General features: G+C 71.3%; 63 protein-coding genes and 2 tRNA genes (2 of these 65 running past the window's edge). 48 read left to right on the forward strand and 17 right to left on the reverse strand.

Annotation, left to right across the window (positions count from 1 at the left end; all coding sequences use genetic code 11):
• Window positions 1–163, reverse strand: partial view of a homoserine dehydrogenase gene (locus DEU31_RS14790; RefSeq protein WP_010549610.1) — the beginning only. 1,193 nt of this gene lie to the left of the window's left edge; the window shows 163 of its 1,356 coding nt (coding positions 1–163); the start codon lies at window positions 161–163; the stop codon falls past the left edge of the window.
• A 152-nt stretch (window positions 164–315) separates the two neighbouring features.
• On the reverse strand, window positions 316–1,728 hold the full coding sequence (gene lysA, locus DEU31_RS14795) for a diaminopimelate decarboxylase (RefSeq protein ID WP_010549611.1): 1,413 nt from the start codon (window positions 1,726–1,728) through the stop codon (window positions 316–318).
• Window positions 1,729–2,060: 332 nt separating this feature from the next.
• On the opposite strand from lysA, the gene DEU31_RS14800 reads away from it, so the two are divergent.
• Window positions 2,061–4,337, forward strand: coding sequence for a bifunctional alpha,alpha-trehalose-phosphate synthase (UDP-forming)/trehalose-phosphatase (locus DEU31_RS14800; RefSeq protein ID WP_133677682.1), 2,277 nt, complete (start codon window positions 2,061–2,063; stop codon window positions 4,335–4,337).
• A 55-nt stretch (window positions 4,338–4,392) separates the two neighbouring features.
• Here the strand turns inward: DEU31_RS14800 and DEU31_RS14805 are convergent.
• From DEU31_RS14805 to DEU31_RS14815, 3 genes are all read right to left on the reverse strand, one after another.
• Window positions 4,393–4,465, reverse strand: a tRNA-Arg gene (locus DEU31_RS14805).
• 78 nt (window positions 4,466–4,543) lie between these two features.
• A complete protein-coding gene (gene tsaD / locus DEU31_RS14810) occupies window positions 4,544–5,602 on the reverse strand; it encodes a tRNA (adenosine(37)-N6)-threonylcarbamoyltransferase complex transferase subunit TsaD (RefSeq protein ID WP_010549613.1) in 1,059 nt (352 codons plus the stop codon).
• Entirely contained in the window at window positions 5,599–6,531 is a 933-nt protein-coding gene (locus DEU31_RS14815) for a M23 family metallopeptidase (RefSeq protein ID WP_243733854.1), read from the reverse strand. Before DEU31_RS14815 ends, tsaD begins: the two co-directional genes overlap by 4 nt.
• Before the next feature lie 398 nt (window positions 6,532–6,929).
• Here DEU31_RS14815 and DEU31_RS14820 point away from each other — a divergent pair, with 398 nt between their 5' ends.
• From DEU31_RS14820 to DEU31_RS14835, 4 genes are all read left to right on the forward strand, one after another.
• The gene (locus DEU31_RS14820; RefSeq protein WP_133677683.1) at window positions 6,930–7,751 is read left to right on the forward strand and encodes a response regulator transcription factor; all 822 of its coding nucleotides are present in this window, start codon (window positions 6,930–6,932) and stop codon (window positions 7,749–7,751) included.
• Between the two features lie 20 nt (window positions 7,752–7,771).
• Window positions 7,772–8,857: a HAMP domain-containing sensor histidine kinase gene (locus DEU31_RS14825; RefSeq protein ID WP_133677684.1), complete on the forward strand. Its 1,086-nt coding sequence runs from the start codon at window positions 7,772–7,774 to the stop codon at window positions 8,855–8,857.
• 123 nt (window positions 8,858–8,980) lie between these two features.
• A complete protein-coding gene (locus tag DEU31_RS14830; protein WP_029360196.1) occupies window positions 8,981–12,838 on the forward strand; it encodes a multifunctional oxoglutarate decarboxylase/oxoglutarate dehydrogenase thiamine pyrophosphate-binding subunit/dihydrolipoyllysine-residue succinyltransferase subunit in 3,858 nt (1,285 codons plus the stop codon).
• A gap of 86 nt (window positions 12,839–12,924) precedes the next feature.
• Window positions 12,925–13,569 (forward strand): GDSL-type esterase/lipase family protein, encoded by a 645-nt coding sequence (locus DEU31_RS14835; RefSeq protein WP_010549618.1) that lies wholly within the window; start codon window positions 12,925–12,927, stop codon window positions 13,567–13,569.
• A 510-nt stretch (window positions 13,570–14,079) separates the two neighbouring features.
• Here DEU31_RS14835 and rsrA read toward each other — a convergent pair.
• Entirely contained in the window at window positions 14,080–14,454 is a 375-nt protein-coding gene (rsrA, locus tag DEU31_RS14840; protein ID WP_010549619.1) for a mycothiol system anti-sigma-R factor, read from the reverse strand.
• Window positions 14,451–15,098: a sigma-70 family RNA polymerase sigma factor gene (locus tag DEU31_RS14845; RefSeq protein WP_050815718.1), complete on the reverse strand. Its 648-nt coding sequence runs from the start codon at window positions 15,096–15,098 to the stop codon at window positions 14,451–14,453. The genes rsrA and DEU31_RS14845 overlap by 4 nt, the downstream gene beginning before the upstream one ends.
• A 304-nt stretch (window positions 15,099–15,402) precedes the next feature.
• Here DEU31_RS14845 and DEU31_RS14850 point away from each other — a divergent pair, with 304 nt between their 5' ends.
• From DEU31_RS14850 to DEU31_RS14880, 7 genes are all read left to right on the forward strand, one after another.
• On the forward strand, window positions 15,403–15,969 hold the full coding sequence (locus DEU31_RS14850; protein WP_010549621.1) for a DoxX family membrane protein: 567 nt from the start codon (window positions 15,403–15,405) through the stop codon (window positions 15,967–15,969).
• A 5-nt stretch (window positions 15,970–15,974) separates the two neighbouring features.
• The gene (gene aroA / locus DEU31_RS14855) at window positions 15,975–17,300 is read left to right on the forward strand and encodes a 3-phosphoshikimate 1-carboxyvinyltransferase (RefSeq protein ID WP_010549622.1); all 1,326 of its coding nucleotides are present in this window, start codon (window positions 15,975–15,977) and stop codon (window positions 17,298–17,300) included.
• Window positions 17,301–17,376: 76 nt separating this feature from the next.
• Window positions 17,377–18,444 carry a ribosome small subunit-dependent GTPase A gene (rsgA, locus tag DEU31_RS14860; RefSeq protein WP_100199637.1) on the forward strand — a complete coding sequence of 356 codons (1,068 nt, stop codon included), beginning with the start codon at window positions 17,377–17,379 and terminating at the stop codon, window positions 18,442–18,444.
• Window positions 18,445–18,495: 51 nt separating this feature from the next.
• Window positions 18,496–19,290: a histidinol-phosphatase gene (hisN, locus tag DEU31_RS14865; RefSeq protein ID WP_010549624.1), complete on the forward strand. Its 795-nt coding sequence runs from the start codon at window positions 18,496–18,498 to the stop codon at window positions 19,288–19,290.
• Window positions 19,291–19,429: 139 nt separating this feature from the next.
• On the forward strand, window positions 19,430–20,650 hold the full coding sequence (locus DEU31_RS14870; protein WP_010549625.1) for a pyrophosphate--fructose-6-phosphate 1-phosphotransferase: 1,221 nt from the start codon (window positions 19,430–19,432) through the stop codon (window positions 20,648–20,650).
• 32 nt (window positions 20,651–20,682) lie between these two features.
• The gene (locus tag DEU31_RS14875; RefSeq protein ID WP_029360199.1) at window positions 20,683–21,552 is read left to right on the forward strand and encodes a C2 family cysteine protease; all 870 of its coding nucleotides are present in this window, start codon (window positions 20,683–20,685) and stop codon (window positions 21,550–21,552) included.
• Window positions 21,553–21,969: 417 nt separating this feature from the next.
• Window positions 21,970–23,034, forward strand: coding sequence for a hypothetical protein (locus DEU31_RS14880; RefSeq protein WP_133677685.1), 1,065 nt, complete (start codon window positions 21,970–21,972; stop codon window positions 23,032–23,034).
• Window positions 23,035–23,288: 254 nt separating this feature from the next.
• Here DEU31_RS14880 and DEU31_RS14885 read toward each other — a convergent pair.
• Window positions 23,289–23,362 (reverse strand) — tRNA-Met (locus tag DEU31_RS14885).
• Window positions 23,363–23,641: 279 nt separating this feature from the next.
• Window positions 23,642–26,644, reverse strand: a complete 3,003-nt coding sequence (locus DEU31_RS14890) for a UPF0182 family protein (RefSeq protein WP_243733855.1) — start codon at window positions 26,642–26,644, stop codon at window positions 23,642–23,644.
• Window positions 26,645–26,893: 249 nt separating this feature from the next.
• Here DEU31_RS14890 and DEU31_RS14895 point away from each other — a divergent pair, with 249 nt between their 5' ends.
• On the forward strand, window positions 26,894–27,454 hold the full coding sequence (locus tag DEU31_RS14895; protein WP_133677686.1) for a PPA1309 family protein: 561 nt from the start codon (window positions 26,894–26,896) through the stop codon (window positions 27,452–27,454).
• Window positions 27,455–27,548: 94 nt separating this feature from the next.
• Here the strand turns inward: DEU31_RS14895 and DEU31_RS14900 are convergent, their stop codons facing one another.
• The 8 genes from DEU31_RS14900 to DEU31_RS14930 all read right to left on the reverse strand — a co-directional run bounded on the left by DEU31_RS14900 (window position 27,549) and on the right by DEU31_RS14930 (window position 33,087).
• Window positions 27,549–28,007, reverse strand: coding sequence for a single-stranded DNA-binding protein (locus DEU31_RS14900; RefSeq protein ID WP_126988551.1), 459 nt, complete (start codon window positions 28,005–28,007; stop codon window positions 27,549–27,551).
• 29 nt (window positions 28,008–28,036) lie between these two features.
• The gene (locus DEU31_RS14905; RefSeq protein WP_133677687.1) at window positions 28,037–29,437 is read right to left on the reverse strand and encodes a recombinase family protein; all 1,401 of its coding nucleotides are present in this window, start codon (window positions 29,435–29,437) and stop codon (window positions 28,037–28,039) included.
• Between the two features lie 124 nt (window positions 29,438–29,561).
• Window positions 29,562–30,326: a hypothetical protein gene (locus DEU31_RS14910; RefSeq protein WP_166649530.1), complete on the reverse strand. Its 765-nt coding sequence runs from the start codon at window positions 30,324–30,326 to the stop codon at window positions 29,562–29,564.
• Window positions 30,327–30,435: 109 nt separating this feature from the next.
• A complete protein-coding gene (locus DEU31_RS17335) occupies window positions 30,436–30,570 on the reverse strand; it encodes a hypothetical protein (RefSeq protein ID WP_279535634.1) in 135 nt (44 codons plus the stop codon).
• On the reverse strand, window positions 30,570–30,953 hold the full coding sequence (locus DEU31_RS14915; protein WP_133677689.1) for an ImmA/IrrE family metallo-endopeptidase: 384 nt from the start codon (window positions 30,951–30,953) through the stop codon (window positions 30,570–30,572). Before DEU31_RS14915 ends, DEU31_RS17335 begins: the two co-directional genes overlap by 1 nt.
• Window positions 30,954–30,990: 37 nt before the next feature.
• Entirely contained in the window at window positions 30,991–31,500 is a 510-nt protein-coding gene (locus DEU31_RS14920) for a hypothetical protein (protein ID WP_133677690.1), read from the reverse strand.
• Entirely contained in the window at window positions 31,469–32,455 is a 987-nt protein-coding gene (locus tag DEU31_RS14925) for a hypothetical protein (protein ID WP_133677691.1), read from the reverse strand. The genes DEU31_RS14920 and DEU31_RS14925 overlap by 32 nt, the downstream gene beginning before the upstream one ends.
• Window positions 32,452–33,087 (reverse strand): helix-turn-helix transcriptional regulator, encoded by a 636-nt coding sequence (locus tag DEU31_RS14930; RefSeq protein ID WP_133677692.1) that lies wholly within the window; start codon window positions 33,085–33,087, stop codon window positions 32,452–32,454. The genes DEU31_RS14925 and DEU31_RS14930 overlap by 4 nt, the downstream gene beginning before the upstream one ends.
• A gap of 192 nt (window positions 33,088–33,279) precedes the next feature.
• Here DEU31_RS14930 and DEU31_RS14935 point away from each other — a divergent pair, with 192 nt between their 5' ends.
• From DEU31_RS14935 to DEU31_RS15100, 35 genes are all read left to right on the forward strand, one after another.
• On the forward strand, window positions 33,280–33,603 hold the full coding sequence (locus tag DEU31_RS14935) for a helix-turn-helix transcriptional regulator (protein WP_133677693.1): 324 nt from the start codon (window positions 33,280–33,282) through the stop codon (window positions 33,601–33,603).
• A 30-nt stretch (window positions 33,604–33,633) separates the two neighbouring features.
• Window positions 33,634–33,978, forward strand: coding sequence for a hypothetical protein (locus tag DEU31_RS14940; RefSeq protein ID WP_133677694.1), 345 nt, complete (start codon window positions 33,634–33,636; stop codon window positions 33,976–33,978).
• Window positions 33,975–34,211, forward strand: coding sequence for a hypothetical protein (locus DEU31_RS14945; protein ID WP_133677695.1), 237 nt, complete (start codon window positions 33,975–33,977; stop codon window positions 34,209–34,211). Before DEU31_RS14940 ends, DEU31_RS14945 begins: the two co-directional genes overlap by 4 nt.
• A gap of 70 nt (window positions 34,212–34,281) precedes the next feature.
• Complete coding sequence (locus DEU31_RS14950) at window positions 34,282–35,085, forward strand: phage antirepressor N-terminal domain-containing protein (RefSeq protein WP_133677696.1); 804 nt, start codon at window positions 34,282–34,284, stop codon at window positions 35,083–35,085.
• Window positions 35,082–35,384, forward strand: a complete 303-nt coding sequence (locus DEU31_RS14955; protein ID WP_133677697.1) for a hypothetical protein — start codon at window positions 35,082–35,084, stop codon at window positions 35,382–35,384. The genes DEU31_RS14950 and DEU31_RS14955 overlap by 4 nt, the downstream gene beginning before the upstream one ends.
• 127 nt (window positions 35,385–35,511) lie before the next feature.
• On the forward strand, window positions 35,512–35,772 hold the full coding sequence (locus DEU31_RS14960; RefSeq protein WP_133677698.1) for a hypothetical protein: 261 nt from the start codon (window positions 35,512–35,514) through the stop codon (window positions 35,770–35,772).
• Window positions 35,769–36,011 carry a hypothetical protein gene (locus DEU31_RS14965; protein WP_010549643.1) on the forward strand — a complete coding sequence of 81 codons (243 nt, stop codon included), beginning with the start codon at window positions 35,769–35,771 and terminating at the stop codon, window positions 36,009–36,011. Before DEU31_RS14960 ends, DEU31_RS14965 begins: the two co-directional genes overlap by 4 nt.
• On the forward strand, window positions 36,008–36,184 hold the full coding sequence (locus DEU31_RS16880) for a hypothetical protein (RefSeq protein WP_166649531.1): 177 nt from the start codon (window positions 36,008–36,010) through the stop codon (window positions 36,182–36,184). Before DEU31_RS14965 ends, DEU31_RS16880 begins: the two co-directional genes overlap by 4 nt.
• 68 nt (window positions 36,185–36,252) lie before the next feature.
• Window positions 36,253–36,630 carry a hypothetical protein gene (locus DEU31_RS14970; protein WP_133677699.1) on the forward strand — a complete coding sequence of 126 codons (378 nt, stop codon included), beginning with the start codon at window positions 36,253–36,255 and terminating at the stop codon, window positions 36,628–36,630.
• Entirely contained in the window at window positions 36,630–38,090 is a 1,461-nt protein-coding gene (locus DEU31_RS14975) for a ParB/RepB/Spo0J family partition protein (protein WP_133677700.1), read from the forward strand. Before DEU31_RS14970 ends, DEU31_RS14975 begins: the two co-directional genes overlap by 1 nt.
• On the forward strand, window positions 38,087–38,932 hold the full coding sequence (locus tag DEU31_RS14980; protein WP_133677701.1) for a hypothetical protein: 846 nt from the start codon (window positions 38,087–38,089) through the stop codon (window positions 38,930–38,932). Before DEU31_RS14975 ends, DEU31_RS14980 begins: the two co-directional genes overlap by 4 nt.
• Window positions 38,929–39,675, forward strand: a complete 747-nt coding sequence (locus DEU31_RS14985; RefSeq protein WP_133677702.1) for a hypothetical protein — start codon at window positions 38,929–38,931, stop codon at window positions 39,673–39,675. The genes DEU31_RS14980 and DEU31_RS14985 overlap by 4 nt, the downstream gene beginning before the upstream one ends.
• The gene (locus tag DEU31_RS14990) at window positions 39,675–40,253 is read left to right on the forward strand and encodes a hypothetical protein (protein ID WP_133677703.1); all 579 of its coding nucleotides are present in this window, start codon (window positions 39,675–39,677) and stop codon (window positions 40,251–40,253) included. Before DEU31_RS14985 ends, DEU31_RS14990 begins: the two co-directional genes overlap by 1 nt.
• On the forward strand, window positions 40,250–41,161 hold the full coding sequence (locus DEU31_RS14995; protein ID WP_133677704.1) for a helix-turn-helix transcriptional regulator: 912 nt from the start codon (window positions 40,250–40,252) through the stop codon (window positions 41,159–41,161). The genes DEU31_RS14990 and DEU31_RS14995 overlap by 4 nt, the downstream gene beginning before the upstream one ends.
• Window positions 41,158–41,508 (forward strand): hypothetical protein, encoded by a 351-nt coding sequence (locus DEU31_RS15000; protein WP_133677705.1) that lies wholly within the window; start codon window positions 41,158–41,160, stop codon window positions 41,506–41,508. The genes DEU31_RS14995 and DEU31_RS15000 overlap by 4 nt, the downstream gene beginning before the upstream one ends.
• Window positions 41,508–41,750 carry a WhiB family transcriptional regulator gene (locus DEU31_RS15005; protein ID WP_133677706.1) on the forward strand — a complete coding sequence of 81 codons (243 nt, stop codon included), beginning with the start codon at window positions 41,508–41,510 and terminating at the stop codon, window positions 41,748–41,750. The genes DEU31_RS15000 and DEU31_RS15005 overlap by 1 nt, the downstream gene beginning before the upstream one ends.
• The gene (locus tag DEU31_RS16885) at window positions 41,750–41,905 is read left to right on the forward strand and encodes a hypothetical protein (protein WP_166649532.1); all 156 of its coding nucleotides are present in this window, start codon (window positions 41,750–41,752) and stop codon (window positions 41,903–41,905) included. The genes DEU31_RS15005 and DEU31_RS16885 overlap by 1 nt, the downstream gene beginning before the upstream one ends.
• Window positions 41,902–42,789 carry a hypothetical protein gene (locus DEU31_RS15010; RefSeq protein WP_133677707.1) on the forward strand — a complete coding sequence of 296 codons (888 nt, stop codon included), beginning with the start codon at window positions 41,902–41,904 and terminating at the stop codon, window positions 42,787–42,789. Before DEU31_RS16885 ends, DEU31_RS15010 begins: the two co-directional genes overlap by 4 nt.
• Window positions 42,786–42,968 (forward strand): hypothetical protein, encoded by a 183-nt coding sequence (locus DEU31_RS15015; protein ID WP_133677708.1) that lies wholly within the window; start codon window positions 42,786–42,788, stop codon window positions 42,966–42,968. The genes DEU31_RS15010 and DEU31_RS15015 overlap by 4 nt, the downstream gene beginning before the upstream one ends.
• Entirely contained in the window at window positions 42,965–43,165 is a 201-nt protein-coding gene (locus tag DEU31_RS15020; RefSeq protein ID WP_133677709.1) for a hypothetical protein, read from the forward strand. Before DEU31_RS15015 ends, DEU31_RS15020 begins: the two co-directional genes overlap by 4 nt.
• Window positions 43,162–43,527, forward strand: coding sequence for a hypothetical protein (locus DEU31_RS15025; protein WP_133677710.1), 366 nt, complete (start codon window positions 43,162–43,164; stop codon window positions 43,525–43,527). The genes DEU31_RS15020 and DEU31_RS15025 overlap by 4 nt, the downstream gene beginning before the upstream one ends.
• Complete coding sequence (locus DEU31_RS15030) at window positions 43,524–43,889, forward strand: hypothetical protein (RefSeq protein WP_133677711.1); 366 nt, start codon at window positions 43,524–43,526, stop codon at window positions 43,887–43,889. The genes DEU31_RS15025 and DEU31_RS15030 overlap by 4 nt, the downstream gene beginning before the upstream one ends.
• Window positions 43,886–44,173 (forward strand): hypothetical protein, encoded by a 288-nt coding sequence (locus tag DEU31_RS15035; protein ID WP_133677712.1) that lies wholly within the window; start codon window positions 43,886–43,888, stop codon window positions 44,171–44,173. Before DEU31_RS15030 ends, DEU31_RS15035 begins: the two co-directional genes overlap by 4 nt.
• Complete coding sequence (locus tag DEU31_RS15040; RefSeq protein WP_133677713.1) at window positions 44,170–44,388, forward strand: hypothetical protein; 219 nt, start codon at window positions 44,170–44,172, stop codon at window positions 44,386–44,388. The genes DEU31_RS15035 and DEU31_RS15040 overlap by 4 nt, the downstream gene beginning before the upstream one ends.
• Complete coding sequence (locus tag DEU31_RS15045; protein ID WP_133677714.1) at window positions 44,369–44,665, forward strand: hypothetical protein; 297 nt, start codon at window positions 44,369–44,371, stop codon at window positions 44,663–44,665. The genes DEU31_RS15040 and DEU31_RS15045 overlap by 20 nt, the downstream gene beginning before the upstream one ends.
• On the forward strand, window positions 44,665–44,871 hold the full coding sequence (locus tag DEU31_RS15050; RefSeq protein ID WP_133677715.1) for a hypothetical protein: 207 nt from the start codon (window positions 44,665–44,667) through the stop codon (window positions 44,869–44,871). Before DEU31_RS15045 ends, DEU31_RS15050 begins: the two co-directional genes overlap by 1 nt.
• Window positions 44,868–45,191 carry a hypothetical protein gene (locus DEU31_RS15055; RefSeq protein ID WP_133677716.1) on the forward strand — a complete coding sequence of 108 codons (324 nt, stop codon included), beginning with the start codon at window positions 44,868–44,870 and terminating at the stop codon, window positions 45,189–45,191. The genes DEU31_RS15050 and DEU31_RS15055 overlap by 4 nt, the downstream gene beginning before the upstream one ends.
• Window positions 45,188–45,463 (forward strand): hypothetical protein, encoded by a 276-nt coding sequence (locus DEU31_RS15060; protein ID WP_133677717.1) that lies wholly within the window; start codon window positions 45,188–45,190, stop codon window positions 45,461–45,463. Before DEU31_RS15055 ends, DEU31_RS15060 begins: the two co-directional genes overlap by 4 nt.
• A gap of 124 nt (window positions 45,464–45,587) precedes the next feature.
• On the forward strand, window positions 45,588–46,802 hold the full coding sequence (locus DEU31_RS15065; RefSeq protein ID WP_133677718.1) for a hypothetical protein: 1,215 nt from the start codon (window positions 45,588–45,590) through the stop codon (window positions 46,800–46,802).
• Window positions 46,799–47,332 carry a hypothetical protein gene (locus tag DEU31_RS15070; protein WP_133677719.1) on the forward strand — a complete coding sequence of 178 codons (534 nt, stop codon included), beginning with the start codon at window positions 46,799–46,801 and terminating at the stop codon, window positions 47,330–47,332. Before DEU31_RS15065 ends, DEU31_RS15070 begins: the two co-directional genes overlap by 4 nt.
• 853 nt (window positions 47,333–48,185) lie before the next feature.
• Window positions 48,186–48,608, forward strand: coding sequence for a hypothetical protein (locus tag DEU31_RS15075; protein WP_133677720.1), 423 nt, complete (start codon window positions 48,186–48,188; stop codon window positions 48,606–48,608).
• 479 nt (window positions 48,609–49,087) lie between these two features.
• Window positions 49,088–49,678, forward strand: a complete 591-nt coding sequence (locus DEU31_RS15085) for a P27 family phage terminase small subunit (RefSeq protein ID WP_010549666.1) — start codon at window positions 49,088–49,090, stop codon at window positions 49,676–49,678.
• Window positions 49,675–51,447, forward strand: a complete 1,773-nt coding sequence (locus tag DEU31_RS15090) for a hypothetical protein (protein ID WP_133677722.1) — start codon at window positions 49,675–49,677, stop codon at window positions 51,445–51,447. The genes DEU31_RS15085 and DEU31_RS15090 overlap by 4 nt, the downstream gene beginning before the upstream one ends.
• Window positions 51,448–51,460: 13 nt before the next feature.
• Entirely contained in the window at window positions 51,461–52,753 is a 1,293-nt protein-coding gene (locus DEU31_RS15095) for a DUF935 family protein (RefSeq protein ID WP_133677723.1), read from the forward strand.
• A protein-coding gene (locus tag DEU31_RS15100; RefSeq protein ID WP_133677724.1) for a head maturation protease, ClpP-related crosses the window boundary here: on the forward strand, window positions 52,750–53,912 show its 5' portion. It continues 112 nt past the right edge of the window; only the first 1,163 of its 1,275 coding nucleotides appear in the window; the start codon lies at window positions 52,750–52,752; the stop codon falls past the right edge of the window. Before DEU31_RS15095 ends, DEU31_RS15100 begins: the two co-directional genes overlap by 4 nt.

Here is a 53,912-nt window from a genome sequence, read left to right on the forward strand (position 1 = left end):
CCTCGAGGCGGGCGCCGATGCGGTGGGCGAGCTCGTCCCCCTGCTGCGCGATCAGGCGCAGCACCTCGGTGCCGACCGTGCCCGCGCCGAGCACGGCCACGCGCAGGGCGGGGAGGGAGGAGGTGTCCGGGCTCGCCGGAGGCTGCGGGACGGTCTGTGACATCTGCGAAGGGTCCTTCCACAGGGGCCGACGGGCGGGAGGGGCGGGCGTGTGCACTGTAGCCGAGGTGGCCGCGCCCGCGTGACCGCGTATGAACGCGGGCGTCCTGGTCGGGGCGGGACGGCCGGGCCGTGCGGTTCGCGGGAGGGGCGGGCTCAGCCGACGTCGAGGCCGAGCAGGTCCTCCTCCGTCTCGCGACGGATCAGGGTGCGGATCTCCCCGTCCTTCACCGCGATCACGGGCGGGCGCGGGACGTGGTTGTAGTTCGAGGCGAGCGAGTAGCAGTACGCGCCGGTGACCGGGACGGAGACCAGGTCGCCGCGGCGCACGTCGGCGGGGAGGTACTCGTCCTTGACCACGATGTCGCCGCTCTCGCAGTGCTTTCCGACCACGCGCACCACCTCGGGCTGCTCCTCGGAGACGCGGCCCGAGAGCAGGCAGGAGTAGTCCGCGTCGTACAGGGCGGTGCGGACGTTGTCGCTCATGCCGCCGTCGACGGAGACGTAGACGCGGTGGTGCGGGCCGCCCAGCCGCACGTCCTTGACGGTGCCGACGGTGTAGAGCGTCTGGGTGGAGGGGCCCGCGATCGCGCGGCCGGGCTCGAAGGAGACGTGAGGGACCTCGAGCTCGAGCTCGTGGCACTGCTTCTCCACGATCCCCGCGATCCCGCTGGCGAGGGCCTCCGGGGTCGAGGGCGTGTGCTGGGTGTTGTACATGACGCCGAAGCCGCCGCCCAGGTCGAGCTGGGTGATCGTGTGGTCGAGCTCGTCGCGCACCTGCGCGACCAGGTCCAGCACGCGCCGGGCCGCGACCTCGAAGCCGCCCGTGTCGAAGATCTGGGAGCCGATGTGGGAGTGCAGGCCGACGAGGTCGAGGTGCTCGGCGGCCAGGACCCGGCGCACGGCCTCGAAGGCCGTGCCGCCGGTGAGGGAGAGCCCGAACTTCTGGTCCTCGTGGGCGGTGGCGATGAACTCGTGGGTGTGCGCCTCCACGCCCGTGGTCACCCGCAGCATCACGGCGGCGCGCAGGCCGAGCTCGGCGGCGACCCCGTCGACCAGGTCGATCTCGTCCAGGGAGTCCACGACGATCCGGCCCACGCCCGCCTCGAGGGCGCGGCGGATCTCGGCGAGGGACTTGTTGTTGCCGTGCAGGGCGATCCGCTCGCCGGGGAAGCCGGCGCGCAGGGCGACGGCGAGCTCGCCGCCGGTGCACACGTCCAGGCCCAGGCCGTCCTCCTCGACCCAGCGGGCGACGGCGCCGCACAGGAAGGCCTTGCCCGCGTAGTACACATCGGCCCCGGCGAGGGGGCGGAAGGCCTCGGCGAATGCGTCGCGGAAGGCGCGGGCGCGGTGGCGGAAGTCGTCCTCGTCGAGCACGAAGGCGGGGGTGCCGACCTCCTCGGCGATCCGGGCGACGCTCACCCCGCCCACCTCGACCGCGCCGTCCTCGGTGCGGCGGGTGGTGCGGGACCACAGGCCGTCGATCAGGGTGTTGACGTCGCTGGGGTAGGGCAGCCACGTGGGGGCCGCGTCGTTGCCGTGGAGGGCACCGGCTTCGTGGGCGCGCATGGGGGCTCCTGGTCTCGCTCGAGCCCGCCGCACGGGCGGGCCGCGCCGTCGGCGCCCCGGAATCGTACGAGCCCGGCCCGCCCGAGCGGGCGCGGGTCCGCACCGCGAACAGCTCGCGCCGGCCCGCCCACCGTTCGGTCGGATATCGTCCGCACTGGTCGCGGGCGCATGAAGGGCCTGGTGAGGACCCAGTGCACAGTCCGGGGCGGACGGCGCGTGAGCGATCGCACTTGATAGGCTCGCAGCATCGGCGCGGGTGCCGCGGGGGCCCGTTCATGAGAGCCCGACGCGACGCTCCGCCGCCTCAGTGCTCGACCCGTGAAGGAGTACCGGTGCCCACCACCCCCACCCCCCAGGACCGCTCGCACGAGCTGGTCGTCGTCGCCAATCGCCTGCCCGTCGACTCCCGCACCCTCCCCGACGGGGCCACCGAATGGGTCACCAGCCCCGGCGGCCTGGTCACCGCGATGGAGTCGGTGATGCGCACGGTGGACTCCGGCGCCTGGGTGGGCTGGGCCGGATCACCGGGCGAGCCGCCCGCCCCCTTCGAGGCCGACGGGATGAGCCTGTACCCGGTGCGGCTCGAGCAGGAGGACGTGGAGCGCTACTACGAGGGCTACTCCAACGCGACCCTGTGGCCGCTCTACCACGACGTGATCGTCGATCCCGAGTTCCACCGCGGCTGGTGGGACTCCTATCTCGCGACGAACCGCCGCTTCGCCGACTCCGCCGCACCCGTCGCCGCCCCCGGCGGCACGATCTGGGTGCACGACTACCAGCTGCAGCTCGTGCCCCGGATGATCCGGGAGAAGCGCTCCGACGCGCGGATCGGCTTCTTCAACCACATCCCCTTCCCCTCCGTCGAGCTGTTCTCCCAGCTGCCCAAGCGCAACTCGATCCTGCGCGGGCTGCTCGGCGCGGACCTGATCGGCTTCCAGCGCGAGAGCGACTCGCTGAACTTCGTCGCCGCGGTGCGGAAGCTGCTGGGCTACCACGTGGACGGGTTGACGATCTCGGTGCCGGGCGTCGGCGCCGCCCCGATGCGGGAGGTCGAGGTGCGCACCTTCCCGATCTCGATCGACTCCTCCGCCGTCTCCGCGCTCACCGAGGACGAGGAGATCCGCGAGCGTGCGCGGGCCCTGCGCCACGACCTGGGCGACCCGGCGAAGGTGGTGCTCGGGGTGGACCGGCTCGACTACACCAAGGGCATCCGCCACCGGCTCAAGGCCTGGGGGGAGCTGCTGGACGACGGTCTGATCGATCCCCACGACACGGTGATGATCCAGGTCGCGACGCCGTCGCGGGAGCGGGTGGAGGCCTACCGGCAGCTGCGGGACGAGGTCGAGCTGACCGTCGGCCGCATCAACGGCGAGCACGCACCGCTGGGCCGACCGGCCGTGTCCTACCAGCACCACTCCTTCGATCGCCGCGAGATGACCGCGCTGTTCATGGCCGCCGACGTGGTGCTCGTCACCGCTCTGCGGGACGGCATGAACCTCGTCGCCAAGGAGTACGTCGCCTCCCGTCCGGACCTGCAGGGCGTGCTGGTGCTGAGCGAGTTCGCCGGCGCCGCGGACGAGCTGCGCGCGGCGGTCCTGGTGAACCCCCACGACATCGACGAGCTGAAGTCCGCGATCCTGCGCGCCCTGGCGATGCCCGAGGAGGAGCAGGAGGAGGCGATGCGCTCCCTGCGCCATCAGGTGATGGAGAACGACGTGCAGTCCTGGGCGCACGACTTCCTCGAGCACCTCGAGCACGCCGGGCGCGAAGCGCAGGCCGCGGTGCCCGTGGTGAGGCTGCGCGGCGACGAGCCCAGCGCACCCGAGGAGATCGACGAGGCGCTGCGCGCCTTCGCCGACGTTCCGCGCCTGCTGATCGCCTCGGACTTCGACGGTGTGCTCGCCCCGATCGTCGAGGACCGCGATGCGGTCCAGCCCGATGCCGAGGCGCTCGGCGCGCTGCGGGACCTGGCCGAGATGCCCGGCGTCGCGGTGGCGCTCGTCTCCGGCCGCGCCCTCGAGGATCTGGACCGGCACACGCAGATGCCGAGCTCCGTGGTGCTCGTCGGCTCGCACGGCGCGGAGGTCGGTGCGCTGCCGCCGTGGATGCAGGCCGAGGTGCTGGACCGCTCCGCGCTGTCGATGACACCGGAGAAGGAGGAGCTGCTCGCGACGATCACGGCGACTCTGCGCCGGATCGCACGAGCGCATCCGGGCACCGAGGTGGAGACCAAGCCCACCGCCGCGGTGCTGCACACCCGCAGCGCCCGGGGCCGAGGCGGCATCAACGCCACCGAGTCCGCGCTCGAGTACGCCACCACCCTGCCGGACGTGACCGTCACCCCCGGCAAGGAGGTCGTCGAGTTCTCGGTGGTGCACACGTCCAAGGGCGTCGCCGTCGACGCGCTCGCCCGGGCCAGCGCCTCCGACGCCTGGCTCTACCTCGGCGACGACGTGACCGACGAGTCCGTCTTCGCCGCGGCCGAGGAGCAGGACGTCACGCTGAAGGTGGGCGGCGGCGACACCGCAGCGGCCCTGCGCATCGCGGACACCGTCGCGGCGCGCGAGGTGCTGCAGCGCCTGCGGAAGCTGCGCGGCGAGCAGGGCTGAGCCCCCGGGACGACTCGAGCCGCGTCCCCGATCGGGGACGCGGCTCGGAACTCGGTGCCCGCGACAGGATTCGAACCTACGACCTTCTGCTCCGGAGGCAGACGCTCTATCCACTGAGCTACGCGGGCGGACTCCAGGAGTCTAGCAACACCTGGGGGTGCGGCAGGCCGGGCGCGGGGCCCGGAGCGCCGGGTGTGAGAGGGACCTCACCGCAGCAGCGGGAGCTGGGCCCCGTGGAGCACGGCGGAGGGGTCCGCGGCGATGGAGAGGCCGCTGGGCTCGGCGCCGGAGCGCACCAGCAGGTCGCCGACCGCGGCGATCATCGCGCCGTTGTCGGTGCACAGCCGCGGCGGCGGGATCCGCAGCTCGACCCCGACGGCGTCGCAGCGCTCCTGGGCGACGGCCCGCAGGCGGGCGTTCGCGGCGACCCCTCCGACGATGACGAGGGTGTCCAGCCCGCGCTCCTGCACGGCGCGCAGCGCCTTGGTGACCAGCACGTCGACGACGGCCTGCTCGAAGGAGGCGGCGATATCCGCGACGGGCACGGGCTCGCCGGCGCGCTCGAGGGTCTCCACGGTGCGGGCCACGGAGGTCTTGAGCCCCGAGAAGGAGAAGGTGAAGGGCGCGTCCCGGGGCCGCAGCATGGCGCGAGGGAAGGCGAAGGCGGCGGGGTCGCCGCCGATCGCGGCGCGGGAGATCGCGGGACCGCCCGGGTAGCCGAGGCCCAGCAGGCGGGAGACCTTGTCGAAGGCCTCCCCCGCGGCGTCGTCGAGGGTGTCGCCGAGGTGCTCTATCGGGTCGCGCACGAGGTCGCCGACAGCGAGGATCGAGGTGTGCCCGCCGGAGACGATCAGGACGATGGACTGCTCGGGCAGGGGGCCGTGCTCGAGGGTGTCGGCGGCGGCATGGCCGGCGAGGTGGTGCACCCCGTACAGAGGCTTGTCCAGCGCCCAGGCGATGGACTTCGCGGCGGCGAGCCCCACGTGGACGGCGGTGGCGAGGCCGGGACCGGAGGTCACGGCGACATGGGTGATGTCCCGCGCCTGCACGCCCGCGTCGTCGAGGGCGATCTGCAGCGTCGGGACGACCGCGTCGAGGTGCGCGCGGGCCGCGATCTCGGGGACGACGCCGCCGAACATCGCGTGCTGGGAGGCGCTCGAGGCGAGGCCCTGGCCCAGCAGGACCCCGTCCGAGACGATCCCGAAGCCGGTCTCGTCGCAGGAGGACTCGACCCCGAGGACGACGGGCGCGCCGGAGGAGGTCACCGCAGCAGCGACATCGGGTCGGAGTAGTTGCCCGCCTCGTCCATCTTCGCGAAGTGGAGGTGGCAGCCGGTGGAGCGGCCGGTCGAGCCGACGTAGCCGATGGTGTCGCCCTGGGCGACGGTCGCACCCACCGAGGTGTTGAAGCCCTGGAGGTGGTAGTAGCCGGTGACGACCCCGTTGCCGTGGTCGATCTTCACGCGGTTGCCGGAGGCGTGGTGGTACTCCACGGCGACCACGGTGCCGGACTTGGCGGCCTTGACCGGGGCGCCGCAGGCGGCGCCGAAGTCGACGCCGTCATGGCCCTTGTAGTAGCCGAGCACGGGGTGGATGCGGCCCCCGTAGCCGGAGGTGATGGGGCCGGAGGAGGGGCGGATGTAGCCGGAGTCGCTGCCGACGACGGCCTCGCCCTCAGCGGAGTCGGAGCCCTCGACGGAGTCGGTCCCCTCGGAGGAGGCGGTGCCGGCGGCGCCCTCCGCGCCTGCGGCGGCCTCGGTGACGACGGGCTCGGGCTCGGGCACGGAGACCTCGATGCCGGTGCTCTCGACCTCGTCCTCGGCGGCGTCCTCCGCGGCGGCGGGGGCGGTGCGCTCCTCGGAGCGGCTCGCGGCGTCGCCCTCGGCGGCGCGCTCCTCGACGGCGGCCTCGGTGGTCGCGGCCGCGGCGTCGGTCGCGCCGGGCAGGGCCACGGGGGCGATCGCGGCGGCGGCCTGCGGTGCGGCGGCGGGGGCCTGGGCGATCGGCTCGGCCGGGGCGGCCTCGTCGACGCCCGCGGCGGCGGCGGCGAGAGGAGCAGCGATGGTGGCGGTGGCGAGGACGCCGAGGACGCCTGCCTTCACGGCGCCCGCGGGCAGGGCGTGGTCGCGGTGCGTTCCTCCGACCGTACGGTGCTTGCGCACCGCGGCGCGTCCATCAGCGCGATGATTCGCCACCTGAGATCCTCTTCCGTTTCGACTGCGAGTCTCGTCCGTGTATCCGTTCGGGCACGGCAGCTGTCCCGTGCGCGACGCCGGACGGGGAAGTACGCGTCGCTGAACAACGTCGACCAACCTATGTGCAGGTCAGCGCGTTGAGCGAGCGAGGCGACCGGGTCATTGCCAAGTTTTTGCCATGTCGGCTGAAAGGTGGGGAGATCTTGACGGGAGCGCCACCCGGGAGGGGTGCGCGTCACTGCTGCGGGCTGTTCCAGGCCCGCGATGCGGACTCCGCGGAGTCCCGCGCACCCCTGCTGGGGAGCGCTCCGGCAGGCGCCGTGGGAGTTCTGTGCAGGAGTCGTGGGGCACCCTCCGCCTCCGCGATCGTCCGAGGCACGCCGTCTAGAGTGACCCCCATGTCGACCCCGGACCGCAGCTCAGCCGCCGACTCCTCACCCGTGCGTGTGGTGGTGATCGAGGACGAGCCCACGATCACCCGCGCGATCGCCGACCGGCTCACCGCCGAGGGCTGGGAGGTCTCCACCGCCCTCGACGGCCCCTCCGGCGTGCGCACCGTCGCCGAGGTGCGCCCGGACCTCGTCGTGCTCGACGTGATGCTCCCCGGCTTCGACGGGCTCGAGGTGTGCCGACGCATCCAGGCCGACGAGCCGGTCCCGGTGCTCATGCTCACCGCGCGCGACGACGAGACCGACATGCTCGTCGGCCTCGGCGTCGGCGCCGACGACTACATGACCAAGCCGTTCTCCATCCGCGAGCTCGTCGCGCGACTGAAGGCGCTGCTGCGCCGGGTGCGCCGGGCGGGCCCGCCCGCGCCGGGAGAGACGGAGAAGCAGGAGGCGCTGCAGTTCGGCGACCTCGTGATCGACCGCGCCGGCCGACGGGTGATGCGCGCCGGGGTGCCCGCCCATCTCACGCCCACCGAGTTCGACCTGCTGCTGTGCCTGGCCAACGCCCCCGGCACCGTGCTCACTCGCGAGCAGCTGCTCGCCGACGTGTGGGACTGGGTCGACGCGACCGGCACCCGCACGGTCGACTCCCATGTCAAGGCGCTGCGCCGCAAGCTCGGCGCGGATCTCGTGCGCACCGTGCACGGCGTCGGCTACGCGCTGGAGATCCCGGAGGATCCCGAGGAGGACGCCCCGGCCGCCGACCCCGAGGGCGCCGTGACGGATCTGCACTCGATGCCCACCCCGCACGCGCCGACCTCGGACTCGTGAGCAGGCCCCGCCCCGGAGGCGTGGAGGCCCCCGCCGCGCACGCCCGCCGCCGGGTCCCCGAGCGGCTCGACGTGCGCCCGCTGGACCGATTCCGCTCCTTCAAGGTCAAGCTCGGGATCCTGGTGGGCGTGAGCGTGACCGTCGCGGCGCTGCTGACGCAGGTGAGCATCCGCGCCGGGATCGAGCCGCTGCTGTCCCTGCCGCTGGTCGTGATCGCCGCACTGGTCTCCACCCAGCTGCTCGCCCGAGGCATGACCTCCCCGCTGCGGCAGATGACCGCAGCCGCCCAGGCGATGGCGCGCGGGGACTACAGCGGTCCGGTGCGCGCCACGAGCCGCGACGAGGTGGGGCAGCTGGCCGAGGCCTTCTCCGTCATGGCCGCCGAGCTCGAGCAGACCGACCGCACGCGCCGGGACCTCGTCGCGAACGTCTCCCACGAGCTGCGCACGCCCGTCGCGGGACTGCGCGCCCAGCTGGAGAACCTCGTCGACGGCGTCACCGAGCCCGATCCCGCCGCGCTCGAGGTGGCCCTGACCGAGACCGAGCGGCTCTCCCAGCTCGTCAACCACCTCCTGGACCTCTCCCGGCTGGACGCCGGGGTGATCCACCTCGACCTCGAGGAGGTCGAGCTGACCCCCTTCCTCCACGAGGTCGTCGACGCCGCCGCCCTCGCCGCCGGCGGGCGGGAGGTGCGCTGGATCGTCGAGGTCGACCCGCCCGACCTCTCCGTCACGGCCGACGCCGCCCGGCTCCACCAGGTGATCCACAACCTGCTGGAGAACGCCGCCCGCCACTCCCCTGCCGGCGGCCGCATCCACATCCGCGCCTCCCGCACCCGGGAGGACGACGGGGTGCGGATCGACGTCGACGACGAGGGGCCCGGCATCGCGCGCGAGGACCGCGACCGCGTCTTCGAGCGCTTCCAGCGCGGCGGGGCCGCGGACTCCTCCGGCGGGACGGGACTGGGCCTGGCGATCGCGCGCTGGGCGGTGGGCCTGCACGGCGGGACGATCGAGGTGCTCGACGATCCCCGCAGCGCCGGTGCGCAGGAGGGGCGCTCCTCCCTGATCCGGGTCGTGATCCCCGACCCCGGCCCGGAGGCGTGATGTCCCCCACCACCGGCGTCCCGTGCCGCGCGCGACCTGCGCCGCGGCGCGCACCGGGACCCGCGGGCCGTTACGCTGGAGCCATCCGTATCTCTCGATTGTGAGAAGGCTGGCGATCTCAGAGTGTCACAGCAGACACAGGACTCCGATTCCACGGAGTTCGGCCCCAATCAGTGGCTCGTGGACGCGCTCCGCGAGCAGTGGCGGGAGGACCCCTCGAGCGTCGACCCCAGCTGGGCGGAGCACTTCGCCTCCACCAGCTCGGCACGCGCCGAGGCTCCCGACGCTCCCGGGCAGGGCCCGGAGACCTCCGAGGCGGCGACGGCGCCGCCCGTGACGGCTCCTCCCTCGTCCCCCGATGCGGCGCCCGCCGCCGCGACCGCGCCCGACGACGCCGCTGACGAGGCGCCCGCGCCGGCCACCTCCACCCCCGCTCCGGCCCCGTCGCCGACGCCCGCCCCCTCCTCCCCGGCCGCCCCGTCGGCCGCCTCGACGCCCGCGAAGGAATCCCCTGCCGTGAACGAACCCACCTCGACGCCCGCCCCGAGGACTCCCGCGGTCTCCACGACCTCCGACCGTCCGGCCAAGGTCCCCACGACCACCGCGCAGATCCCCGCGGTCGAGCTGCACGAGCCGGAGCCCACGAAGCTGCGCGGCCCGGCCGCCGCCGTCGTGAGGAACATGGACGAGTCCCTCACCGTCCCGACCGCGACCTCGGTGCGCGACGTGCCGGTCAAGCTCCTGTTCGACAACCGCATCGTGATCAACAACCACCTCAAGCGCCACCGCGCCGGCAAGGTCTCCTTCACCCACCTGATCGGCTGGGCGATGGTCGAGGCGGTCACCGAGATCAACGACATGAACAACGGCTTCGACGTCGACGAGAAGGGCAAGCCGCTCCTGCTCAAGCGCGAGGACGTCAACTTCGGCCTCGCCATCGACATGCCCCGCCCCGACGGCTCCCGCGGCCTCGTGGTGCCGAACATCAAGGCGGCGCAGCGCTTCGACTTCCGCGGCTTCTGGAGGGCCTACGAGGAGGTCGTCAAGAAGGCCCGCGCCGGCAAGCTGACGATGGACGACTTCACCGGCACCACGGTCTCGCTGACCAACCCCGGCGGCATCGGCACCGTCCACTCGATCCCGCGCCTGATGAAGGGCCAGGGCGTGATCGTGGGCGTCGGCGCGATGGACTACCCCGCCCAGTTCCAGGGCGCGAGCCCGGCGACCCTCGCCGAGCTCGCCGTCTCGAAGGTCATGACGATGACCTCGACCTACGACCACCGCATCATCCAGGGCGCCGCCTCGGGCGAGTTCCTCAAGCGGATGGCGGACAAGCTGCTGGGCAGGGACGGCTTCTACGACCGCGTCTTCGCCTCGCTGCGCCTGCCCTACCAGCCCGTGCGCTGGGTGCCGGACAACCCCTTCCGCCACACCACCTCGGAGCGCCTCGCCCGGGTGATGGACCTGATCCACTCCTTCCGCGTGCGCGGCCACCTCATGGCGGACACCGATCCGCTGCAGTACAAGGTCCGCAACCATCCGGACCTCGACGTGGAGACCTACGGCCTGACGCTGTGGGACCTCGACCGCACCTTCCCGACCCGCGGCGTGGGCGGCAAGGACCAGATGACGCTGCGGGACATCCTCGGCGTGCTGCGCGACGCGTACTGCCGCACCATCGGCGTGGAGTACATGCACATCTCCGATCCGGAGGAGCGCCAGTGGATCCAGCAGAAGATGGAGACCCCGCGCGAGCCCTTCGACAAGGCAGAGCTGACCCACATCATGGACCGCCTCAACGCCGCCGAGGCGTTCGAGACCTTCCTGCAGACGAAGTTCGTCGGCCAGAAGCGGTTCTCCCTCGAAGGCGGCGAGGCCGTCATCCCGATGCTCGACACGGTGCTGCACGGCGCCGCCCACGAGGGTCTGGACGAAGTGGCCATCGGCATGTCGCACCGCGGGCGCCTGAACGTGCTCTCCAACCTCGCCGGCAAGAGCTACGGCCAGATCTTCCAGGAGTTCGAGGGCAACTACGGCGAGAAGCTCGGCTCGGGCGATGTGAAGTACCACCTGGGCACCGAGGGCACCTACACCTCCCATGACGGGAAGTCCACGAAGGTGTACCTCGCGGCCAACCCCTCGCACCTCGAGGCCGTCAACCCCGTCCTCGAGGGCATCGTCCGCGCCAAGCAGGACCGCCTCGAGCGCCCCGAGGAGTTCCCGGTGCTGCCGGTGCTCGTCCACGGCGACGCGGCCTTCGCCGGCCAGGGCGTGGTCACGGAGACGCTGAACCTCTCCGAGCTGCGCGGCTACCGCACCGGCGGCACGATCCACGTGATCATCAACAACCAGATCGGCTTCACCACGCTGCCGGACTCCTCGCGCTCGTCCTTCTACTCCACGGACGTCGCGAAGTCGACCCAGCTGCCGATCTTCCACGTCAACGGCGACGATCCCGAGGCCTGCGTGCGGGTCGCCGAGATCGCCTTCGAGTACCGCCAGAAGTTCCACCGCGACGTGGTCATCGACATGGTCTGCTACCGCCGCCGCGGCCACAACGAGGGGGACGACCCCTCGATGACGCAGCCGGAGATGTACAAGCTCATCAACGAGAAGGCCTCCACCCGCAAGCAGTACATGGAGACCCTCGTCGAGCGCGGCGACCTCACCGAGGAGGAGACCGAGGGCCTGGTGCGCAACTTCCAGGAGCACCTCGACGAGGCCTTCGCCTCGACCCGCTCCGACGCCGGCTCCGCGAAGCCCGCGGAGGCCAACGTGCAGGGCCTGGACCTGCCGGAGGCGCAGCAGGGCAGCGACGCGCCCGAGCAGGCCGCCACCGCGGTCGACGCGTCGGTCGTGACGCGTATCGGGCAGGCGCACGCGGAGGTCCCCGAGTCCTTCACCGTCCACCCCAAGCTGCGCCAGGTGCTCGAGCGCCGCACGCAGATGTCCTCGCAGGGCGGGGTCGACTGGGCCTACGGCGAGCTGCTCGCCTTCGGCTCCCTGCTGATGCAGGGCCACCGGGTGCGCCTGGCCGGCCAGGACTCGCGCCGCGGCACCTTCGTGCAGCGCCACAGCGTGCTGATCGACCACGAGAGCGGCGACACCTGGACCCCGCTGTCCTATCTCAGCGACGACCAGGCACGCTTCAACGTCTACGACTCCTCGCTCTCGGAGTTCGCGGCGCTGGGCTTCGAGTACGGCTACTCCGTGGAGAGCCCGAACTCGCTGGTGCTGTGGGAGGCGCAGTTCGGCGACTTCGTCAACGGCGCCCAGACGATCATCGACGAGTTCATCTCCGCCTCCGAGCAGAAGTGGGGCCAGAACTCGAGCGTGGTCATGCTGCTGCCGCACGGCTACGAGGGCCAGGGGCCCGACCACTCCTCCGCCCGCATCGAGCGCTTCCTGCAGCTGTGCGCGGAGGAGAACATGCGGGTCGCGGCGCCGTCCACCCCGGCGAGCTACTTCCACCTGCTGCGCAAGCAGGCGCTCACCGAGCCGCGCAAGCCGCTGATCGTCTTCACCCCGAAGTCGATGCTGCGCAACAAGGCGGCCGTCAGCGCGGTCGAGGACTTCACCTCCGGCACCTTCGAGCCGGTCCTGCCGGACACGACCGTGGACCCGGCCGGCGTGCGCCGCGTGCTGCTCGCCTCGGGCAAGGTGTACTGGGACCTCGTGGCGCGCCGCGAGAAGCTCGGCGCGACCGACACCGCGATCGTCCGCGTCGAGCAGCTCTACCCGCTGCCCGAGGCGCAGCTGCGCACCGCCCTGGACGCCTACCCCGATGCGCCGCTGGTGTGGGTCCAGGAGGAGCCGCAGAACCAGGGCGCCTGGAGCTTCATGGCGATGAACTTCGCCGTCGAGGTGGGGCGCACCCTGCGGGTCGTGGCCCGTCCGGCCTCGGCCTCCCCGGCCACCGGCTCGACCTCCGCGCACAAGGCCGAGCAGGAGGATCTGCTCACCCGCGCGTTCGAGGCCTGAGCGACCCGCGGCGCGGGCCACGGGTTCGCCCGTGGCCCGCGCCGCCGTTAGAGTGAACCGACCCCGTCCCCTTCCAGGAGGTCCCGGTGCAGACCGTGCCCACTTCGCCCGTCCCGGATCCGGGCTCCCGGATCCGGATCATCGCGCTCGGCGACGAGCTCCTCGCCGGGATCGGCGACGCCCGAGCGCTGGGCTGGCTAGGCCGGGCCGTGGCCAGCGAGCAGGGTGCCGACTGCCGCATCGACGTGTTCTCCGCGGCGCTGCCGGGCGAGACCTCCGCGGAGCTGGCCGAGCGCTGGGACGCCGACGTCAAGCGTCGCTTCTCCGAGCAGGGCCGCGCCGACGGCTCCGTCGACCACCGGGTGGTGCTCGCGATGGGCCGCGCCGACGTCGAGGCCGGGATCTCCCTGGCCCGTTCGCGCCTGAACCTCGCCAAGATCCTCGACGGCCTCGAGCGTCTGCGGATCCCCGCCTTCGTGGTGGGCCCCGCCCCGAGCCGGGACCCGGCCACCACCGCGGGCGTGCGCGAGCTCTCCGGTGCCTTCGAGGACGTCTGCGCGCGGCGCCGCATCCCCTACGTCGACACCGTCGGCGGGCTGGTGGGCCACGACCAGTGGGAGAGCGACCTCGCCCGCTCCGCCGGCGACCACCCCGGGCAGACCGGCTACGGCCTCATCGCCTGGCTGGTGCTGCACAGTGGCTTCGGCTCCTGGCTCGGCACCTCCCGCTGACCCCATCGGCGCCTGCCCGCGCCAGCCCGGCGTGGCGCCCCGGCCCGCACCGTCTCCCCGGGACGTCCCGCCCTCCCCGGAACGCATTGCTCCCGAGAGCATCGAGTGGCGCATCTGGACCGGAATGACACAGGAATACCGGTCCAGATGCGCCACTCGATCCCCCTGTGCCGCGAAGCGGGCCGGGCAGCGGGCGATCGGCCCGGGGCGCGGGCGGGTGAGGTCCGACTCAGGTGCTGCGAGGGGGTTGGACGAGGCTCCGCGCGGAGCCTCCGATATGGCATGATCGACGGGTTCATTCCGGGTGAAGGAAGGAGAGCGTGATGAGCAAGCGAGGACGCAAGCGCAAGGCTCGCCGCAAGAACAGCGCGAATCGCGGCAAGCGGCCCAACAGCTGACCGCGCCGTCGCCGGAGGCGACATGACGAAGGGCTCCTCCCCTCGGGAGGAGCCCTTCGTCATGTCCAGGGGGGCGCTGCGGCCCGTGCCGACGGGCGCCGGGGCCCGCGGCTCAGGCCGGGGGCAGGGTGCGGCGCGTGGTCGTCGAGCGGGTGACGCGCACCGTGGAGCCGTCGGCCCCGGTGGTCGTGCTCGTGCTGGTGGTGGTCACCGTGACGGTGCGGCACGTGTCGGCGATGCGGGCCCGCAGGTCGGAGGGGGCGCGGTCCGCGCAGCTGCGGCGCACCAGCTCCTTCAGCCGGCGCAGGCGCTCCCACTCGTCGGCGCACTCGGGGCAGTCGTCGGTGTGGCGGCGCATCCGCTCGACGGTCTCGCGGGGGAGCTCGCCGTCGAGCGCCTCCTCGAGCCCGAAGCGCATGTCGCGCGTCGAGCCGGTCGCCGTCTCGCGCCTCGAGGCCTCGCGCATCGCGCGGTCGTCCTGGGTCATCGCTCCTCCTCCCGGTCCGCGGTGCCGGCTCCGGTGTCGTCGGCGGCGTCCCCCGCCGAGGGCTGCGCACGCAGGAAGCCCGTGCGCCGGGCATGATCGGTGAGCTTCTCGCGCAGCTGGCGCCGCCCGCGATGGAGCCGGGACATGACCGTGCCGATCGGCGTGTCCATGATCTCGGCGATCTCCTTGTAGGCGAAGCCCTCGACGTCGGCGAGGTAGACCGCCATGCGGTAGTCCTCCCGCAGCTCGGACAGTGCGTCCTTCACCGCGGAGTCCGGCAGGTGGTCCAGCGCCTCGGCCTCCGCCGAGCGCAGGCCCGTGCTCGAGTGGCTCGAGACCTCCGCGAGCTGCCAGTCCTCGACCGTGTCGGTCCAGGCCTCCTTGGGGCGGCGCTGCTTCTTGCGGTAGCTCGAGATGTAGCTGTTGGTCATGATGCGGTACAGCCACGCCCGCATGTTCGTGCCCGGGGTGAACCGGTCCTGGGCACGGAACGCCTTGACGAAGGTGTCCTGGACCAGGTCCTCGGCATCGTGCGGATTGCGGGTCATCCGCAGCGCGCCGCCGTAGAGGGAGTCCAGATGCGAGAGCGCCTCGGTCTCGAAGTCGAAGTCCGCCGCAGGATCGGGCTGCTCCGCGGAGGGCATGCCGGTCCCGTGGTCGGAAGTGGGCTGTGTCTGCGTCATCGTCCCCAAACTTACGCCACACGGGATCGCGGGGGCTCGCTCCAGCAGTCCGGTCGTCATGCCTCGCTCCCTCCTCCCCGGCACCCGCCGGCGTGCTCGACCGTCCCGTCGGGGCCCCGACGGGGGCGCAGAACCGCGTCCGCACCGTCCAGTGCAACGCGACGGGCGTGGGGGATGTTCCTCGGGCGGTAGTGTGGGGGTCGGTGATCTTCCCGACAGGGCTGATCACCGGACCGTCGTTACCCGCTCAGAACGTGAGGACACCATGGCCCTGGTCCGCCGGATCGCACGACCGCTGCTCGCCGCCCCCTTCGTCTTCGAGGGCGTGCGCACCGCGCTCCACCCCGAGCGCGAGATTGACGTCTACCCGCAGGCCTTCGACGCGGTCGACTCGGCGCTGACCAAGAGCTCCGCGCCGGGCTTCATCGACTCCCGCGCCGTGGTGCGCGCCGCCGGCGTCGTCGCCGCGGGCGCCGGCGTCCTCTACGCGACCAACCGCGCGCCGCGCGCCGCCGCCGCGGCCCTGCTCGTGACCACCTCGGTCGGCTGGGCCGGTCGGAAGAAGGTCTGGGAGCTGCGCGGCGAGGAGCTCGTCGCCGAGGTGCAGTCCATCCTCACCGACGCCGGCCTGCTGGGCGGCGTGCTCCTGGCCGTCGTCGACCACGACGGTCGCCCCTCGCTCGGCTACCGGGCGAACAAGTTCGTCGAGCGCAGCCAGAAGAAGGCCGCGCAGAAGCAGCGCGAGCTCGAGAAGAAGGCCGGGAAGCTGGAGAAGAAGGCCAAGGGCGCCGTCTCCTCCGCCCAGAAGCAGCTCGCCGACCAGCACGGCTGATCTCCATGGGTTCCGAGGTGCTGTGGAACGCACCGGTCGCCGACCAGCCGGTCGACGCCCTGGTGCGGGTTCCCGGGTCGAAGTCCCTCACCGCACGCTGGATGCTGCTCGCCGCCGCGGCGAGCGAGCCGTCCACGCTGCGCGGCGCGCTCGTCTCCCGCGACACGCGGCTGATGCGCGATGCGCTCGAGCGGCTCGGCGCAGCGCTGGAGGTGCGCGACGGGGTGCTGCACGTCTCCCCGATCCCGCCGGCCTGCGAGCATCCCGCCGAGCCGATCGAGATCCACACCGGCCTGGCCGGGACCGTGATGCGCTTCGTGCCGCTGCTCGCGGCGCTGCGCCACGGCGACGTGCGCTTCACCGGTGACGACGCCGCGCTCGTGCGGCCCATGGACGCGGTCGTGCAGGTGCTGCGCGGCCAGGGCGTCGAGGTGACCGAGCACGGCGAGCCGGGACGCCTGCCGTTCACGGTGCACGGCCGGGGCACGCTGCCCGGCGGCCGGGTCGAGGTGGACGCCTCGGCCTCCAGCCAATTCATCTCCAACGTGCTGCTGGTCGCGGCGCGGGCGGAGACGGACCTCGAGCTCGTCCACGTGGGCGAGGAGCTCCCCTCCCTGCCCCATATCGACATGACCCTGGAGACGCTGCGCCGCGCCGGGGTCGAGGCCTCGCACGAGGTCGACGCCGAGGGCCGTCACTCCTGGAGGGTCGCGTGCGGCCCGATCCGTCCGCTGGAGGTCGTCGTCGAGCCGGACCTCTCCAACGCCGGGCCGTTCCTGGCCGCGGCGATGGTCACCGCCGGCACGATCGCGGTGGACGACTGGCCGGAGACCACCACCCAGCCCGGCGACGCCTATCGGGAGCTGCTGACGCGGATGGGCGCCGAGGTGTGGCGCGAGGACGAGGCGGTGGTGGTGCGCGGCACGGATGCGCTGCACGGCATCGAGGCGGACATGTCGGCCGTCGGCGAGCTCGTCCCCACCGTCGCGGCGCTGTGCGCGCTCGCGGACTCCCCCTCGCGGATCACCGGCGTCGCGCACCTGCGCGGGCACGAGACGGATCGCCTCAAGGCGCTGGCGACCGAGCTGACGAAGGTCGGCGCCCGCACCGAGGAGCTGCCCGACGGGCTCGTGATCACGCCGGGCCCGCTGCGCGGCGCCGTCTTCGAGACCTACGAGGACCACCGCATGGCGACCGCCGGCGCGATCATCGGCCTGCGCGTCCCCGGCGTGCAGGTGGTCGACGTCGGCACCACGCAGAAGACCCTCCCCGACTTCGTGGGGATGTGGCTGTCGATGCTCCACCCCGAGCCGGCGGAGGGCGACGCGTGAGCCCCGTGCCGCGCGGGTCGGGTGCGCCCCGGCACGGGGCGCCCCGGTCCCCGCGCGGCCAGGAGGGCACCTCGTGGTGAGGCGGTCCGTCCGCGACTTCGACGAGTCCGACGTGCGGGTCCGCCCCAACCGGCGCGGCTCCCGCCCCCGCACGAAGGACCGGCCCAAGCACGAGGACGCGATCACGGCCCGCGTCGTCTCGGTGGACCGCGGGCGCTGGCGCACGATCGTCGGCGAGGGCACCGAGGACCAGCGCGCGGTCACCGCGATGCGTGCCCGGGAGCTCGGCCGCTCCCCCGTCGTCCCCGGCGACCTCGTCGGCCTCGTCGGCGACACCTCCGGGCGCGAGGGCACCCTCGCCCGCATCGTGCGCATCCAGGAGCGCAGCTCCTTCCTGCGCCGCAGCGCCGACGACGACGACTCGACCGAGCGGCCCCTGGTCGCGAACGTCGACGTGATGGTGATGGTGACGGCGCTGGCCGATCCCGAGCCGCGCGGCGGCATGATCGACCGCTGTCTGGTCGCGGCCTACGTCGCCGGTATCGACGCCCTGCTCGTACTGACGAAGGCGGACCTGCGCGCCCCGGAGGAGTTCCTCGCCGCCTACGCCCCGCTCGGCCTGGAGCACGTGGTGACGCGGCGCGAGACCCCCGCGGAGGCGGAGGACCCGGAGCGCCCCGGCATCATCGGACTCGAGCAGCTGCGCGAGCGACTCTCGGGACGGATCAGCGTGCTCGTGGGCCATTCCGGAGTGGGCAAGTCCACCCTGCTGAACGCCCTGGTCCCCGGCGCGGGCCGCGCCACCGGCGTGGTCAACGACGTGACCGGGCGCGGCCGCCACACCTCCTCCTCGGCGCTCGCGATGCAGCTGCCGGAGGACGACGGCTGGGTCATCGACACCCCGGGCGTGCGCTCCTTCGGCCTGGGGCACGTGGACCCCGACGAGCTGCTGGACGCCTTCGCCGACCTCGCCGATCTCGCCGAGCAGTGCCCGCGCGGCTGCACCCACCTCGAGGACGCGCCCGACTGCGCGCTCGACGATCTCGTGGACGAGGGCGAGGCCGGCACCGCGGGCCCTGCGCGCCTGGCCTCCTACCGACGCCTGGCCGAGGCGCTGCGCCGCAACGACCCCTGGGACGTCTGAGCACCGAGTCGCTGCGGCCCGACAGGGGCGCGGGACCCTATCGTGGTCCCCATGTCCAGCCGCTACGCCGATGACCTGCGCCTCGCCCACGTGCTCGCCGATGCCGTGGACCAGCTGACCACCTCCCGGTTCAAGGCGCAGGACCTCGAGATCTCGACCAAGCCCGATCTCACCGAGGTCACCGATGCCGACAGGGCCGCCGAGCAGCTGGTGCGCTCCCAGCTCGCCCGCGCCCGCTCCCGGGACCAGGTGATCGGCGAGGAGTTCGGCTCCACCGGCGCGTCCCCGCGGCAGTGGGTGATCGACCCGATCGACGGGACCAGCAACTTCGTGCGCGGCGTGCCCGTCTGGGGCACCCTGATCGGCCTGATCGAGGACGGCCGCCCCGTCGTCGGCCTGGTCTCCGCGCCGGCGCTGGGACGCCGCTGGTGGGGCGGGGAGGGCGCCGGGGCCTGGACCGGCTCGCGGCTCAGCAGCGCGACGCGCCTGCAGGTCTCGACGGTGAGCACGCTCGAGGAGGCCTCGCTGTCCTACTCCTCGCTGCACGGCTGGGCCGATCACGAGCTGCTGCCCGAGATGCTGAACCTCATGCAGCGCTTCTGGCGCACCCGCGCCTACGGCGACTTCTGGTCCTACATGCTCGTGGCCGAGGGCGCGGTGGACGTCGCCTGCGAGCCCGAGCTGAAGCTGCACGACATGGCCGCGCTGGTCCCGATCGTCACCGAGGCCGGCGGCCGCTTCACCTCCCTGGACGGCGAGCCCGGTCCGTTCGGCGGCAATGCGGTGGCGACGAACTCGCTGCTGCACGAGGAGGTCCTCGAGGCGCTCGTCGCCCGGGAGCGCTGAGCCCCGGCCGGCCGCTGTCCGCCAGGACTCGCGCGGCGGCAGCCGGGGCCGGCGCTCGGTACGATGGCGGGACCCAGCGTCGCGGGATCGACCCTGTCCTCCCGTGCGCCCGTTCCCGGACTCTCGGAGGTTCCGCCCTATGACCGTCAAGCGCGTCGCACTGCTCACCGCCGGGGGCTACGCCCCGTGCCTCTCCTCCGCCGTCGGCGGACTGATCGAGCGCTACACCGAGCTGGTGCCGGACGTGGAGATCATCGCCTACAAGCACGGCTACTGGGGCCTGCTCTCCGGCGAGAAGATCGTGGTCGACGACGAGGTGCGCGCGAAGGCGGGCATCCTCCACAACTACGGCGGCTCCCCCATCGGCAACTCCCGCGTGAAGCTCACCAACACGAAGGACCTCGTCAAGCGCGGCCTGATCCAGGAGGGCGAGAACGCCCTCGAGGTCGCCGCGAACAAGCTCAAGGACGACGGCGTGGACGTGCTGCACACCATCGGCGGCGACGACACCAACACCACCGCCGCGGACCTCGCCGCCTACCTGCACGAGCACGGCCACGAGATGCAGGTCGTCGGCCTGCCCAAGACCATCGACAACGACATCGTCCCGATCCGCCAGTCGCTCGGCGCGAAGTCCGCCGCGGAGCAGACCAGCATCTTCGCGCAGAACATCATCGCCGAGCACGGCTCGAACCCGAAGATGCTGATCGTCCACGAGATCATGGGCCGCGCCTGCGGGTATCTCACCGCGCAGGCGGCGGAGTACTACCAGCAGTGGCACTCCCAGCAGGAGTGGCTGCCCGGCATCGGCCACTCCGCCGACCGCTGGGACGTGCACGCCGTGTTCCTGCCCGAGCTCAAGCTCGACATCGAGGCCGAGGCCGCTCGTCTGCGGAAGGTCATGGACGAGACCGGCTGCGTGAACATCTTCCTCTCCGAGGGCGCGGGCATCCCCGAGATCGTCGCCGAGATGCAGGCGCGCGGCGAGGAGCCGGAGAAGGACCCCTTCGGCCACGTCAAGATCGACACGATCAACCCCGGCCAGTGGTTCGCGAAGCAGTTCGCCGAGAAGCTCGGCGCGGAGAAGGTCATGGTCCAGAAGTCGGGCTACTTCTCCCGCTCCGCGAAGGCGAACCCCGAGGACATCCGCCTGATCAAGTCCATGACGGACTACGCCGTGCAGGTCGCCCTCGAGGGCGGCTCCGGCCTCATCGGCCACGACGAGGAGCGCGGCGACGTGCTGCGCGCGGTCGAGTTCGACCGCGTCGCCGGCCACAAGGCCTTCGACATCTCCCAGCCCTGGTTCGCCGAGGTCATGGAGCGCACCGGGCAGAAGATCGTCCCGGCCGAGGCGCACTGAGCGTCCCGATGAGCCATCGGGCGGGAGACCTCGTGAGCGGCTCCCGCCCGCGCGTGCGCACCTGGCGCCGCACCCTGCGCGCGCTCGCCCTGGAGGGGCGGGCGCGCGCAGCGCGTCCCGGCGCCGACGAGCGTGCCCGGAATCTCGCTGGGCCAGGCATTCCGGGCGGCGAGACCGGCGGGGCGGCCCACGGGATCTCCGGCGCCGACGGCGTGCTGCACCTCTCCTCCGGCCCACACGCCACAGCGCTCGCCCTGGACCGCGGCCCGCTCGCCCCTCCGGTGCTGCTGCGCCCCCGGCAGGGACGCCTCGGCGACTGCTGGCTGATGGCGCCGATGCTCGCCCTCCACGAGACCGCGCCGGAACGGCTGCGGGCACTGATCGGCGAGGAGACGGACGGGATCGTGACCGTCCGCCTGCCGGGCCTGGAGGAGCCGCTGCGGGTGGACCGTCGCTTCCCTGTCGATGCGCGCGGAGTGTTCCAGTACGGCAGGCGGGACGGCGCGAACCCCGGCTGGGTGGGCGTGCTCGAGAAGGCTATCGCTGGTCACATCGCCGGGGACTACGCCTTCCTGCAGCGGGGCCTGGCCCGCTACGGCTTCGCGCTGCTGCTGGGTGAGCGGGTGCGCACGAACCTGCGCCTGCCCGATGCGGGGCAGGTCCTCGCCTGGCGGGCCGAGGGGCGCGCGCTCTGCGCCTCCACGCATCCGCTGAGCCTGCGGGTGCCGTCGGCGGCCGGTCCCCTGCCGCCGAACCATGTCTTCGCCGTCGTGGGCGCCGACGCGACGAGCGGACATCTGCATCTGCGGAACCCGGTGCGGCCGGCGGAGCTTCTCGTGCTCGATGCGCGCTCGTTCCGGCGCGGGTTCCTGTCCGTCGACGTCACCGCACCGTTGCGGTGACGGGTCGGGCCGTCCGCTCCTGATGATGGGCTCCGCGGTGATCGAGGTCGACGAGGGCGTACCCCTACACGTCGTGCAGTGCGGTCCCCGAAGCCGTGGTCGAGACCGTCGGGCTCCTCGCGTCGGCCGCAGTCGGTGATCGAATCACCGTTGAACAGGCGCGTGCGCGCGGTGGAAGGGAGAGTCGCAGTCAAGGCACTCGTCGTGCCAGGAGTCGCTCTCGTCACCGACGCCGTGCACACTGCCCGGTCCGCGGTCGCGCCGTGGGGATGGCAGACCCGATGCCACCCTCGATCCCCGCGAGCAGCGCGCGGAGCGTGTCTCGGACAGGCCGGCCCCACCGGCCGGTCGACGACTCGGCGCACCCTCTGGCTGTGACGTACCCTGCAAGGATCCGAGGCCATGGGAGGAGATCATATGGGCGACAGTCCGAAGTCCGGGGTGAACGTGCTGCTGGTGGCCGACCCGGGCCTACCCACGGCCCGAGCGCGATCGATCCAGGATGACCTGCAGGAGCTGCTCGACGAGGCGTTCAGCCCCCCGATCACTCTCAACGTCCAGACCGCGATGCTCCGTTTGCGGCCCGACAACTCCCTCGATCTCTCCGACGCCGTCGAGCTGGCACGCGAGTACGGATCACCGGAGGCGGTGCTGCTGCTCACCGAGATCCCGCGACTGGACGATGGCCATCCCTTGATCGCAGAGATCTTCCCCGACGAGAGGATCGCCGTCGTCTCGTGCCCCACGCTCGGAGCGTTCTTCAGCCGCCGCCGTATTCTCGACACACTGATGGCGTGCACCCTGCGGCTGAAGCCGACCAGCGAGCCCCGGGACCCCTCGATGTTCGACCGGTCCTGGCTCCGCTGGGCCCAGAGCCCGGACGGCAACGACCATTCGACGCTCCGGGCACGCCGGATCACCGGCGGTCTCCGCACGGTCCTCGGGATGGTCGCCGGCAACGAGCCCGTGAAGACGGCGCCGCGCCTCTCGAGCGCCCTCGCAGCGGCAGCGGCCACCGGCGCATTCGGCATCTTCTACAACTCGATCTGGGTCATGTCCACCTACCTGTCGACGCCGCGGCTCATCGGCGTCGGGCTCCTCGCGATCGCGGCGATGACGGCATGGCTCATCGCCAGCAACGGGCTCTGGGACTCGCCGGAGCGGGAGAATCTCGCACGGGTCGTCCTTCTCTACAACCTCTCCACGGTGGTCACTCTGGTGCTGTGCGTCCTCGTGCTCTACGCGGCGCTGGTCCTGCTCATCCTCGCCGGAGGCCTGATCGTCATCGCTCCCGAGTACATGGAGGACGTGACCGGGCAGCCTCCCGTCTTCACCCGTTACCTCGACATCGCGTGGCTCAGCGCCGCCATGGGCGTCGTGGCCGGCGCGCTCGGCTCGAGCTTCGACCAGCACACCGACCTCAAGACGCTCACCCATGGGCAGAGGGAGCGCCAGCGTAAGTACACCGAGGAGGACTCGTGATCGTCGGCGGTGGGTCGTTCAGCCGTAAGCAGGTGCTGGGCAGGGTGCCGGCGCTGGCGGGGCGGTTCTTCTCGCGGGTGGGCGGGGAAGCGTCGTCCTGGGTCCGGTCGAGGCCTGCCTGGTGGAGGCAGCTTCGGCCGAGGTCGAGGTGCTCGGCGGCATCGACAGGATCGCTTACGAGCCCCCGGCGCTGAACCGGGCACAACACGAAGGCCCCCGATCCGCATTTCTGCTGATCGAGGGCCTTCACTTCGTAGCGGGGGCAGGATTTGAACCTACGACCTCCGGGTTATGAGCCCGGCGAGCTACCGAACTGCTCCACCCCGCGGCGACATCAGTAACTCTAGGACGACCCGGCCCCCGAGTCCAGCCGAAAGGCCTCCGACGTGGGCCATGCCACGTTCACGGGCCGTTCACCCGCGCTCTCGTGCCTGGAAGGCCCTGCTGGGACTCTCGCGGCCCGCCTCGCGCACCACGTCGCAGCCTCCGCTGCGCAGCTCCGCGCCCCTCCGACGACGACGAGGACGCCCGCCGCGCACCGGCCTCAGCCGGCGCCGCGACGGGCGTCCTCGGATCCGGGATGCTCCCGGCGGTCGAAGGCGGGGGGTCAGCCCTCCCCGCCGCCGTCGGAAGCCGCCGGCGTGCCGGACCCGCCGAGCTCCTGGTTGGCCTGGACAGCCCGGTTCAGCGCATCGGCCAGGCGGTCCTGCGCGTCGCCGTACGCGGCCCAGTCCCCCTCGGCCATCGCCTTCTCGGAGTCGGCGACCGCGGTGTCCATGTCGGTCAGCGCCTGGTCGAGGCGCTGCTGGGGGGTGCCGTCGGCCGCGGGGGCCTGCTGCTCGCCCTCGGCGGGGGCCTCCCCGTCTCCCTCCTCGACGGTGCCCTCGCCGGTCTCGGCGTCGGCCGTGCCGCTGGGGGCATCGGAGTCGGTGACCTCCGCATCGCCGGCGGAGGCTCCCGAGTCGCCGCCGAAGACCAGGTCGAGCGCCTCGTCCAGCGTCGGCGCGAAGCCGATCCGGTCGCCGAAGGAGACCAGCACCATCTGCAGCAGCGGGTACTGGGTGCCGCCGCCGGTCTGCGAGGACTGCAGATAGACGGGCTGCACGTAGAGCAGTCCGCCGCCGACGGGCAGGGTGAGCAGGTTGCCGTTGATCACCTCGGAGGCGCCCTGCTGCAGCAGGTTCAGAGCCTGGGACACGTTCGGCTCGGCGTTGAAGGTCGCCTGGACCTGTCCGGGACCGTTGACCGGGTTCGAGGACGGCAGCCGCAGCAGCGTCATGTCGCCGTAGCTGTCCGCCGGATTCCCCTCGGTGCCGCCCGTCTCCGAGTCGACCGCGAGGAAGCCGGTGAGCACGTTCTGCCCCTCGGAGGGGATGAAGCTGGAGGAGAGCGTGAAGCGCGGCTGCTCCTCGTCCGGCATCTGCATGGTGAGGTACATCGGCGGCTGCGGGGCCTGCTGGCCGGCGCTGCCGTCGGGGTTGGTGGGCGCCGGGACCGTCGGGTCCGGCGGCACCTGCCAGAAGTCCTGCTGGGTGAAGAAGTCGTCCGCGTCGGTGACGTGGTACGTGGAGAGGATCTGGCGCTGCGCCTTGAAGTAGTCCGCCGGGTAGCGCAGATGCGACATCAGCTCGCCACTGATCTCCGAGGCGGGCTGGAGGGCGTCCGGGAACACCTCGGCCCAGGACTTCAGGATCGGGTCCTCGGTGTCCCAGGTGTACAGCGTCACCGAGCCGTCGAAGGCGTTCACGGTCGCCTTCACGGAGTTGCGCATGTAGTTCGCCGAGCGCTCGCGGTTGCTCGCCGAGGCGTTCGGATCGGTCTGGGAGTCGTTCACCGTCTGCTCGAGGTCCACCGACTGCGCGTAGGGGTACTCGGTCGTGGTGGTGTATCCGTCGACCACCCACACCATCTGGTTGTCCACGACGGCGGGGTACATCTGCGAGTCCAGCGACAGGAACGGCGCGACCTCGCGGACACGCTGCTGCGGGTCGCGGTCGTAGAGGATCTGCGACTCCTCGTTGAGGTAGTTCGAGATCACGATGTTCGGGTCGCGGAACTTGATCGCGTACAGCAGCTGGTTGAAGAAGCTGCCGACGGCGGGCCCCCCGTCGCCCTGGAAGGTGTTGTAGACCTGCTCGCCGCCCTGCTCGTCGTCCGTGCTGCCCTGCTGGTAGTCGAACTCCTGGGGGTCGGCCCCCTCGGGCGCTCCGACGATCGAGTAGTCCGGGGAGTGGCGGCCGAAGTAGACCCGCTCCTCGTACTCGCCGAACGCGCCCTCGCCGGGCACTCCCGACTCCAGGAAGCTCGGCTCGCCGTCGGAGTTGCGACGGTTGCCGTGCGCGGCGGCGGCGCCGTAGCCGTGCGTGTAGGTGATGTGCTGGTCCACCCAGGAGCGGTCCGAGAGACCGAACTTGTCCGGCCGCAGCTCGCGCACGCCGATCACAGTGTCCTGCAGCTGGCCGTCGATCTGGTAGCGATCCACGCTGAGGACGTCGTCGAAGCCCCAGTAGCGACGGTTGGCCTCGCGCTGCTCGAAGGTGGGCGAGATGACGTTGGGGTCCATCAGACGGATCTGCGCCGTGGTCGAGGCATCCTCGCGCAGCGCACCCGAGGTCGCGTCCGTGCTGGCCGTGTAGGGCACCTCGGTGACGTCGTCGAGGTCGAACGCGGTGCGGGTCGCGTCGATGTTGTTCTGGATGTAGGGCTGCTCGAGCGCTCGCTCGTTGGGCTGGACCTGGAACTGCTGGATGGCCCAGGGGTAGAGGTTGCCGACGGCGAGGGTGGACAGGATCATCAGCCCGGCGCCGATCGCGGGGATGCGCCAGTCGGAGCGGAAGATCCACACCACGAACAGCGCCGCGACCACCACCGCGGCGATCGCGAGGATCGTCTGCGCGGGCAGGATCGCGTGGACGTCCGCGTAGGAGGCGCCCTCGAAGCGGGTGTGGGAGGCGGTCAGCAGGTCGTAGCGCTGGAACCAGTGCCCTGCGCCGAGGAAGAGCACGTAGATCGCGGCGAGCACGCCCAGGTGGCGGCGCGCGGTGCGCGTGACCTCGAGCCCGCTCTCCTGGCCCCAGCTCACGCCGCCGTAGACGAAGTGGCCGATGAGGGCGCCGACGATCGCGACCAGCAGCACGAACTGTCCGAAGGAGACCAGTACGTCGATCACCGGCAGTGTGAAGACGTAGAAGGAGATATCGTTGTCGAAGACGGGATCGGTCCGGCCGAAGTCCTGCGGGTGGAGGAACAGCTGCACGTCCTGCCAGCGACGGGACAGCGCGAGCCCGCCGAAGGCGCCGATCACGATCGGTGCGCCGTAGGTCAGGCCGCGGCGCAGCGGGTCCACCGCGGCGCGGAACTGCTCCAGCGCCTCCTGCTCCCGCGTGATCGGCGGGTAGACGGGGCGCTTGGTGTACGCGATGCGGAGGCTGAGGAACAGCGGCACGGCGAACACCACGAAGCCGGCGACGAACAGCAGCGCCTGGGTGACCCACCGCGTGACGAGCACGTCGGTGAACTGGAGCTGGTCCATCCACAGGTACTTCGTCCACACCTCCGAGGCGAGGACGAGGAGCGCGATGAGCACGCCGAGCGCGATCACCGTGATCATCAGAGGGGAGATCCTCCGGGGCTCGCCGGAGCCTCCGTCGGGGGCCGGTCGTGGGCGCGGCCGCGGCATGTCGCCGAACTGGGCGGAGAAACTCACAGATAACCTCTGGTGCCTCGAAGTCGGAGCGCACACGGGGCCCCCGACGTCGTGGGGTCCCAGAACGCGGCCCGGGTACAGTGTGGTGCCGCCGTGTCGCACGGCGGTCACCCCATTCTGTCAGGCCGAACCTGTAAGGGACCTCTCGATCCGATGACGACTCCTGCCCAGGACCCGCTGGACGCGCCCACGGCCGCGCTCGCCGCCGCCGTGCTCGAGGTCGCCCGCCATGTCGAGGACGGCCCGCTGCCCGCGCCGCGCCTGTTCGCGCTCGCCCGCAGCGCGGAGCTGATCGCCGCCTCCCCCGCCCTCGCCGCGCTGCTGGGCGCCGAGGGCGAGGGCGCGAACGCCCACGACGACCTGCACCTCACGCCGATCGACCTCGACGAGGGCGCCGCTCCCTCCGGTCCGTCCGACGGGCAGGAGGATCCGCTCGCGGCGCTCGAGAAGGTGCAGTGGCCGGACATGGCCGCCGGCGGCGCGATCGCCTGCGATCTCGCGCCCGCGGCCTGGTCGGTCCGCGACGGGGAGCATAGCGCCGGCGGCGCCGCGCTGCCGTCGGGGCGTGTGCTGCGCGTGGTGGTCGCGGCACTGGGCGACGGCACCACTTGGTCGGCGGCGCACCGCGGCGGCGAGGACGGCTACGTCCTCGGCGCCGCGCTGCTGCCGGAGATCTCCGAGGCGCTGGTGCAGACCCTGCAGTCCGGGAGCTGACCCCCTCCCCCGTCGGGATCCGCTGACGGGCTCAACCGACGGAGCGCGTCCCGTCGGTCGACCGCCGCCTCGTCCGCCTGCACCGCGGTGCGGCTCAGAAGGCCGGCGCGAGCGAGTCCTCGCCCTCCGTCTCGTCCGCATCCTCGGGGTTCGCCGAGCTCGCCTCGGTGAGGATCTCCCCCGAGTTCGGGTCCAGGTTCGGGACGTCCTGCGCGCGCAGCGGCTTGGTGAACTGGGAAGAGCCGTAGGTGAGGTCGTGGCCGATGGACTCGGCCTGGAGGTTCAGGGAGTAGCGGGTGATGCCGTCGGTGCCCTGCCACTCCGAGGTGTTCAGCCGGCCCGTGACCAGCAGCGGCTGTCCCTTGTGGATCGAGCGCATCACGTTCTGGCCCAGCCCGCGGCGGGCGAAGACGGTGACGAACTCGGTCTTGCGGTCGGCGAAGTCCTGCGTGGCGGTGTTGTAGTAGCGGCCGGTGACGGCGATCCGAAGCTTGACGCTGGTGGATCCGTCCTCCTGCCGGTGCTCGCTGGGATCGGCGGTGACGTTCCCCATCAGCGTCGTCAAGCTTCGCCAACTCGTACTCAGGGGGTGGGGCGGCCCCGCATCACCACGTCGACGCGGCGCTCGTCGTTGAAGTCCACCGAGACGGACTCGACGGCTCGCGCGAGGAGCGCTCGCCGGTGGGTGGTGGGGAGGATGTGCCAGTCCTTCACGAGGCTGACGACGGCGTCGTGCATCGGAGGGATCGCGTGCTCGGCGGTCGCGGCTTGGAGCGCGTCGCGGGCGGTGGCGAACTTCTGCTCGATCGCGGGCGCCGCGGCGGCGTAGGCGTCGGCGCTGATGACGTCCTCGGCGAGCTGCACGGCGAGTCGGCCGAGCGAGGTCTTGTGCTGCTGGATCGTGCGCTTCAGCGCCGCGGTGTCCACGGCCACGGGCCGCGTCTCGGGGATCGCGGTGGTCTCGATGTCCTCAGCGGTCTCGACGAGCTTGTCGTAGACGGCGTCCTCGACGACCCGCGTGGGCACCTGGGCGTGGCTGTGCCCGCCGGTGAACCTCGAGGCGAAGCAGCGGTAGTAGAACCAGCGGCCGCGCGCCGACGCGCCGGTCAGTGCCCGTCCGCACACGCCGCAGCGCACGAGCCCTGCGAGGAGGTAGTCCGACGCCTCCCTACGCGGGGCCGCCGCTCGGGTCTTCCGCGCCTGCCGGTAGGCCGCGTACTCGGCCTCGGTGATGAGGGGCTCGTGCGCACCGGGATGCCACACGCCCTGGTGGTACACCCTCCCGACCGCGAACTGCCTGTCCATGATCTGGCGGAGGTTCCCCGCGGTCCAGACGTTGCTGCCCGTCGCGGTCGGGATGCCCTGCGCGTTCAGCCACACGCACAGCGAGTACATCGTCTCCCCCGCGATGAACCGCCTGTACAGGCCGGCGAAGACCGGCCCCGTCACCGGGTCGGGGAAGAACATCTTCTGCTCGGGGTCGTACACGTACCCGAACCGCGGCTTCCCGTCGTGCGGCAGCCCGTTCCGCACCCGCCGCGCCTGGGTCTCCTTCCACTGGTCGCCGGCGCGCTCGGACTCGAACGCCGCGATCTCGATCATCATCCCGCGCGCGAGCCGCCCGATCGACGTCGACGTGTCGATCGGCTCGGTCGCCGACTCGATCCGACCCCCGGCCTGCTGCGCACGATCCGCCGCGAGGTACCAGTCGAGCCGGTTCCTGCTCAGCCGCGACCACTTCCACAGGATCACGACGTCAGCGGCACCGGACTCGACGGCGTCCATCACCGCCGCGACGCCGGGCCGATTGAACGTCCGCCCCGACAGCCCCGGATCGGACTGCACATCGACGACCTCGTACCCGTGCCGGGCCGCGTACTCCCGGCCCGCGGTCTCCTGCAGCTCGAGGCTGATCGACTCCTCACGGAACGTCGACTGCCGCAGATACAGCGCGGCGCGCTCCCGCCGCCCCTTCTCCACCATCACGCACTCCCCTCCCCCGGCACAGGCTCCCGCGCCGCTGCGCTCGCCGGGGTGTTGAGCGTAGGGCGCGGCCCTCCGGCGCCGTGCTCGGCGGCCGGAGGGCCGTGGTCGTGCAGCGTGTCGGTCAGTCCTTGAGGGGGACTGTCGTCGCGGACTCGAATGCGCCTCGGGGCATCGCGATCACCGCGGTGATCTCGGCGGGCAGCTCGGGCCCGGTGAGGATCATCGTCGAGCGCTGGTGGGGAGACGCTCCCTGGTTGAGGTACTTGTTCGAGAGGTCGATGCCCTCGTTGTAGGTGTCGACGTCGTCACTGCCGAGCAGGTCGCGCCACTCGTCGGCGGCTTCGTCGGCGCTGGTGTACACGTATTCGTTGCCCGCCGGGTCATAGACAGCGATCTGGTACATGTTGATGTTCTCGGCGCCCTCGCGGTTGTCGATGTCGGCGCTCATGTAGTTGACGGGGTCGCCGCCGGCCTTCTCGCGGTAGGCCTCCAGGTCCTCGACCGGGTCGATCTGGGTCGAGATGATGAAGTCGCCACCGGCCTCGGACGCACCATAGAAGCGGGTGCCGGGGGCGATGGCTCCGCTGGCCGCGGCATCGAGGTCGAACTCGATCTGCTCTCCGTCGCCGAACTCGATCCCGACGAGGTTCCCGTCGTCGTCGACGACGTCGCCGGCTTCGGTCTCGAACGCGGTGTCGTCACCGCCGTCGTCCATCGGTGCGCCCTCGGGGTTCTCGTCGACGGCGCCGCTCTCTTCCTCCGCGCTCACTTCCACCTCGGCATCGGCGGCGGTGGTCTCGGTAGCGGGGTCGGAGGTGCCGCCGCAGGCGGCGAGCAGCAGGGTGGCGGCCGCAGCGATGGCGGCGGCGCGGGCGGTGCGGGTCATGGTCGTGGTGCTCCCTCGGTGGTGATGGTTGATGGTTGGATCGTAGTCAGGTTCTGGACATTCGAAAGGGGCCGTAGTCCTTCCGTGACCTCCCGCGACGTGGAGTCGGTCACGCGCCCCAACACCCGGTGTCCTGGTCGCCCTCGGTCTCGTGCTCGATGATCTCGGCCCACCACGGCGCCGGCACCGGTTCGCGGAGCTCGAGGCCGAGCTCGAGCTGCTCCGGCTCGTCCCGCTCCCCCATCACGCGACCCAGTGCGCGTCAGCGAGGCGGGCCCGGAGCGCGGCGCGCTCGCCGGGGGTGAGTGCGTGGAGGCGGTCGATGACGGTCTCGGGCATGACGTCGAGCTCCTCGGCGATGACGACCACGTGCTCGGACCAGGCGGCTGCCTCGCCGAGGTCGTCGAGCTGGATGAGTCCGAGGGCGACCTGGCGGTCGATGCCGCGCTCTATGACGGCGAGGCAGTGGCCTCGGTGGCCGCGGGCGTAGTGGATCAGCTCGTGGTCGAGGACGACGCGGCGGTCGACGGCGGTGAGCTCTCGGTCGAGCCAGATCCGGGAGACCCCGTCGGTGTAGCCGAGGATCCCCTCGGGCAGGGCCACATCGATGATCTCCGGTGGACGCATGATCAGAAGCTATGCGGCGGGGCCGACACTTCGGCGCTCAGCGGTCATCACTGTCCATCCAAGATGGCTGGCGCGTGCGGTGTCGGGGGGCATCTTCATCGCGCTGAGCTCGAGCGATGTATCCCACCCACCAGAGCACCCGCACCATCACGACGACATCCAGGGCGATCGCGAAAACGACGAGGGCTTTGGCAACGTGCGGGGCCCCGTGATCGGCGTAGAGTCCCAGGATGGGTAGTGCTGCAGCAAGTGCTAGCGCGCCGATGATCGAGACCCAGTTTCGCCACATGTCTCCAGCGAACACCGTCCGAGCGACGCGGATGATGACGGCTTGGCTCTGAGCAAGAGCTCCACAGGCGAAGACCGCGGTAGCCGCGAAGATGCCAGAGAGCGCCGACACAGGCGTTGCGACCTCGGCTACCGGGGTGGCTTGGCCCACTCCGAGACCGAAGTGGGCCCCGGCAAAGAGTCCGGCCGCGAGCACCCAGTCGATCCATGGGGCGGCCGCATACAGGTCAGAGACCCGTCTCCGCTTCATCGCCTCCATCTGTCCCCCCGAGGGCGAGCCGCTGATACCTGTCTCCGTTGGCAACTAGATCTGTCGCTGCTTGGCCAACCATCTCGGAGAACCGAACTGGCTCGCCTTCCTCGATCTCGAACTCGATCTTAGTGGCCAGGTCGTGTGCTGCCAGGGTAAGCGTCTCGTCCGACACTTCACCGCCGTGCACAGTGCGGGCGAGGACCGAGGCCTCCGAGGTGTCGAACCCTTCCACGCCAGTCTCCGCGAGAACAAGATCCTTGAACCGACGCCGCTGCGCATCGGTTCGCCACTCCTTGGGAAGACGGACCGAGACGCTCACCTCGACTTCGCCTTCGATGCCCTGCGCGAAGTAGTTCGCGACCCCGGTGAAGCCCGCCCACTTCTCCAAGCCTTGGAGTCCGAAGAGGTCCCTGGAATCGCTGCGAGCCTTCAGCCGGAGCCGCTCGACTCCCGCCGAGCGACGGAGCTCCTCGATCTGGGACTCGACTCGCACTGGCTCGATAACCCAGCGCACCCCCTCATCTTGAGGGACAGCGGCTGTCGCGAAGTCGCGGAGCGCCCGAGTCGGTGGCGAACCTGACGCAGGATCTCCCTGAAGCATGCAGACGAGCCCGGGCATCGCAGGGAGGAAGAAGAACGCGGTGGCATTCATGAGCTCGAAGCCACGCGTGGTGTCCAGATCCTTGACGCTCATGCCATCGGCCTCACGAGTCACGAGGCCCGCCTTGTTGAGTGGCCGATAGAGCGCGAGGCAAGGCAGAGCAACATCTGTGAGCACTGCGTAGCTGATCGGGTGGAGTGCTTCAACGATGCGTCCCGCATCTTGCTTGCCACCGCCGAGCCCGTTCAGGAACTTGCGCCAGTCAAACCCGCTATCGCGCTCCGCTCTCCTACCCGACCCTCTCACGGTCTGCAGTGTGTAGAACGACAGCGTCCTCTTCAGAACCCTCGGACCGTTCACGCCCCACCGCCCTCTGCCTCGCGGTCCTGCTGCTGTCGGGCCTCGCGGCCACGGTTCCGACCCCGCTTCGCGGCCAGGCCATACTCGTCCTGCTCCCACGGCCGGTCGTCCCGCGAGCCGACGTTCTCGTATCCCCGCTGTGGGAGATACGCATTCGGGTCTGCGTCGGACCCGCCTTGGTTTGTGTCATCGGCGCCTGCGGCGGGGTGCTGCGCGCCGGCGTGCTTGGTAAGCCCATCTGGCTGAGTTTCACGGCCCATGCGCGTTGCGTCCTGGTCATCATCCGTCCGGTCCTCTCCGGAGGTCTCGGACGCGACCATGGATCGGATGAGCTCCTCGAGTGCGAGGCGCTGCCGGCGGTCGAGGCGGTTCGCCTCGGCCGGCGGCGCCCAGGGTTCGCCGTCGCCTGTGGGGACGCCGGCGGCTGCGCGGAGCTTGTGGATCGGGATGTTGAGCACGTCCGAGAAGGCTTCGAGCACCGGCTCTGTCGGGGTGCCGTGACGGCCACTCATGTACTTCGAGACCGTCGGCTGCGCGAGCTGGTGCTGCTTCTTCTCTGCCTGACGCGCGATCTCTCGAGTACTCCACCCGTTCGCGTTGCTCTGGGTGAGGAGGTCGGAGAGCGCGGTCATGAGAGCACCTTCGGACGGACTGGCCTTCAAGGACTAGAGGAGAGTGTAGCCGTGATGGCTACAAATGACGCCGTTGTGATTCGTGGCGGTGCAGGCCACGGCACACGCCGCCCCCTTGCCAATGTAGCCACGCCCGGCTACATTGATTCCTGAGTCCAGATTCGGTACTCTCCATCTCACCAGGAGTTCGACATGACCTACACGCGCACAGCAGGGAGGCTCTGGATGCGGCTCATCAGCTACCAGGTGCTCGACCAGTACATGGAGTTCCGCGACGAGACGAACCGGTCCCTCGCGAAGAAGGCCGGCATCTCGCCGGCCACCATCTCGCACCTCCGCTCCGGAGCGCGGAACAGCTGCCGCCCGGCGACCGCTCGCAAGATCGCGTTCGCACTGCAGGTACTCCCCGAGTCTCTTTTTATGCCCGAGGTGACTACTGAGTCTGGAGCGCGGAGTCTCGCTCGGAGCGGCCCCGGGACCGCCGTGGGCAACCCGCCCCGCAAGACCGCCGCCTGATCCACCCCGTCACCGACCAGGAGCTCCGTCATGACCATCACCCCGATCCGCGCCCCGTACGCCACGGTCCCGGTCCGCCCGCTCGCGCACCGCTCCCCCACCGAGGCCGAGCTGTTCCCCCACCTCGAGAAGGACGACGTCTGCATCTACTGCGGCCGCTTCCAGACCGACGAGATGGCCGAGCAGCGCACTGTCGACCACATCCAGGCGGACCTCGTCGCGGTGCACCGCGCGTCCGAGTCCCTGATCGGTGACTTCGGCATCCCGCACCCGGGCTACCAGGACGACGTGCACGACCTCCTGTGCGAGCTCGACGATGCCGTCCGCGCTGCGGCCGCTGCGCCGCTCGTGTTCGAGCCGGCGGTGGCCCGATGAGGGACCACCGCACCGACGTCTTCAGCGTCGAGCTCCCTGTCTCCGAGGACACTCCCCGGCTGGTGCGCCGTATCGAGCGCAGCGGCGGCCGGGAGGCCTACTTCGGCGTCGCCCTCGACGTCACCTACGACCTCGACGCCGGCCGCTACCGCGCCGCCTTCACCCCGGCCGAAGCGCGCGAGCTCTACGCCGCGCTCGGCGACGCGCTCGCCGAGTACCCCTCCCAGCCCTGAACGCAGGAGCGCCCCCGCCATGCAGGGCGGGGGCGCAGACACCGAAGTGCTCTCACCGAAAGGCTAACCGATGGACCTCATCGAGATCCCGTTCCACGACACCAAGATCTTCGCGGCCCGCGACGGCGAGACGCCGATGGTCGCTCTTCGTCCCGTCTGCGAGGCGACCGGCCTGGACTACTCGGGCCAGCTGCAGCGACTCCGCCGCAAGGCGTGGGCAGTCGTGGGTATGACGCCCACGACTGGCGCCGATGGCAAGACCTACGAGATGGCGATGCTCGATCGCCGGACGTTCACGATGTGGCTCGCCACGATCGACACCAGCCGGCTCAAGCATCAGGCGACGCGGGAGAAGGTCGAGCTCTTCCAGAGCGAGGCGGCCGACGCGCTCGATGCGTACTTCCACGAGGGCGGCGCGATCAACCCGCGTGCGAGCGAGGAGCAGCTCGAGGATCTCCACGGTCAGATCATCTCCCTCGCGGGCAGTCGGTTAGACATGCTCGCGAAGGCGCGGGGCTTCGTCTCCCCCGACTGGCTCGAGCAGAAGTTCCGCCTCGTGATCGCCCGCGGCCTCGGCGAGGCCCCGGAGATCGACCTCGACGACCGGCAGCTGATCGTCGATGACTTCCTCGCGAGTAAGGGCCTGAACCGGCCCGCGATCAGGAGCCTCCGAAGCGGTTTCGGTCAGCGCGTCGCCACGGAGTACAAGGTCGCGAACGGCCACGCGCCGTCCAAGGCGCCCGGTGAGGTCGGCGGCCGCATCCGAGACGTCAACTTCTACTGCGAGCGGGACCGCCCGATCTTCGAGGCCGTCTGGGAGCAGCACTACGAGGGCCAGTTCGGCCAGCTCATCCTCGAGGGGGTGACGGCATGAGCGACGACTCGCGAGTCACCCCGCTCCATCCGCTGCCTGAGCGGGACCCGGAATGGCCCCACTTCGACCTTGACCTCGCCGGGTTCACGACCCTCGTCGTCGACGGGACGACCTGGATCGCCGCCGCGATCAATCTCGAGCGGAACGAGCAGACCCCCGACGAGCTGAGGCTCCCCGGCCATACCCGCGTCGGACTCACACGGAAGCAGGCCGTGCGGATGGTGAAGGAGCTGGTCGACCTGATCGCCAGCACGGACGATCCCGCCCCCCGCCCGTCCGCCGTCGAGGCGATCCGATGACCGGCCCGCGCCACCGAGCGCTCCCCCGCTCCCGCCCGAGCGGCCGGCGCCGAGGCGCCCGCCGCATCCCCCGAGACATCGTCCGCGCGCTCGCGGAGACCGCCCCGAAGCACAGGAAGGACCCGTCATGACCATCACCGAGACGACCCGCAGGACCCGGGAGCAGGTGCAGGCGGGGATCGATGCCCGCCTCGCGAATCCGACGGGCACGGAGTTCGACAGGATCCTCGCTGCTGGCGGCGCGCGGATGCTCGGCCTCGACGGCACGAGCGTGGAGGACGCGGCGCGGCAGGCGAAGTGCGCGGGCGGCCCCTCGCTCGAGGAGCTCGAGCAGGCGATCCGTGACCGGCGCGCAGCGGCGGCAGCTCGTTCGAGGGCCGCGGCATGACCGGCCAGCTGCTCCCCTTCCCCACCGGCCGCCGGCTCCCCCGCGCCCAGGTGACGCAGGCGGGGTTCCGGGACGAGGACCTGCGGTTCATCGTCGGCTGCTCGTGCGGGTTCTCCCGCGTCGAGCACGTGAAGGCCGAGGCGTCCCGCGTGAAGCGCGCGCACGACGCCGAGCACCGCCGCGCCGAGGCCGCACACCCCGCGGGCAAGGCCCGGCCGGGCGGGGGTGAGGGGGCATGAGCGCGCTCCTGTTCCTCCTGACCCTGGCCGTGCAGGTCGTGCTCGCCGGCGTGATCGTCGGCGCGATCGGCTTCGTGGTCTGGGTGGTCCTGGACTGCACGGTCGGTGAGTCGGCGGCGCTCGCCGCCGAGGTGCGGCGCCTCGAGCGCGAGCGGGGGGTGGCCGGGAGGTGAGGAGTCGTCGCCCTGGAACTCCGCGTCCTGCGCGTCCGGCACCGGTCTGTGAGGACTGCGGTGCGGATGTGTGGTGGGCGTGGGGGCTGCACGGGAAGGTCTGGACCCCGCTGGTCCCCGAGCGGTACGCGCTCGAGGGCGGGGTCGGGCTGTTCCAGGTGTGGCGCGATCAGCACGGCGGGCTGCTGTGCAAGTCGTGGCCGCCCGGGCAGAGGGGCGACATGGAGCAGTCGTGGCGCGGGAACCACCACAACGCGAAGTGCGGGCGGTGGCGGGACGAGGTCACGGCGGGGCTCGTCCGGGAGGTCGCTGCGGCGATCCCGGTGATGGAGGAGAGGGACTTGCTCGCGCTGGGCCATCGGCTGCGCGGGCTCGGAGACGAGATCTCCGGACAGATCAGGCGCCGCGCCATGGAGGCCGGCGACGACCAGGAGGAGCAGGAGTGATGGAGCAGACCCAGGGAGTGATGGAGCAGGTGCAGATGGTGCACGTCGACGTGCTCCACCCGCATGAGCAGAACCCCCGCATCGACGCCGCGCAGGTCGAGGACCTGACCGAGTCGATCCGGGAGCACGGCATCGAGGTCCCGCTCGTCGCCGCGCCGAGGGACGACAGCTGGACCGACTTCGTGGTCCTCGGCGGCCACCGCCGCCTCACCGCCGCGCACGCGGTCGGCCTGACCGAGGTGCCCGTGCAGATCCGCGGCGACCTCACGGACCCGAAGGCTCAGCTCGCGTTCATTGCGACGGAGAACATCCTCCGCGACCAGCTCACCGCCGTGGAGGAGGCCCGCCTGGTCCAGGACATGCTCGACCTGGGCATGACCCAGGCCGAGGTCGCGCGCCAGACCGCGCTCGGCAGGAAGCGCGTCTCCGAGCGGGTGAAGCTCGGCAAGCTCGCCGACGACACCGGGGACAAGCTGCACCGCGGCCAGATCACCGTCGACGACGCCCTGATCATCGCGGAGTACAGCGACGACTCCGACGCTGTCGAGGCGCTCGAGGCGACGGTTGGCACGTACGAGTTCGACTACAAGGTCTCGGAGGCGCGCCGCGCTCGCGAGGACCGGCAGCGCGCGGCCGCGTCCCGGAAGGAGGCGAAGAAGCGCGGCCTCCGCATCGCCGAGAACGTCGTGCAGATCTCCGACCTCGTCCGCGAGGGCACGTTCCTCACCGACAAGATCCGCGCACACGCCGGCGACGACACCACCGGCGACGAGTGGAACGAGCTGCTCATCACCGAGCACGCCTCCTGCCCCGGCCACTCCGCGATCATCCTCACCGAGTCCCGCTGGGTCAGCAGCCACGGCCGCGTCCCCGCAGGCACACTCTGCATCGGCTGTGATCAGTGGGAGACGCAGCACCCGGCCAACGCCGCCACCGAGGACGCCGAGCCCGAGCACGACCCGTGGACCGACCTCGCCGCCGACGACTTCGCCACCGCGAAGGTCCACCGCGAACGCCACCTCGCCGCCACCCTCCCCACCCTCGACACCACCGACGCCGCGACCAAGCACATCGTCGCGAAGCTCGTGAAGCAGGGCTGGACCGGGTACGGCGACGACCAGGCCTCCATCGACCTGCTCCAGGCCCTCACCGGCACCGAGGGCAAGACCAAGGTCTCGAAGGCCCTCAGCTCGTGGCCGCTGTCGCTGCTCGTCTGGCTCGAGTCGGACTGGTGGTCCATCAAGGCCGACCACAAGTACATGGGCGATGGCCGCCAGGGCTCCTCCTACTGGGGCACGAAGGGCACCCTCCGCCAGCTCCTCGAGCGCACCGACTACCCGTGGACCCCCGTCGAGCAGCAGGCCATCCTCCTCGCCACCGGCATCCCCCACGACGCCGACCCCGACGCCCCGGCGGCCGACGGCGCCGAGGCACTCGCCGAGGGCGGTGAGGCGGCATGAGCGAGACGTCGCAGCTGCTCGAGCAGCTCCGAGGGCACTACATCGCGGAGACGACCCAGCCGAGCTCCCGCCGCGGCGGGGTGTTCGCGCACGAGGTGTCGCCGAACGGGGCGTGGGGCGGCCCGGGCGTCCGGCGCGCCGACGCGCTCTACGCGGGCTTCACCTCGGCGTCCGGGAGGATCCTCGTCGGCCACGAGCTGAAGGTCTCGCGAGCGGACTGGAGAGCGGAACTCGCGAACGTGGGGAAGGCCGACGCCTGGGCTGATGCCTGCCACCAGTGGTGGATCGTCGCGCCCTCGACCGATGTCGTTCCGCCTGAAGAGCTCCCCGATGGCTGGGGCCTGATGCTCCCGCCTCGCAGCGCGCGCGGCCGCCGCATGCAGATCGCGGTGAAGGCCCGCGTGAAGGTCGACCACTCCCCGCCATGGTGGGCCGTGCGGTCCTTCATGGCTCGCCTCGAGACCCTCGAGCACGAGCAGCGCCACGACGAGGTCCAGCGCATCGTCCACGCCCAGGTCGAAGAGCGCACCGCGTACCTCAAGAAGCGAGAAGCCCCCGCCCAGATGAGCCTCGAGGACAAGCACCGGCTCGACGACCTCGGACGTCTGGAGAAGGAGCTGGGCTTCGAGCTCTCGTCCTTCCGGTCCGTCCTCGAAAAGCGCGAGGTCAGCGTGCGCGACTTCCAGCGGGCCCTCCGCCTCGCGGCCGCGACCGGCACCGAGGCAGCACGACTCGCCAACCTCCGCTACTCCATCGGGGGCCTCCAGGACGCCGCGAACGCTCTCGCCAAGACGATCCCCGAGATCGAGCGCGCGCTCGCCGGAAGCGGTGAGGCGGCATGAGCACGTCGATCTCGTTCGAGGTGTACGGCCTCGAGTTCTGCCGGATGCTCGGCGCCGTGGGGCTGTTCCAGGCACGACCGCAGGACTTCCCGTCCTACGCGGCGGTGCGCTGCTTATCCCGGCACGACGGGCTGTCCCTGGCGGCGCTGAACGGCGGCGCGGCGGCGGCCGGCCTGGTGCAGACCGAGGACGCGGAGGGGTTCGGGGCGTTCTCGATCCCGGCCGCGCAGGTGAAGGCGATCGGCTCGGTGTTCAAGGTGACGCTGCCGAAGGAGGTCTCCGCGCAGGAGTACCGCCTCGCGATCGAGGTGTCGAATCGGCAGATGACGATCCGGGACGTGTCGGGCCTGATCGATGGGTCGTCGCTGACGGTCGACGTCGCGGAGGACCCGATGACGCTCGAGCGGGGAGACAAGTCGTCGTTCGACCTCGCCCTGCAGGCGTTCGAGGTGGTGCAGCGCGGCCTGGACCCGCGCCCGGCGGTCGCCCTGGACTCGGGGATCTTCTTCTCGCCGGCGCAGTGGGGCCGGGTGGCGCGAGCCGCGACGGCGCTGGGCGTCGAGCTGCATCTGCGGATGCTGGGCCGCACGGCGGTGTTCCCGCTTGCGGAGGACTTCGTCGCCTACGTCCCCTCGAGCGAGCACCGCGAGGACGACGAGCACCGGGCGCCGTGGATCGATGAGCGGTCCCTCGCCGAGTGGCGGGCGCGTCTGCGCGAGGTCATCGATGAGGGGGCGCTCTGATGCTCCGCGTCGACAGGAAGCTGGTGTTCCTCGACATCGAGGCCACGTCCCTGGACGTGCACTCGGCGAGGCCGTGGGAGATCGCAACGATCGAGCGCCGCATCGACGGCACCGAGCAGCGCACCTGGATCATGGTCTCCGACGTCGACCTCACCGACGCGGACCCGCGCGCGCTCGCCGTGGGCCGCTTCGAGGATCGGCGGGTGCGGGATGGCCGTGCGCGCTGGCTGTCGGAGGAGATGGCGGCGCTGTGGCTGTCGCGTCGCCTCACGCCGGGCTGCACGGTCGTGGGCTCGAACGTGGCCGGCTACGACCTGCCGATCCTCGCCGCGATGCTCGGCCGCTGGGGCCACTCCCCTGCCTGGCATCACCATCCGATCGACCTCGTGACGTGGACGCAGGCCCGCGAGGCCGGGTCTCCGTTCGCGACGATCGGCCTGACCGAGGGCTCCTACGAGCTGTCGCGGATCGCTGGGGCACAGCCGCCGGCGGCGGCCGTCGCGCACACCGCGATGGGTGATGCGATGTGGGCGCGGGCCTGGTGGGACGCGCTCACGGAGACGGCGGTGGTCCGATGACGGGCCCGAACATGGTGCGGGCGCCGCGGATCGCGCGGGAGTGCACCCACAAGCGTGCGCGGCACCAGCACGGCACCGCGACGATGTACAAGCTGGATCGGTGCCGGTGCGCGCCCTGCACGGACGCCGCGACCGCGGAGGAGCGCCGCCGGCGGTTGGATGCGTTCATCGGTGCGGAGCCTCGTCGGGTGGACGCGGGCCCGGTCCGTGAGCATGTCCGTGCTCTGCAGGCCGCGGGGATCGGGTACAAGCGTGTGGCGGCGCTCGCGGGCGTGGCTCCGTCGACGGTCGCGAAGATCATCGACTCGGTGCCGCAGCGTCGTGTCGAGCCCGGGACGGCGCGACGGATCCTCGCGGTCCGCGCCTCGGTGGACACCGTCTCGGACGGCGGCGTGATCGACGGGACGGGGACGCTGCGGCGGCTTCATGCGTTGCATGCGCGGGGCTGGTCGCGTCGGGCGCTCGCGGCCCGGCTCGGCGTCGAGCACAACACCCTCTCGCACATCGAGCGGACGGGCACGTCGTCGGGGCGTCTGGCACGTGCGGTCCGGGCCCTGTACGAGGAGCTGTGGGATGTGGCGCCGCCGTCGGCGACCGCGCCGCAGCGCGCCGCGGTCACGCGCACGCTCCGCTGGGCGGAGCGCCACGGCTGGGTTCCGCCAGCGATGTGGAACGACGAGGAGATCGACGATCCCGCCGCGTCTCCGGCTGTCGAGTCGCCGAAGGGTGACGACGTCGTGGAGCGGCTGGACGAGCTGCTGTTCCTGGCGTCGGCGGGTGAGGACCTCGACCGGGCGGCGCGCCGTCTGGGCTGGGGGTCGTGGGAGTCGGCGCGGTCCCGTGCGGTGATCCGCGGCCACCGCGCGGGCAAGCTCCGTTCCCCCGAGGCGTCGGAGGTGGCGGCATGAGCGCGCCCCAGCAGGGTCGGTCCGGGGAGGTCACGGCGCGTGGCCGGTTCGTGGCGACGTTCCCGTACTACGGCGGCTTGACGCGGGAGCGCCTGGCCCGGCATGTGCGGTGGCCGTTCCTCGAGCTCGCCGAGGCGGAGGGCGTGGAGCTGCTGCCCGGCGACCCCACGGTCCGGATCGACCGCACCGGCGCCGGCGACTTCGTCGTCGTCTCGCAGGCCGCGGTGTCCCGCCGCCCCGTCGCCGAGGTGCGACCCCGCGCCGCGGAGATGGCCTATGAGCACGAGCAGGCCCATCCCCTGCTCGCGAAGTGGATCAGCAAGCACCTGCAGGAGGTGGCGTCGTGATGGACGGAACCCTGGCCCGGCCCGAGCCGTGGATGGCCGATGCGCTGTGCGCCCAGGTGGACGGGGATCTCTGGTTCCCGGAGAAGGGCGGCTCGACGCGGGAGGCGAAGGCGATCTGCCGCCGTTGCCCGGTCCGTGCGCAGTGCCTTGCCCTCGCGCTCGAGCGGAGCGAGTACGGGATCTGGGGCGGCACGTCCGATAGCGAGCGGCGCCGCATGAAGCCCAGCGCGGAGGCCGCGTGATGCGCGTCCTCCACCAGATCCCCACCCGGCAGACCCGCCGCCACGAGCGGACCCTCGACTGCCCCTGCCACCCCTCCCAGACCGTCACCAAGCGCCCCGGCGAGCAGCCCGCCGTGACCATCACCCACCACCCGATCCCGAAGGGCTCCCGATGACCGACAAGACCCTCGGCGCGTACAAGCGCACGACTCCCGATCCCGACGAGACCACGGGCGAGGCTCTGGCCCGGCTGCAGGCCGAGATGACGCGGCTGCTGGACGAGGCTGACGCCGAGCTGCGAGACGAGGCGGAGGGTGGTGTCGCGGCGGCCCTGATCGAGAAGGACGCCGAGAAGCCGACCGCCGCCGACTTCGCCACAGCCGAGTTCGCGCGACACGCAGAGTCCGGTGGTGTCGGGATGCGAAAGGACGCTGGTGACCCGAACACCTGGTGCGTCGCCTACGAGAATCCGGGGTGGCGCGTCGGGATTCGATCCGACATCGAGATGGCCCGTGACGGCTGGGCCCCGGTGCGGGAGTGCCCGGACCCCGAACAGCACGACGACGCCCGGGACGATCTGCTGCGGCTTGGACGTCTCGTCCGGGAGGCGCAGCAGGACAGGGCGGGGAGCGTCCAGATCGGCGGCGTGAAGATCGCTCCGTGCGACACCTTCGGCAGGACCAATGCCGAAAACGCTGTACGGACCCGCGCGGAGAAGGCCCAGCAGGAGCGGGACCACTGGGAGCGCGAGGCGGACAACGCGAACAAGGACTTGGCGCACCTCCGCGCCGCCGGGCCCCGTCCCCTCACCCCGGACGCGATCACCGACGCGGCCATGCGCCGCGCAGTCCAGGCATGGGAAGAGACCGGCGAGCTGCGGCCCGCGATCTTCGCCGCGCTCACCACCCCGGCACGCCCCGAAGGAGCCGAGGAGATCGAGTTCCTGATCGCAGACCGCCTCGGCGGAGACGTGCCCGGGGACGTGATCCGCGTACTGGCTGACGAGATCGCCGAGCGGGCAGGTGCGACGCGCCTGTACCCCAAGGACGGTGCGGCATGAAACGCAAGGCCATCGTCTGGAAGACCACGGGCGGGTGGGCCACCCATGCCTGGGACACCGACACGACCTCCCTCGCGGAGGACATCGTCGCTGAACACCCCACCCACGCCGCCGCTCTCGCGCACGCCCTGGCCGAGGTCGGCCTGGACCGGCCCGCCGAGCACCGGGAGGCACCGTGAGCGCGCGCCGAGGATCCGATCCGACCGTTGATCGTGTCGCCGCCGCGCTCGCCGCGTACCAGCGCCCGACGAGGGAGTGGGACGAGATCAGGCCGAGCCTGCAGAGCTACTACCGGGGGCTGGCGCGTGCCGCGCTCGCCTCACTGGCCGAACTGGGCCACACCGAGCAGGACCGCGAGAAGGAGAAGAGCCGATGAGCAACGTGCGCGACGAGATCAAGGTGGGTGACCGAATCCGCTTCGCCCCGCAGCGCGGGAACCGATGGTGGAGGGTAGACGCCCGTGACGAGCGGTTCATCATCGCTTCGCAGCGCCTGACCGGCTACCACCCCGAGGGTACTCAGCAGTACACGGTCGTGGACCTCACCGGCTGGACCTTCACCTACAACGGCGTCGGCCCCGGCAAGGTCCGCTCATCCATCAACCTGCTCGGCGGCGGCTACGACATGGACGAGCCGGGCTGGGCCGACCGGATGCTCGCCGAGCTGCAGTCCGGAGAGCTCGAGCTCTCGCACCGCCGTGTGATGAGCGTGTGGGAGATCGAGGTCGAGACCCGATGACCACCGACCCGACGTCCAAGACGAGGGAGAAGGATCTACCGGACAAGCAGGGAGACCTGCTGAGCCTGTCCATGAGCGGCGGCAAGCTCTATGTCGCAGTCGAGGAGATCCGTGGGCCCCGCGTCGCTGTGGGGCCGTACAGCCCGGCCGAGATTCGGCGGGCTCTCGACGATCTCGAGCTCGAAGCAGACATCGACGCAGGATCCCGAGCGCTGTACGAAGCGATGCCGGAGCACCTGCGGACCAGCCCAGCCGGGGTTGTCATGCCGTGGGTGCTGCTGAGCGGGGAGAACCGCGCGGCGATGCGGCACCTCGCAGGTGTGGTGATCGGCGCGGTGCGACGAGGCGAGGAGGAGCGGTGACCGCCCCGGTGGGCATGTCCCACGCCGAGGTGCAGCAGCTCCGGCAGGCCGCGGTCTTCGAGGGCACCATCACCCGCGACCAGGCTCAGCGCCTCGCACAGTCCTGGCTCGAGCAGCACCACGCCCTCGCCAGGGTCCGCGAGGTCCATGCCCCGATCGATGCCGTCGACGAGCACCGCGGCGCTCGTCGGAAGGTGTGCGCGGGCTGCGGCACGGACGCGGGTGCTTGGCAGGTCTGGCCCTGCTCGACGATCCGCGCGGTCGAGGGCGGTGGAATCCGATGAGTCGTCACCGCCCCGGCACCAGGGTCCGGCTGCGCCGCGGCCGCGTCGCCCACGTCGTCGCCTCGATCGGCACGCCGGACGACGGCGCCCGCTTCACCCTCTGCGGCGTCCCCGTCCTCCTCGACGACCGGGCCGCGCTCGTCGAGGACCCGGACTGCGTCGCCTGCTACTCCCGCCCTGCCCGAAGGAGGCCCCGTGGCCCGCACACCTCATGAGGACCCGCACCCGTACGCCGGCGAGGTCGTCCCGCTGCTGTCGAAGGACTCCGAGGTCGGTGACGAGAAGCCGGCCGCGATGTTCCGCATCACCGACTGGGCCGACCGCGTCTACGGGAAGCCGTGGCGTCTCCACCGCTCCCCCGGCGTGCTGCTCTACAGCCTCCGCGCAGAGGGCCTCGGCCTCCCGATCACGGACGACAACGTCCTCCACGGCACCCTCCTGGGCCTGCCGATGCTCATCCACACCCGCGAGATCGATTGGAGCCGACTCTGATGGACCCCGAGCTCAAGAAGCACGTCAAGGACCGCCCGTTCGCGCTTTCCGCCGCCCGAATCGCCGAGGACGTCAGCAAGATGCCGATCCGGTCCGAGCAGGCCCAGGTGGCCACGACCGCGATGATCGCGTGGGCGATCCTCGACCACGCCGACGCCGTCCGCGAGCTCACCGCCACGCTCGAGCGCCAGGACGGTGACGCATGAGCACCACGATCATCTACGTCCCGAAGCCGCTTAAGTCCGTCGAGCAGGCCGAGACGCTGCCGGTGGGGACGATCGCCTACCGAACGCGGGACGACGAGGCAGGACGCCTCGTCGCGACCCTCTGCTACGACGACGAGGAGTTCGCCTACTTCTGGAAGATCGCCGGGGAGCAGTTCGGCTACGACACCGCGCACATGCTCTCGTGGGGCGGCTGGACGGTCCTCACCTTCTCCAAGGTCGAGGTCGAGCACCTCCGCGAGACCGAGGGCCGCCGCCGCGCGAAGACCCTCTACGTCACCCCGTGGGAGGACGCCCGGTGATCACCGAACAGACTCGCCGGCGGCGCCGCGGCCGCGCGATCCGAAAGCACCGCCGCGCCCGCGCGGCCATGGCCCCCTCGAACCGCCTCGCGCTCGACTGGCTCGAGGCGATCTGGGACCGGATCCGCGCCGCCGTGCGCGACGCCCTCGGCTTCGTCCAGGTCCTCGCGGCCCGGGCGACCCCGCTCCCGCTCACCCCGCGCGACGGCGCCGGCGCTCTCCGGCAGCTGCTCGAGCACGGGCGGGCGCCGAGGCGAGGGAGGAGGTGGTGAGCGATGCGAGAGATCTGTGGGTCCTGTGATCGGGTGATCAACCCCGTCACGGGCGAGTGTTCATGTTCGGACTGACGAAGGGAAGGTCCCCGTGGCCTGGTTAAGGGCGGGAGATACCGCGGCGATGGATGAGCGGGTGCTCGGCGTCGCGGAGCTCGCGGACGCTGATGAGCGGTCCGTGAACGAGGTGTTCGGCTTCGTGATGCGCCTCTTCCTGCAGGCGGCGCAGCAGGGCAGCGACTACCGGGTGTCGTTCGGCACAGCGATGGTGCTGTCCCCGCGCCACGAGTCGCTCCTCGACCTCGCCGCGAAGGCAGGGCTCCTGTCGGTCGGCGTGGAGGATGACCGGAAGGTGATCCGCCTTGTCGCCGACGAGGACTTCATGCATCTGCGCACCCGCGAGCAGATCGCGTGGGAGAACCAGCGCAAGGCCGACACCTCGGACCTGACCCTGGTGCTTCCTGTACGGGTGCGGGACGGCGATGCCTGCCGCTACTGCGGCAAGGTCGTGTCCTTCGCGATGCGCAACGGCAACCGGGCCGGCACGTACGACCACCTGATCCCCGGCCAGCGCGCCCGGAGCATCGACGAGCTGGTCGTCGCGTGCAAGGGCTGCAACTCCGGCAGGCGAGATGAGGAGGGCGGCCGCGGTTCGCGTTACCCGTTGCTTCCTCCGCCGCCCGAGAAGCAGCGCTACTACTCGACGATCACCCTGGCCTGGTTCAAGGACCAGGGCACGGTGCTCACCGATCTCGGCCTGGCGATCCCGAAGCGCCCCCGCGGCGCGAAGGACCGCAAGCCGGGCTCCCAGACCCGCCCCGACGCGCAGCCGGCCCCCACCGGCTCCGCGCGCGCAGAGAACGCGGCGACCGCACCCAGCGGCGATCAGCGGACTGCGCCCTCCCAGACACGACCCGCAGACGCGGCACCCCATGGTGACCAGCGCGCGGGGACTGCGCGGGAGACCGCTCCCTCGAACGCCCCCCAGCCCGGGCAGCCGACGCCTGCCGGCACCGTCGAGGAGGTCGCTGACGCGGCGCCGCACACCAGCGGCGAACAGCGCGCGACCACCACCTCGACGGTGCAGGCGGAGCGCCTGCCCGCCGCTGAGGTCGCATCTGAGGTCGAGCAGAAACCCGGTCCGACCAGGCGCGACGACACTTCTGCATCGCTTCCGGAAGCTGAGGCTGAAGGTTCTGGAAGTGCCGGGTCGGGACGGGTCGGGACGGGTCGGGCCGGGCAGGGCCGGCACGGGCCGGGCATGGACGGGAGCCCGCCCGGTCAGGGCGGGCGTGGCAGGAGGACGAAGCGTGGTCGGAGAAGGAGGGGCAAGCGGTGAGGGTGATGGTGGATCCCCGGGTGAACCAGTTCCTGGGGATGGTCAATGATCTGGAGGAGGCTGCTCGGGTGTTACCTCGGTGGCCGAAGCGGAAGGTCGAGGGGCCGTCGGGTGGTGGTTCGGGCTCCGCGGTGCTGGTGAACGTGTCGGGTCTCGATCTGGCGCGGGAGATCCATGCGGTGCTCGTGCCGTGGTGTGACCTCGCGGCCGAGGAGTGCGGGCTCGAGGAGCTCGACCCGGCGTGGTCGTCGTGGACGAGGACACCGTCGGGCGCCTGGGTCGCGACGGGCGGGAACACCGCCGAGGTCGCTCGGTGGCTGCGGAGCAACGCCGGCTTCGTCGTCGCCCGGGCCTGGTATGTCGACGAGATGTGGCCGGAGCTGTTCGAGCTGCGGCGGAAGGCTCGGGGGTTGATGGGTCTGTGGCGGCCGTCGAGGTCGATGCGGGATCTCGTGATCGAGGCCGCGACGTCGGGCGGGACTCTCGAGGAGATGCGGGAGGTGGCTCGTGCACGTCGAGCAGAGGGCTGAGGGTCTGGTCGTGGACCGGGAGTGGATCACGAGGATGTACGGGCTGTCGGATCGGTGGGCCAGGAGGGAGCTGCCGGTGCACGGGTACGACAGCGCGGGACGTGCTCTCCACCTGATCACGCCCGAGGTGGTGCAGCGTCTGTCGACGACGCGACCGAGGCGGCATCGGCGCGACACGCCGCGCCGGGCTGAGGGTCCTTGACGTTGGGCCACCCTTAGGCCACTCTGAGCGTGATCTTGGTGTACTGCACCCAACGGCCCGTCCGCGCTTCGCGGAGCGGGCCGTTGCCATGTCTGCCGGCGGCCGGGCCAGCCCTGCCACGCTCCTGGTCCCCTGCTCGGACCCGAGCCGCCGGCACCCCTTTCTCGCATGGTCGCGAGTCCTCGAGGAGGTGGGGTCGATGTGAGCGACGGTCTCGTCCTCCCTGCGTGGGGTGGTCGGCGGAAGAAGCAGGCGACAGAGTTCGTGCGTCGGCGCGCCGAGGCCCAGGGCTCGCCGTGCTGCATCTGCCGGCAGCCGATCGACTACTCGCTCCGCTACCCGCACCCGTCGTCGTGCTCGGTCCAGCACGTGAAGTCGCAGAGCGCGTTCCCTCACCTGAGGTGGGAGCCGTCGAACTGGGCCCCGGCCCACCTGCTGTGCAACACGGGGCTGGGGGCCGGGGATCCCGCGGACCTCGGGGTCATGTCTTCCTGATCGCCCCGGGGTGCTGCTACCTGCTCCGGGGTTCGGGGTCGAGCACCTGGTCGCGGCGCCTCGATCGGCGCGCCTAGTCATGCTCCCTCGTCTCGGCCGGCTCGGCGGCGGCCACTCCTTCTGCTGCCGAGCCGGTCAATGGACGGAGGTGGAGCGGTGCGTCGAGTGGTGCTGCTGTGCGGCCCGCCGGGTGCGGGCAAGACGACCGCGGCCCGGGCCTCGGGGCTCGAGGTGTTCGACCGGGACGACGCGGCGTGGACGACCGAGTCCCAGTTCCAGGCTGCGCTCGACGACCTCGGCCGCCGCCGGCACGCCGACGCGGTGGTGATCCGAGCGGGCGCGACGTCGTCAGCTCGGCGCCGCTGGGCGGAGCTGGTGCGCGCGACGCACGTGATGCTCGTGCTCGAGCCGGCCGAGGTGTCGGCTGCTCGGGTCCGAGCTCGTGGCCGGGACGACATGGTCCGGACGCTCGCGGGCATCAACCGCTGGTGGACCGCCTTCGATCACGACGACTCAGCGCCGCGCTTCGTCTCCTGGAGCGTCCTGGACGAGCCAGACGATCTGGGCCTGATGACCTAAGCCAAGCTGTGACCTGACCCACGCGTGCATGCATAGTCATGCAGGGGGGTGCCGGAAGATCCGGCGCCCCGCCTCCCGGCCGGGGACCGCCGCGACCGGCCTCTCCCCCCGGAGGGCGTGAGGGGGTATGCCTGGTCATGCGTGACCATGCAGGAATGTGGACCCGGGCAGGGAGGTGATCGTGGTGCACGATCGGCTGCCGATCCGAGCGCTCGCCGCCGAGGGGACTCCGATCCGGGCGATCGCTCGGAATCTGGGGGTCTCGCGGAACACGGTGCGCCGTGCTCTGGATCCGTCTCGGCCGGTGGTCTACCGGCGGGATGCGATGGACCGGCTCGACGAGCTCGAGCCGCTGATCCGTGAGTCTCTCGATGCCTACCCGCGGATGCCGGCGACCGGTGTGGCGCGGAGGATCCGCTACTCGGGCCCGATGTCGGCGTTCACCGCTCGTGTCCGGCATGTTCGACGGGAGGTGCTGAATGGAGGCCCCCGAGCACCTGTCTGACGACGTCCGAGCGATCTGGGACGAGGTCATGGGGCGCATGCCCGAGGGCCGTTCGGTGGACGCTACTCGGTTCGAGGTGTACTGCACCCAGGTGCACGCCTTCCGCAAGGCCGCCGAGGACGTCCAGGAGAACGGTGTGCGCATCGAGGATGCGACCGGGCGGATGGTCCGGAACCCCTCGATCAGCACGCTCCAGGACATGACGAAGCAGCTGAACACGTGGGGTGCTGAGTTCGCGCCGCCGAACAGCATGCCGAAGCGGCGTCGGGGCACGATGTACGACGCGACCTGCAAGTCTGTGGCCGCGGCGGAGCATCTGAAGGGGCGCGCCGAGTACGCCGGCACGATCGAGGCGGTGAAGACGCTCGCGTGGCTGATCGACGAGGCGCAGCGCTCTGGGCTCCACGCGATGCAGTCCGCGGCCTACGGCACGATCCCGTCCTACCTCAAGGGCTGCGCCGCGTTGCAGGTGACACCAGCGACCCCGCCATCTGAGGCGACGAAGAAGCCCGCGAAGAAGGGCGGGCGCGCGTCGTCGATGCGGATCGTGAAGGACTCGGCGTGACCGCCGTGCTCGACCGGCCGACGGTGCCGCTCCACGAGATCAACGTGGGCGCCGAGTACCGTGCCGCGGTCGGCGGCCCGCCGGCGGACGGGAAGCGCTACGGCTCGACCGAGCCCCGCATCGTCACGCCGCCGAAGCGTCAGCTGACCCCGGCGACGTCGTGGGGCTTCCGCGTGATCGAGTTCGCGACCGACGTGCTGCGGGTGCACCTGTACCCGTGGCAGCGGTCGTTCGTGATCCGGCTGCTGGAGCGGAACGAGGACGGGTCGCTGCGGTTCCAGACCGCGGTGCTGCTCGTCGGTCGGCAGAACGGCAAGAGCACCATCTCGAAGGTCCTCGCGCTGTGGTTCATGCTCGAGATGGAGTGGCCGCTGGTGCTCGGCACCGCGCAGGACCTCGAGACGGCGGAGGAGATCTGGGAGGACGCGGTCAACCTCCTCCTGGAGGAGACCGAGGACGAGGACGACGACCTCTCCGACCTCGTCGCGAACGTCATCCGGGTCAACGGCAAGAAGACCCTGGTGCTCGAGAACGGCTCCCGCTACAAGGTGAAGGCCGCGTCCCGCTCTGCCGGCCGTGGCCTCTCCGGGAACCTGATCATGCTCGACGAGCTGCGCGAGCAGAAGAACTGGGCGGCCTGGGGCGCGATCACCAAGACGACCCAGGCGCAGGACTACGCGCTCGTGCTCGGCCTGTCCAACGCGGGCGACGCCCTCTCCGTCGTCCTCTCGTACCTCCGGAAGATGGCGCACGCCGTCGTCGGCGACCCGGACGGCCTGAACAAGGTCCTGCCCGTCGCCGGCCCGACTGAGCTCGACATCGAGGCCTCGCTCGAGCACGACGACGAGCTCTACGAGGACGACGACCCGGAGGACTGGGAGCAGGACGAGGAGACGCTGTTCCTCGCCGAGTACTCCGCGACGCCGGGCATCGACCGCCGCGACCGCGACGGCTGGGCCCAGTCGAACCCCCTCCTCGGCTACCGCATCCGGGAGAAGAAGCTCGCCTCCGACTGCCGCACCGACCCCGAGTGGGTGTTCCGCACCGAGGTGCTCTGCCAGTGGCCCGACGGCACCGTCGACGGGGTCTTCCCGCCCGGGACGTGGGAGGAGACCACCAACGAGCCGGAGACGCTGCCGGACGGCACCCAGCAGGTCGCCGACGCGGACCGCCTCGTCGGCCCCGTCTGGGTCGGCCTGGACAAGTCCGCCGACCGCTCCCAGACCTGGATCACGTTCGCCGGCACCCGCGCCGACGGCGTCGCCCAGGTCGAGGTCCGCGCGGTCCGCCACGGCGACGACTGGGTGAAGGACTGGCTCCTCACCCACGAGTGGCGGCCCCGCTTCCAGGCCGTCACCGGCCAGACCAAGGGCGCCCCGATCTCCGGGCTGCTCAAGGACTTCGACGAGGACCCCAGCTTCGACATCCCCGTGGAGCCCTGGCAGGGCGGCGACTTGCTGATCGCACACGGCCAGGCCTTCGAGGACGTCCGCGACGGCAAGGCCCGCCACAACAAGCAGCCCCCGCTCGACAACGCTGCGGCGCTCGCCGAGCGGAAGGAGCTCGGCGACGGCTGGGTCATCGACCGCAAGCGCTCGCCGGTTGACGTCGCGCCGCTGATCGCGTGGATCGGCGCGCTGTGGCTGATGAAGAAGCGGGTCCAGGAGACACCGCCGCCGCCGGCGGCGCTCGCGCTCGACGACGCGGCACTCGCCGAGGTCGGCGATCGGTGGGAGCCGGCCGACGACCTGAACACGATCGGATTCTGAGAGGAGGTGGAGCGTGACGGTTCCGCAGACGGAGAAGGGCTACGCCTCGACGAGCAACTCGTGGTGGTCGGCGATCGACGACCTCGAGGAGACGCCGGAGCTGATCTGGCCGAAGAACCTCGAGGTGTACGACCGGATGCGTCGCCAGGACGCGCAGGTGATCTCGGTGCTCCGCGCTGTGACGCTCCCGATCCGGCGCACGGAGTGGCGGATCGATCCGAACGGCGCCCGGCCTGAGGTGGTGCAGCTGATCGCCGACGACCTCGGCCTGCAGGTGCAGGGCGAGCCGGCGCGTCCGGTGGTCCGCACCAGGGACCGCTTCGCGTGGTCGGAGCATCTCCGCCTCGCGCTGCTGATGCTGGTGTTCGGGCACTCCCCGTTCGAACAGGTCTACCGGCTAGACGAGCAGGGCCGGGCGCGGCTGCGGAAGCTGGGCTGGCGCCCGCCCCGCACCATCTCGAAGGTCGACGTCGCCGCCGATGGCGGCCTGATCGCACTCGAGCAGCACGGCCTCGGCAACCGCCGCACCGACCCCCGCATGGGCATCGAGCGGCTCGTGGTCTACGTCAACGACCGCGAGGGCGGGAACTGGCTCGGCTCGTCGCTGCTCCGCCCGGCGTACAAGTTCTGGATGCTGAAGGACCGGCTGCTGCGGGTCCAGGCGCAGACCGTCGACCGCAACGGCATGGGCATCCCCGTCTACGAGGGCGCGGAGCCGCCCGTGATGGGCACCCTCGCCGAGCGCGAGGACTGGGCGAAGAAGGACGTGACCGCGGGCCTGCAGATCGCGAAGGCGGTCCGGTCGGGGAACAACGCGGGAGCATCGATCCCTCACGGGGCGAAGCTGACCCTCGCCGGGGTGTCCGGTGCGCTGCCCGACGCGGACAAGCCGATCCGCTACTACGACGAGCAGATCGCCCGCGCCGTGCTCGCGAACTTCCTCAACCTCGGCGGCGACAACTCGACGGGCTCCTACGCGCTCGGCGAGACGTTCGCGGACTTCTTCACCCTCTCGCTGCAGACCGTCGCCCAGGACATCGCGTCCGTCGCGACGCAGCACATCGTCGAGGACCTCGTCGATCTGAACTGGGGCGAGCAGGAGCCCGCCCCGCGGATCGTGTTCGACGAGATCGGGTCCCGCCACCCCGCGACGGCGGAGGGGATCCGGGCGCTCATCGAGTGCGGTGCGCTCACCGCCGACGACAAGCTCGAGCAGCACATCCGCACGATGTACTCCTTCCCGCCGGCCGACGCCGACACCGCGCGCGAGTACAAGCCCGCTCCGACCCCTGAGGAGGGGACATGACCGACACCCGCCGCACCCCGCCCCTCCCGCGCTCCGAGCGCTGGTTCCGTATGGCGTCCGACGAGGAGACCCGCACCGCGCAGGTCTACCTCTACGACGCCATCGGAGGATGGTTCGGGGTCACCGCGAAGGACTTCGTCCGCGACTGGACCGCGCTCGACTCCGACCGCATCGATCTGTTCATCAACTCGCCCGGCGGTGACGTCTTCGACGCGATGGCGATCCTGAACGTCATCCGCCGCACCGAGGCCACCGTCGTCGCACACGTCGACGGGATCGCCGCCTCAGCAGCCTCGTTCATCGCGATGGGGGCCGACGAGGTCGTGATGGGCCGCAACAGCGAGCTGATGATCCACGACGCCTCCGGCCTCTGCTGGGGCCCCGCCGAGGACATGCAGAAGATGGCCGACGATCTCACGCGCGTCAGCGAGAACATCGCCTCGATCTATGCCGAGAAGGCCGGCGGCGAACCTGCCACCTGGCGCGAGGCGATGCTCGCCGAGACCTGGTACTCGGCCGAGGAAGCCGTCACCGCGGGTCTCGCCGACCGCGTCGACTCCGACCGCGACAAGTCCGACGTGAAGAACAGCCTGGACCTGTCGATCTTCGCCCATGCCGGCCGCGCCGACGCCCCCGCACCGCCGCTCGGCCTCGCCGCCAGCGCCGTTCAGCGTGATGGCGGGGCGTCCGTTCTCGGGCATCCGTATCACCACGACTTCGCCGCGGCGCTCGCCGACGGCGACCACAAGCCTCCGGCCGAGCCGGTGGAACCCACCCACACCCAGAAGGAAGGACCCGACCCCATGTCGGACACCATCAAGAAGGGGCTGATCGACCGGCTCGGCATCACCGACGCCGACGCGACCGAGGACACGATCCTCGCGGCCGTCGACGAGGCGCTCGCCGAGCGTGCCGAGCCCGCGCCCCGCTTCTCCCCGCCCGAGGGCACCGTGCTCATGGACGCCGACCAGGTCGAGCAGCTGCGTGCTGACGCCCGGGCCGGCGCCGAGGCCCGCGCCCAGCAGATCTCCGACCGCCGCGCCGGCGTCGTCGATGCCGCGATCCAGGACGGCCGGGTCGCTCCGGCGCGCCGGGATCACTGGCTCGCGCAGCTGGCCGCCGACGAGGAGGGCGCCACCGAGGTGCTCGACTCCCTGGC

It is taken from the genome of Brachybacterium sp. AG952 (genome assembly GCF_004362645.1).
GTDB classification, from domain to species: Bacteria; Actinomycetota; Actinomycetes; order Actinomycetales; family Dermabacteraceae; genus Brachybacterium; species Brachybacterium conglomeratum.

Coding starts and splice junctions, on each gene's coding strand:
- lysA (WP_010549611.1), bottom strand. CDS start 1,728: ATGCGCGCCCACGAAGCCGGTGCCCTCCACGGCAACGACGCGGCCCCC.
- DEU31_RS14820 (WP_133677683.1), top strand. CDS start 6,930: ATGTCGACCCCGGACCGCAGCTCAGCCGCCGACTCCTCACCCGTGCGT.
- rsrA (WP_010549619.1), bottom strand. CDS start 14,454: ATGACCCAGGACGACCGCGCGATGCGCGAGGCCTCGAGGCGCGAGACG.
- DEU31_RS14845 (WP_050815718.1), bottom strand. CDS start 15,098: ATGCCCTCCGCGGAGCAGCCCGATCCTGCGGCGGACTTCGACTTCGAG.
- DEU31_RS14850 (WP_010549621.1), top strand. CDS start 15,403: ATGGCCCTGGTCCGCCGGATCGCACGACCGCTGCTCGCCGCCCCCTTC.
- aroA (WP_010549622.1), top strand. CDS start 15,975: ATGGGTTCCGAGGTGCTGTGGAACGCACCGGTCGCCGACCAGCCGGTC.
- hisN (WP_010549624.1), top strand. CDS start 18,496: ATGTCCAGCCGCTACGCCGATGACCTGCGCCTCGCCCACGTGCTCGCC.
- DEU31_RS14870 (WP_010549625.1), top strand. CDS start 19,430: ATGACCGTCAAGCGCGTCGCACTGCTCACCGCCGGGGGCTACGCCCCG.
- DEU31_RS14880 (WP_133677685.1), top strand. CDS start 21,970: ATGGGCGACAGTCCGAAGTCCGGGGTGAACGTGCTGCTGGTGGCCGAC.
- DEU31_RS14890 (WP_243733855.1), bottom strand. CDS start 26,644: ATGATCACGGTGATCGCGCTCGGCGTGCTCATCGCGCTCCTCGTCCTC.
- DEU31_RS14895 (WP_133677686.1), top strand. CDS start 26,894: ATGACGACTCCTGCCCAGGACCCGCTGGACGCGCCCACGGCCGCGCTC.
- DEU31_RS14900 (WP_126988551.1), bottom strand. CDS start 28,007: ATGGGGAACGTCACCGCCGATCCCAGCGAGCACCGGCAGGAGGACGGA.
- DEU31_RS14905 (WP_133677687.1), bottom strand. CDS start 29,437: ATGGTGGAGAAGGGGCGGCGGGAGCGCGCCGCGCTGTATCTGCGGCAG.
- DEU31_RS14910 (WP_166649530.1), bottom strand. CDS start 30,326: ATGACCCGCACCGCCCGCGCCGCCGCCATCGCTGCGGCCGCCACCCTG.
- DEU31_RS17335 (WP_279535634.1), bottom strand. CDS start 30,570: ATGGGGGAGCGGGACGAGCCGGAGCAGCTCGAGCTCGGCCTCGAGCTC.
- DEU31_RS14915 (WP_133677689.1), bottom strand. CDS start 30,953: ATGCGTCCACCGGAGATCATCGATGTGGCCCTGCCCGAGGGGATCCTC.
- DEU31_RS14920 (WP_133677690.1), bottom strand. CDS start 31,500: ATGGAGGCGATGAAGCGGAGACGGGTCTCTGACCTGTATGCGGCCGCC.
- DEU31_RS14930 (WP_133677692.1), bottom strand. CDS start 33,087: ATGACCGCGCTCTCCGACCTCCTCACCCAGAGCAACGCGAACGGGTGG.
- DEU31_RS14935 (WP_133677693.1), top strand. CDS start 33,280: ATGACCTACACGCGCACAGCAGGGAGGCTCTGGATGCGGCTCATCAGC.
- DEU31_RS14940 (WP_133677694.1), top strand. CDS start 33,634: ATGACCATCACCCCGATCCGCGCCCCGTACGCCACGGTCCCGGTCCGC.
- DEU31_RS14945 (WP_133677695.1), top strand. CDS start 33,975: ATGAGGGACCACCGCACCGACGTCTTCAGCGTCGAGCTCCCTGTCTCC.
- DEU31_RS14950 (WP_133677696.1), top strand. CDS start 34,282: ATGGACCTCATCGAGATCCCGTTCCACGACACCAAGATCTTCGCGGCC.
- DEU31_RS14955 (WP_133677697.1), top strand. CDS start 35,082: ATGAGCGACGACTCGCGAGTCACCCCGCTCCATCCGCTGCCTGAGCGG.
- DEU31_RS14960 (WP_133677698.1), top strand. CDS start 35,512: ATGACCATCACCGAGACGACCCGCAGGACCCGGGAGCAGGTGCAGGCG.
- DEU31_RS14965 (WP_010549643.1), top strand. CDS start 35,769: ATGACCGGCCAGCTGCTCCCCTTCCCCACCGGCCGCCGGCTCCCCCGC.
- DEU31_RS16880 (WP_166649531.1), top strand. CDS start 36,008: ATGAGCGCGCTCCTGTTCCTCCTGACCCTGGCCGTGCAGGTCGTGCTC.
- DEU31_RS14975 (WP_133677700.1), top strand. CDS start 36,630: ATGGAGCAGACCCAGGGAGTGATGGAGCAGGTGCAGATGGTGCACGTC.
- DEU31_RS14980 (WP_133677701.1), top strand. CDS start 38,087: ATGAGCGAGACGTCGCAGCTGCTCGAGCAGCTCCGAGGGCACTACATC.
- DEU31_RS14985 (WP_133677702.1), top strand. CDS start 38,929: ATGAGCACGTCGATCTCGTTCGAGGTGTACGGCCTCGAGTTCTGCCGG.
- DEU31_RS14990 (WP_133677703.1), top strand. CDS start 39,675: ATGCTCCGCGTCGACAGGAAGCTGGTGTTCCTCGACATCGAGGCCACG.
- DEU31_RS14995 (WP_133677704.1), top strand. CDS start 40,250: ATGACGGGCCCGAACATGGTGCGGGCGCCGCGGATCGCGCGGGAGTGC.
- DEU31_RS15000 (WP_133677705.1), top strand. CDS start 41,158: ATGAGCGCGCCCCAGCAGGGTCGGTCCGGGGAGGTCACGGCGCGTGGC.
- DEU31_RS15005 (WP_133677706.1), top strand. CDS start 41,508: ATGGACGGAACCCTGGCCCGGCCCGAGCCGTGGATGGCCGATGCGCTG.
- DEU31_RS16885 (WP_166649532.1), top strand. CDS start 41,750: ATGCGCGTCCTCCACCAGATCCCCACCCGGCAGACCCGCCGCCACGAG.
- DEU31_RS15010 (WP_133677707.1), top strand. CDS start 41,902: ATGACCGACAAGACCCTCGGCGCGTACAAGCGCACGACTCCCGATCCC.
- DEU31_RS15015 (WP_133677708.1), top strand. CDS start 42,786: ATGAAACGCAAGGCCATCGTCTGGAAGACCACGGGCGGGTGGGCCACC.
- DEU31_RS15025 (WP_133677710.1), top strand. CDS start 43,162: ATGAGCAACGTGCGCGACGAGATCAAGGTGGGTGACCGAATCCGCTTC.
- DEU31_RS15030 (WP_133677711.1), top strand. CDS start 43,524: ATGACCACCGACCCGACGTCCAAGACGAGGGAGAAGGATCTACCGGAC.
- DEU31_RS15040 (WP_133677713.1), top strand. CDS start 44,170: ATGAGTCGTCACCGCCCCGGCACCAGGGTCCGGCTGCGCCGCGGCCGC.
- DEU31_RS15050 (WP_133677715.1), top strand. CDS start 44,665: ATGGACCCCGAGCTCAAGAAGCACGTCAAGGACCGCCCGTTCGCGCTT.
- DEU31_RS15055 (WP_133677716.1), top strand. CDS start 44,868: ATGAGCACCACGATCATCTACGTCCCGAAGCCGCTTAAGTCCGTCGAG.
- DEU31_RS15065 (WP_133677718.1), top strand. CDS start 45,588: ATGGATGAGCGGGTGCTCGGCGTCGCGGAGCTCGCGGACGCTGATGAG.
- DEU31_RS15085 (WP_010549666.1), top strand. CDS start 49,088: ATGGAGGCCCCCGAGCACCTGTCTGACGACGTCCGAGCGATCTGGGAC.